The organism is Streptomyces sp. ICBB 8177, from assembly GCF_003144095.1.
In the GTDB taxonomy this organism is placed as follows: domain Bacteria; phylum Actinomycetota; class Actinomycetes; order Streptomycetales; family Streptomycetaceae; genus Streptantibioticus_D.
The window spans coordinates 135,024-190,227 of the sequence record NZ_NSKH01000002.1; the positions used below are offsets into that span (position 1 = coordinate 135,024).

Sequence of the window (55,204 nt, forward strand, 5' to 3'; positions counted from 1 at the left end):
TGGGACGGGCCCCGGGGGGCGTACGGGGGCGCGGGGGGCGGCTAGACCGCCATCCCGTACACGATGGTGAACAGGGTGCCGAGCGAGCCGATGATGAACACGCCGGTCAGCCCGGCGATGATCAGACCCTTACCCTGCTCGGCGCTGAACGTATCGCGCAGCGCCGTGGCGCCGATGCGTTGTTTCGCCGCTCCCCAGATGGCGATGGCCAGGCACAGCAGGATCGCGACGGCCATGACGACCTCGACCATCACCCGTGCTTCGTTCCCAAGGTTGCCGAAGGGACCCCAGTTTGGCGCGATACCGCCGATGATGGTGTTGATGTCGCCCTTCGAGGCTGCCAGGAACATGGATAACTCACCGCCCCGCATGATCAGTTGGGTCCCGCGCAGGGTGCAGGGGACCAGACTCTATATTGGCCGACAATGTCGCCGCCGGATGTCGACCGGACGACTTTCTCGGCGGATTCCCGGTGTGATCCGCGACCTGCCGTCCACACTGGTGCGCGGAACCATGATGCGGACGCGTGTCCGACAGGTGTCCGAAGGGGGCCGGGGACCTTACTGTGTGTATCACGGGTGCTAGCACAGAGCAACGACGCTGGTGATCAGGGGTCAGGAGAGCGAGGGAGGGGCGGCCGATGGGCGGGCTCGGCGGTACCGCGCGCAGGACCTGGCTCGTCGTCACCGTCGGCGTGGGAGCGTGCCTTTCGTTCCTCGTGTTGCTGGTCGTGGGCACCTACTCGGCCGCCGCCTCGCTGGCCGGCAGTGCCGAGGGGGCGGTCGGCCTCGCCCCGGGCGCGGTGCCCGAGGTCTACGTGTCGCTGGTGGAGAAGTGGGGCGGGCTGTGCCCGGCGCTGTCCCCGCCGCTGCTTGCGGCGCAGTTGTACCAGGAGAGCGGCTGGAACCCGAACGCGGTCAGCGGCGCGGACGCGGAGGGCATCGCGCAGTTCATCCCCGGCACCTGGGCGACGCACGGCTTCGACGCGGACGGCGACGGGAAGGCCGACGTGTGGGACCCGGGCGACGCGATCCCCTCCGCCGCCTCCTACGACTGCCAGCTCGCGCAGGACGTGAAGAACGTTCCCGGCAACACCACCGACAACATGCTGGCCGCCTACAACGCGGGCGCCTACGCGGTCATCCAGTTCGACGGCGTGCCGCCGTACGGCGAGACGCAGAACTACGTGCGGCGCATCACCACGCTGGCGCAGAGCTTCACCGCGCCCACCTCCACGCTCGCGCCGTCGCAGCAGGCCGCGGGCGCCATCTACTTCGCGCAGTCCAAGCTGGGCACGCCGTACCTGTGGGGCGGCACCGGCACCGCGGCGGACGGCGGGCGGTTCGACTGCTCGGGGCTGACGCAGGCCGCGTACAAGTCGGTCGGGATCACCCTGCCGCGGGTCGCCAACGACCAGTGGAACGCCGGACCGCACCCGACGCGCAGTCAACTCCTCCCCGGTGATCTGGTGTTCTTCGCCACCGATCTGTCGGATCCGCGCACCATCCACCACGTCGGGATCTACGTGGGCGGCGGCTACATGATCGACGCGCCGCACACCGGCGCTACGATTCGGTTCGACCCGATCGACGAGGCGGACTACATCGGGGCGACCCGGGTGACGCAGGCCGGTGCTCAGGCACTCCCGACCGACACCCCGTCGTCGTGAGACCGTCACTCCACCGTCATGACAGAGAGTCAGGCTCTGGCCCTGGCAGGTGGCGTGCGGTATCCCTTCGATAACTTCCTGGCGATCTTCCGGTAAGGGCGGAACCCTCGGCGCCGGAAACCCCGTTCAATGGATGCCGTGCGACAACGATGCCGCACGAGTACCGCGGGGGTTGGCAGCGGGGGCGATGACGACCGGTGTGAGGGGTGTCCAGGATGGAAGAGCTGGCGTTCGACGGCTCCAGCCCCGATGTCGGAGTGCTCGTCAAGCTCAACGGCCTGGCACGGCTCGCCCCCGGCTGGCTCGATCACCTCGCTCGGCTGCTGGGTGAGTACGGGATGCCCGCGGCATCGGTGGCGCTGGTGCTGTGGTGTTGGTGGCGGGTGGCCAGGCGTCAGGGCGACGACGCGCCCGCGGCGGTCGCCGGGGTGGTGTGGTCCGCGCTCGCCGCGCTGATCGCACTGGGCCTGAGCGTGCCGATCCGTCAGGTGGTGCAGCGGCCGCGGCCCCTCGACGGCCAGCAGAACCTGTATGTGCTGGTCCGCGGCACGTCGAAGTTCTCCTTCGTCAACGACCACTCCACGCTGGCCATGGCGATCGGCGTGGGGCTGTTCATGGTGCACCGCAGGGCCGGGCTGCTCGGCATAGGGCTCGCGGCCGTCGAGGGCTTCCTGCGGGTCTTCCTCGGCGTCAACTACCCCACCGACGTGATCGGCGGCTGGGCGCTGGGCACCGCCGCCGCGTTGCTGCTGGCCCCGCTGGCGACGCTGGGTCTGGTCCCGCTGACCCGGGCGCTCGGCCGGGGCCCGGCGGGCACGCTGGTGCGCTCCGCCCGGCACCCGGTCCGCAAACGGGCGCTGGGCGTGTGGGGCGACACGGTGGACCCGGTGCGCGACGCGGCGGCCTGCGACAAGGACCTGGCCGCGTAACGGCCACCGCACCGGGGCCGGCGGTTCACAGCGCCTGCGGGAAGTCGAAGACGCGGTTCGGGTCGTACTGCCGCTTGAGCGCGGTCAGCCGGGCGGCGGCCGGGCCGTAGTACGCCTGGCGCCAGTTGGTCAGCGACGGGTCGGTGTAGTTCTGGTAGGCGGCGCCCGAGGCGTACGGGCGCATCGCCGTCCACAGCCCGTTCAGCCAACTGGTGCCGCTCAGGGCGTCGGAGGCGATGTACTGCGCCAGGAACCGCGAGGTGCGGTGGACGAACGCGGTCGAGCCGACCGGCACCCGGTTGACCGCGCCGCCCAGCGCGGTGAGCGCCACCGAGCCCGCGCCCCCGCCGCGCCGCGAGCGCAGCGCCGCCACCTGGGCGACCAGCGCGGCGGCACCGGCGGCGCTCAGCGAGCGGTCGTAGAAGTCGGAGCGGGCGGTGTACGTCTCGCGGCCCAGTTGCCCGTTGGCGGTCCTGCCGGGGGTCGGGCCGGGCAGGTGGCACTGGGACGGGGTGCGGTCGGTACAGCCCGCGTAGGCGTTCATCGCGTCGAGGTAGGCGTGGCGGCGCAGCGAGACGCTGGAGGCAGGGCCGATCCGGTCGGCCAGCCGGTCGACCGCGTTGAGCAGGTCGCCGTAGGAGCCCAGGGAGAACGCGGCGAGCGACAGGGTGGGGGAGCCGCCGGGCGCGCAGTCCAGGTGCAGCGACGACCAGATCTCGTCGGGCAGGCCCGGGCCCCACTCCTGCCAGGCCGCGATCGCCTGCGCCGCCTTGGCCCAGGGCCAGGTCAGGTAGCCGGTGACGCAGGCCGGCGCGGGGTGGGTGCGGTAGGAGAGCTGGGTGACCACGCCGAACTGGCCGTTGCCGGCGCCGCGCAGGGCCCAGAACAGGTCGGTGTTGGTGTGCGCGTCCGCGCGCAGGGTCCTGCCGTCGGCTGTGACCAGGGTGGCGGAGGTGAGGTTGTCGCAGGTCAGACCGTAGGCGCGGGCGGCGACGCCGTGGCCGCCGCCGAGGGTGAGCCCGGAGACGCCGACGGTCGGGCAGGACCCGGCGGGTATCGTCACGCCGCGCGCGCCCAGGGTGTTGTAGACATCGATGAGCTTGGCGCCCGCGCCGACCGTGGCGGCGCCGGAGGAGACGCTGATCCCGGCCATCTTGGAGACGTCGACGACCAGGCGGCCGCTGCCGGAGGACCAGCCCGCGTAGGAGTGGCCGCCGTTGCGTATGGAGACCGGGACCTTGGCACGGCGGGCGAAGGCCAGGCACTCGGCGATGTCGGGGGCACCGGTGACGTAGGCGATCCCGGCGGGGCGCTGGCCGTCGTAGCGGGTGTTGTACAGCTTGCGGCCGGTGTCGTAGTCCGCGTCGCCGGGGCGGACCAGGGTGCCGTGCAGCCCGCGGGCGAGCGCGGTCCAGTCGGCCGGCGCGGCGTTGCCGGAGGTCGCGGTGGCGCGTTGCGCGGGCAGGGTGGCGGCGGCGGTGGCGGTCGAGGCGCCCCGGCCTCCGCAGGCGCTCAGCAGCCCTCCGGCCGTCAGGGCGGCGCCGCTGCGCAGTACGGTCCGGCGGTCGGCCATGGGGCGTCTCCAACGGGTGATGGTTCGAATGTGTGCACGGTGGGAGATGCGCGGGGGCGGCCCGGCGGTTCCTTCGCGCGTGCCCAGGCGCGCGGGCGTACGCCCCGAAGCGCGGTGCGAGTCGGGGGTGTTCGGTGGTCTTCGGGCCTGTCTGTCCCGGAGTGGGGGGAGTTGGCCGGTTTGACTCCGGCTCAGGCCAGTTCGCTCGCGAACGGGGGGTCGGCGCCGGGACGGGAGCAGGTGAGGGCGGCGGCCCGGGCGGCGAACGCCAGCGCCTCGCGCCACGCCTCCTCCTCCAGCGCGGCCACCGCCTCCGGGCCGAGCGCGTCGCGCGCGGCGAGCCAGTGCAGCAGGGCGGCGTTGACCGTGTCCCCGGCGCCGATCGTGTCGGCGACCGGCCCGGCGACGGCGTCGGCGCGCACGCGGCCGTGCCGGGTGAACGCGGTCAGCCCGCGCGCGCCCTCGGTGAGCACGACCGCCGCCGGGCCGCGCGTCAGCCACTCCTCACAGGCCTCGGCCGGATCGCCGCCGGCCAGCCAGGCCGCGTCGTCCGCCGACAGCTTCAGCAGGCCGACGTGCGGCAGCCAGGTCGCGAAGCGGCGCCGGTGGGCCGCGGCGTCCGGGATCAGGGCGGCCCGGATGTTGGGGTCGAGCACGGTCAGCGCGCCACACGCCGCCGCCCGGCGCAGCACCTGCTCGTACGCGCTCGCGCCCGGCTCCAGCGCCAACGAGCAGGTGCCGAACGTGATCGCCCGCAGGCCCCGGGGCAGTTCGGCGGGCGCCTCGAAGAGGCGGTCGGCGGTGCCGCGCGCGTAGAAGGTGTACGAGGCGGAGCCCGCCGCGTCGAGCGTGGCGGCGGCCAGCGTCGTCGGCTCCGGGCCGCGCGCGACCGGCGAGGTGTCCACGCCCGCCGCGCGCAGCCCGTCCAACAGCGCCTCGCCGTACGGATCGAGGGAGATTCGGGACAGGAACGCGACGGGCGTGCCGAGACGGCCCAGGGCCAGCGCCGTGTTGTACGGGCCGCCGCCGCGCCTCGGGTCGAGCGGCGCGAGCGCGCCCGGGCCGCGCGGGACCAGGTCGATCAGCGCTTCACCGGCCACCACGATCTTCGCCATGCCCCGCAGTCTCGCCTACCGGAAGGCGGTGCGGGCGGCCCGCCGGGGTGTCAGCGGGCGGCGGGCTGGGGCGAGGAGTGCTCGTCGGCGTCCTGCCGGGCCCGGTCGCGGGCTCTGCGGGCCGGTCCCGACCAGCCGCAGGTGCACCGCGCGTACGCGAAGGCGCCGCGCTCGGCGGTGTGGGTGCGATGGGTGGGTGCCTCGGAACGTGCCTGCGGAGGGAGCACACCTCCACGCTACCCCGTCGATGCCGCGCGGATGCCCGGGGGGCCGGGCGAAATGGCCCGTACGTGCCATGCGCCCGGGGCGGCGCGCTCCCTAGGCTGGAGACCCGGTTTCCGTCGAGTTCCCGGACCGTTCCTGGACGAGGAGGTGGTGCACGTGGCGTCGTCGCCCGGATCGCAGGTGGCGGATCATCAGGACCGCGTGGCCCTCGCCGAGATCGAGCTGTGCGGCGAGCTGATGATCGCGGCGTCGGCGGTCGGTGAAGGACGGCTGAGCTTCGCCCGCATCGACGAGGTGCTGGAGGTCGGCCGGGCGGAACCGCCCGAGCCGTGCCGGCTGCGATAGCCGCGCGCCGTCCCGGTCGCGGGCGAGGGGGTCAGGCGCGCAGCAGGCGGGCGATGGCGGCGGTCGCCTCGGCGACCTTGGCGTCCGCCTCGGGACCGCCCTTGGCCGCGGCGTCCGCGACGCAGTGCCCCAGGTGCTCCTCCAGCAGTTGCAGCGCGAAGGCCTGGAGCGCCTTGGTGCCCGCGGAGACCTGGGTGAGGATGTCGATGCAGTAGACGTCCTCCTCGACCATCCGCTGGAGCCCGCGGACCTGGCCCTCGATCCGGCGCAGCCGCTTGAGGTGCTGGTCCTTGCGGCCGCTGTAGCCGTGCGGTCCGGCCGGGGACCCGGCGGCGGCATGCCGGACCTCCGCGGCCGCCGTGGCGTCCGGTCCGCCCGGCGCCGTCGTCTCCCCGTGCGTCATGACGCCCTCCGTCCCCCGTCGCATGCCCCGTCGCATCCCATGCCCGTTATACCCCCTACGGGTATATGGTACCGAATCGGTCCCGGGTTCGACCCCCCACCTGTATGGAGCACTCTGCCCTATGGGCGACACTGGTGAACGCCGGTTCGCCCTGGCACGGCGATGCGCCTAGCATCGTCGGGACCGCCCCCAGCACCCAGAGGACTCCCAGTGCGCCTTCGTCTGACCCCCCGGGAGACGAGCTTCTACGACATGTTCGCCGCGTCAGCGGACAACATCGTCACCGGCTCGAAACTCCTGATGGAACTGCTCGGGGCCGACACCTCCGCGCGGGCCGAGATCGCCGACCGCATGCGTGCCGCCGAGCACGCGGGTGACGACGCGACGCACGCGATCTTCCACCAGCTCAACTCGTCGTTCATCACGCCGTTCGACCGCGAGGACATCTACACGCTCGCCGGGTCGCTCGACGACATCATGGACTACATGGAGGAGGCCGTCGACCTGGTCGTCCTCTACCAGATCGAGGAGCTGCCCAAGGGTGTCGAGCAGCAGATCGAGGTCCTGGCGCGGGCCGCGGAGCTGACCGCGGAGGCGATGCCCAACCTGCGCACGATGCGCAACCTGACCGAGTACTGGATCGAGGTCAACCGCCTGGAGAACCAGGCCGACCAGATCCACCGCAAGCTGCTGGCGCACCTGTTCAACGGCAAGTACGAGGCCATGGACGTGCTCAAGCTCAAGCAGATCGTGGACGTCCTCGAAGAGGCGGCGGACGCCTTCGAGCACGTGGCCAACACGGTGGAGACCATCGCGGTCAAGGAGTCCTGACCCAGGTGGACACCTTCGCACTCGTCGTCGTTGTCGGCGTCGCGCTCGGCTTCACGTACACCAACGGCTTCCACGACTCCGCGAACGCCATCGCGACCTCGGTCTCCACCCGGGCGCTCACCCCCAAGGTGGCGCTCACCATGGCCGCGGTCATGAACGTCATCGGCGCGTTCATCGGCAGCGGCGTCGCCAAGACCGTCAGCAGCGGCATCATCGACGCGCCCTCGGGGAACCGGGGGCTCGGCGTGCTGTTCGCCGCGCTGGTCGGGGCGGTCGTGTGGAACCTGGTCACCTGGTACTTCGGCCTGCCGTCCTCCTCCAGCCACGCGCTGCTGGGCGGCCTGGTCGGCGCGGCGCTCGCCGGGTCGGCCACCGTGCACTGGAACGGCGTGCTCGACAAGGTCATCCTTCCGATGATCATCTCGCCGGTCGTCGGCCTGATCGTGGGCTACCTGGTGATGGTGGCCATCCTGTGGATCTTCCGCAGGACCACCAATCCGCACCGCACCCGGCGCGGGTTCCGCGCGGCGCAGACCGTCTCGGCGGCGTCGATGGCGCTGGGGCACGGGTTGCAGGACGCGCAGAAGGCGATGGGCGTGGTCGTGCTGGCGCTGATCATCGCGGGCAAGGACACCGGCGGGGGCATCCCGATCTGGGTGAAGATCGTCTGCGCGCTGATGATGTCGCTGGGGACGTACGCGGGCGGCTGGCGCATCATGCGCACGCTCGGGCGGAAGATCATCCAGCTGGATCCGCCGCAGGCGTTCGCGGCGGAGGTCACCTCGTCGTCGATCCTCTACATCACGTCGTACATCTTCAAGGCGCCGATCTCGACGACGCACGTGATCACGTCGGCGATCATGGGCGTGGGCGCGACGAAGCGGCTGAAGGCGGTGCGGTGGGGGGTCGCCAAGAACATCGTGCTCGGGTGGTTCATCACGATGCCGGCGGCGGCGGTGGTCGCCGCGCTGGCGTACTGGTGTGTTCGGGGCGTGTTCGGCTGAGGTCCGTTCGCCCACCCACCCGCCCCGCGGGCCGGTGGGTGGCCCGGCCGCGGGGCTCCGCCCCGCACCCCACCGGAGGCTCCGCTCCCTGGACCCCCACGTCCTGCGCACTCCGCCGAGGCTCCGCCCCTGGGCCCTGACCTCGTGCGCACCCCGCCGGGGGCTCCGCCCCTGCGCCCCGACTCCGCTGCGTTCCACTAAGGCTCCGCCCCCTGGGCCCCCTCTTCCCCGGCACCCTGCCGGGGGTCCGCCCTCTGGGCCCCACGCCGCTGCGTTCCACTGAGTTCCGCCCCCTGGGCCCCGACCTCCTGGTCACTCCACCGGGAACTCGCCCCCGGGCCCCCACGTTGCCGCGTTCCACTGGGGGCTCCGCCCCCTGGGCCCCACTTTCTTACGTACTCCACCGGAGCTCCCGGCTCCCCAGCCCCTGCCGGGCCCCCTCCCTGGACAGCCCGAACTGACGGTGTCCGGCAACGCGATCGGGCCCGCCCCCTGTTGGGGGCGGGCCCTGGCCGTGGCGGTGGCACCGCCATGCAGCATCGCCACGGCGGTCTCGGTCAGCCGAAGCGGCCGGAGATGTAGTCCTCCGTGGCCTGGGCCGACGGGTTGGAGAAGATGCGCTGGGTCTCGTCGATCTCGATCAGGCGGCCGGGCCGGCCGACGCCGGCCAGGTTGAAGAAGGCCGTGCGGTCCGACACCCGGGCCGCCTGCTGCATGTTGTGCGTGACGATGACGATCGTGAACCGTTCCTTCAGCTCACCGATCAGGTCCTCGATGGCGAGGGTCGAGATCGGGTCGAGCGCGCTGCACGGCTCGTCCATGAGCAGGACGTCCGGCTCCACGGCGATCGCCCGCGCGATGCACAGCCGCTGCTGCTGACCGCCGGACAGGCCCGCGCCGGGCTTGTTCAGGCGGTCCTTGACCTCGTTCCAGAGGTTCGCGCCGCGCAGCGAGCGCTCCACGACCGTGTCGAGGTCCTTCTTGCGCTTGGCCGTGCCGTTCAGCCGCAGGCCCGCCGCCACGTTGTCGTAGATCGACATCGTGGGGAACGGGTTGGGGCGCTGGAAGACCATGCCGACGGTGCGCCGCACCGCGACCGGGTCGACGCCCGCGCCGTAGAGGTTCTCCTCGTCCAGCATCACCTTGCCCTCGACCCGGCCGCCGGGGGTGACCTCGTGCATGCGGTTGAGGGTGCGCAGGAAGGTGGACTTGCCGCAGCCGGAGGGGCCGATGAAGGCCGTCACCGAGCGGGGCTCGACGGTCATCGAGATGTCCTCGATGGCCAGGTGGGTGCCGTAGTAGGCGGACAGGCCGCTGACGTCGATGCGCTTGGCCATGGGGTTACCAACTCTTCTTTCGTATGCCGCGTACAGCGCGTTTGCCGCGTATGCGCGTGTGGCGAAGGCCGGGTCAGCGGCCCGTGGTCTTCGGGGCCTTCCAGCGGGCGAGGCCGCGGGCCAGCAGGTTGAGGATCATCACGAACGCGATCAGCACGAGCGCCGCCGCCCAGGCACGGTCGTAGGAGGCGTCGTTGCCGTTGGCGTACTGCTCGTAGACGTAGTACGGCAGTGAGGACTGGGCGCCGCTGAACGGGTTGTTGTTGATCAGCTGGTTGCCGAAGACCAGCAGCAGCACCGGGGCCGTCTCACCGGCGATGCGGGCGACCGCCAGCATCACGCCGGTCAGGATGCCGCCGATCGACGTGGGCAGCACGACCTTGAGGATGGTGCGCCACTTCGGCACGCCCAGCGCGAGCGACGCCTCGCGCAGCTCGTTGGGGACGAGCTTGAGCATCTCCTCGGTGGAGCGGACGACCACCGGCATCATCAGGATCGCCAGGGCCAGCGAGCCCGCGAAGCCGGAGTAGCCGAAGCCCAGGATGATGATCCAGAAGGCCAGGATGAACAGGCCCGCGACGATCGACGGGATGCCGGTCATCACGTCCACGAAGAACGTGACCGCCTTCGCGAGCTTCCCGCGGCCGTACTCGACCAGGTAGATCGCGGTGAACAGGCCGATCGGCACCGCCATCAGGGAGGCCAGGGCGACCTGTTCCAGAGTGCCGATGATCGCGTGGTAGACGCCGCCGCCCGGGCCGGTGATGATCACACCGCCCATGGAGTGGGTCAGGAAGTTGCCGTCGAGCACCTTCACGCCCTTGGCGATCGTGGTCTCGATCAGCGAGTACAGCGGGACCACGGCGAGCACGAAGCAGGCCCACACCAGGCTGGTGGCGACCCGGTCCTTCGCCTGCCGGCGGCCCTCGACCAGCGAGGTGAGGGTGAAGGTGCCGGCCACGTAGAGGATCAGGGCGATCAGACCCCACTGGAGGTGGCTGGTGAGTCCGGCGCCGGCGCCGATGCCGCAGGCGACCGCGACGGCGGCGACCGCGACGGCGGCCGGGGCCCAGCGCGGCAGCCTGCGGTGGGCCAGCGGCGGGCGCAGGTCGGACCTGGGCTGGTCCTGGACGACGGCGCTCATGCTGCGGCTCCCGAGTACTCCTTGCGGCGGGCGATGATCATCCGGGCGGCGCCGTTGACCAGCAGGGTGATCACGAAGAGCACCAGGCCGGAGGCGATCAGCGCGTCCCGGCCGAAGTCGGTGGCCTCACCGAAGTGCGAGGCGATGTTCTGCGCGAACGTTCCGCCCGCCGGATCCAGGATGTGCGCGGTGAGCACCGGCGAGGAGGACAGCACGGTGGCGACCGCCATCGTCTCGCCCAGCGCCCGGCCCAGGCCCAGCATCGAGGCGGAGACGATGCCGGAGCGGGCGAACGGCAGCACCGACATCCTGACCACCTCCCAGCGGGTGGCGCCCAGCGCCAGCGCGGCCTCCTCGTGGGCCCGCGGCACCTGGCGGAAGACCTCACGGCTGACGTTGGTGATGATCGGGATGATCATGATGGCGAGCAGGATGCCCACGGTGAACAGCGAGCGGGCCGCGGTGCCGGGGGCGGACTGCTTGAAGACCACCGTCCAGCCCAGGTACTGGTCGAGCCACGCGGTCAGGCCCTGCATGTGCGGGACGAGGTAGAGGGCGCCCCACAGGCCGTAGACGATGCTGGGCACGGCGGCGAGCAGGTCGACGACGTAGGCGAGCGGGGTGGCGAGCCTGCGCGGCGCGTAGTGCGAGATGAACAGCGCGATGCCGATCGACACCGGCAGCGCGATCGCCATCGCGATGACCGAGCTGACCACGGTGCCGTAGGCCAGCACGGCGATGCCGAAGACCGGCGGGGTGCTGTCCGCGTTCCACTGGTACGTGGTCAGGAAGTTGCCGTGGTCCTGGCTGACCGCCGAGATCGTGCGCACCGTCAGGAAGACGGCGATCGCGGCCATGATCACCAGCAGCAGGATGCCGGAACCACGCGACAGGCCCAGGAAGACGCGGTCACCGGGACGGGTGACGGTCTTCCTGGCGGGAGCGGGGGCGGGAGGGGCGAGGGAGTCCGTTGGAGTCGTGTCCATGGGTCTGCTCCGGTCTGGCGGGGGCGGTGGCCCCCTGGTGGCGGTGCACCGGATGGGTGGTCGGCCGGCCCCACGCGGGGAGGCGGCGGGGCCGGCCGGACGGGTCAGGAGAGCGAGTCGATGGTGGAGCGCACCTTGGCGTTGATCTCCGCCGGGATCGGGGCGTAGCCCTGGCCGCTCAGGCCCTGCTGGCCGCTGCCCGCCATGTAGCTCAGGAAGCCCTTGGTGGCGCCGAGCGTGGCGGACTTGTTGCCCTTGTCGCAGACGATCTCGTAGGTGACCAGGGTGATCGGGTAGGCGCCGTCGGCCTTGGTGGCGTAGTTGAGCTTCAGCGACAGGTCGTCACCGGTGCCCACGACCTTGGCGTCGGCGATCATCTTGGACGCGTTGTCGGAGCTGGCCTGCACCGGCTGGGAGGCGCCGGTGTCGATCGCCACGGTCGGGATCGAGCTGGCGGTCGCGTAGGACAGCTCGAAGTAGCCGATGGAGCCCGCGGTCTGCTTGACCTGCGCGGCGACACCGGAGGAGCCCTGCGCGGACTGGCCGCCCTTGGCCTGCCAGGCCTTGCCGCCGCTGTAGGGCCAGTCGGAGCCGGCGGCGCCGATGAGGTACTTGGTGAAGTTGTCGGTGGTGCCCGACTCGTCCGAGCGGTGGAACGCCTGGATGGCGGTGGAGGGCAGCTTCGCCGACGGGTTGAGCTTGGCGATCGCCGGGTCGTTCCACTTGACGATCTTGCCGTTGAAGATCTTCGCCAGGGTGGGCGCGTCCAGTACCAGGTTGCTGACGCCCGGCAGGTTGTAGCCGACCGCGATCGGGCCGCCGACCATCGGCAGGTCGATCGCCTGGCCGGTGCCGCCGCAGACCTTCTTGGACTGGGCGATCTGGTCGGGCTTGAGCGCCGAGTCGGAGCCCGCGAAGGCGGTGGAGCCCTGGAGGAACTCGGTGACGCCCGCGCCGGAGCCGGTGCCCTTGTAGTTGATCTGCGTGCCCGGGCAGGCCTGCATGTAGTTCTTCACCCAGACGTTGACCGCGTTCTGCTGGGCGGTGGAGCCGGAGGCGAGCAGGTTGCCCTTGCTGCCGCACTTGATGCTGCCGGCCGCGGAGTTGGAGGCACCCGAGGACGGGCTGCTGGAGCCGCTGTTGTTGTCCGAGCCGCAGGCCGTCAGGACCAGGGCGCCGGAGACGACCGCCGCGCCGACGGCCAGGGCACGCAGCCCGCTCTTCCGCTGAAGCTTCACCTTCGAGTGTTCCTTCCTGGAGCCCGCCGACGCCCGGCGAAGCAAGGGTTTGGGTGGTGCTGGTGTGACTCGTCACCGGCGTTCGTCAGTTCACCGGTAAGGCTGAAATTAGGCAGAACAGGTGAAGCCGCCGACGAAGGAGAGTGAACGCGGGGTGAACCTCGCCCATCGGTGTGGCATACGCCCTCGGCATCACGTACCGAAGGTCAGGCACCGTCGCGCAGCGTGTCCAGCAGGGCGTCGACGAGCGGCCGGTCCCGGTCGTGGGTGAGCCGGGCCCGGGCGGCGGCGGGCGGCAGCCACACCAGCCGGTCCACCTCCCGGTTCTCGGCGAACGAGCCGTCCAGGGCCTCGGCGGCCCAGTAGCGCACGTGCTTGGGGCGGCCGTTCACCAGGTAGTACGAGGAGGGCAGCGGGGCGCCCAGCGCGCAGTCCATGCCGGTCTCCTCCTTGACCTCACGAAGCGCCGCCGCCGCTTCGGGTTCACCGGCCTTCAGCTTGCCCTTGGGGTGCGACCAGTCGTCGTAGCGGGGCCGGTGCACCAGGGCGATCTCGATCCCGCGGTCGTACGGGGAGCGCCGCCACAGCACCGCGCCGGCGGCGCGGACGGGGGCGGCGGTGGACAGCTTGGCCATGGTGTCCCTCGCGGTGTCGGGGTCCCGACGCTTGGTACGGCTCCCGCTCATGGTGCCGGTGCGGGAGCGGTAGCGGTCGGTGGGGTGGGTGCGGCGGCACGCTGCCAGAGCCTGCCGAAGGCCTGCCGGGCGGCCTCCACCTCGGCGCGCTGGTCGGCGTGCAGGACGCCGAGCGCGTAGGCCGTGGCGGGCGTGATGCGGGGGGTGCGGGCGGCGGCGGCGACCGCGCGGGCCGCCTCGGCCGCCTCCCGGTGCCGGTCCAGCGCGTGGCTCGCGGTGCGCAGCCGGGCCGGGTCGTCACCGCCGGGCGCCGTCTCGCCCAGAACCTCCTGGGCGTACCGCACGACCCGCAGCAGTTCGCGGGCCCGGTGCCAGGGCGCGTCCTGGGCGTGGGTGCCGTCCGGCGCGTCGGCGAGGGTGGCGTTGAGCGCGTGGTGGTCGTGCGGGTATCCGGCCTGGGGCAGCGGCAGCAGCGCGACCTGTTCGGCGAGCAGCAGCCGGGCCCGTTCCGCCAGCGGCGCCAGCGTTCCGGCGGCAGAGGCGCCGGCGGCGGGGGTCAGCGGCAGGTCGGAGGCGAGTAAGGCGACGCTGTCGGCGACGGCGTGGAAGCGCGCGGAGCCGAACGCGCTCAGGGTGGCCGAGTGCGCCCGGGTCCTGGCCAGCGTCAGCTGCCGCTCCAGCAACGCACCGGCCCGGGCGGCCCCGATGGCCATCGGAGCGCGCGCGGCCCCGGCGGCGGCGTCGGGCCCGGCGGCGGCGTTCGCGTCGGCTCGCGTGGCCGGGTCCGTCGTGCCGTCGCCGGGCACGTCCGCCGCGCTGTCGGTGGCCTGCGGGGCGTTCGCCGCCAGCCGGTGCAACGCGCCGTGGACCCGGGCGAGTTGCAGGGTCAGGCGGCGCTCCAATGACAACGTGCCGCCCAGCCAGGCGAGTTCGGTGCGCAGGGAGCGGGCCCACGCGGCGTCCACCAGGGGCTCGTAGGTGTGCAGGGCGGCGCTGATGCGGCGGGCCGACGCGCTCAGCGCGGTGGACGCCGCCGCCTCGTTCTGCTCGCGCGAGCGCAGCGCCCGCAGGAACTGGGCCGACAGGCTCGCCAGATGGGCGCCCAGCAGCTCGCCCGCGCTCGTCTCGCGCGTGAGGGTGTCAGGGTGTCGCTGGACCACGCCGGCGCCTCCGGGCGTCGATGAGCATTTCCTGGATGTTGCGCAGCGGACGGCCGTCCGCGTCGGTGCTGTGCCGGGTCCAGTCGCCGTCCGGGCCGAGGTGCCAGGAGGAGATGTCGTCGGCGACCCCCGTCTCCAGAAGGGAGTTGAGGACGGTGCGGTGCGCGGGGTCGGTGACCCGTACCAGCGCCTCGATCCGGCGGTCGAGGTTGCGGTGCATCATGTCGGCGCTGCCGAGCCACACTTCGCTCTCGCCGCCGTTGCCGAAGACGAACACCCGGGAGTGCTCCAGGAAGCGGCCCAGGATGCTGCGCACCCGCACGTTCTCCGACAGGCCCGCGACGCCCGGGCGGACGGCGCAGATGCCGCGCACCCAGATGTCCACCGGCACGCCCGCCTGCGAGGCGCGGTAGAGGGCGTCGATGACGGCCTCGTCGACGATGGAGTTGACCTTCAGCCTCACGAACGCGGGCCGCCCGGCCCGGTGGTGGTCGATCTCCCGGCCGATGCGCGAGATCAGCCCGTCGCGCAGCGACAGCGGCGCCACCAGCAGCCTGCGGTAGGACTCGCGGCGCGAGTAGCCCGACAGCCGGTTGAACAGGTCCGACAGGTCGGCGCCCACCTGCGGGTCCGCGGTCAGTAGCCCCAGGTCCTCGTACAGCCGCGCGGTCTTGGGGTGGTAGTTGCCCGTCCCCACGTGCGAGTAGCGGCGCAGCGTCTCGCCCTCCTGGCGGACGACCAGCGACAGTTTGCAGTGCGTCTTGAGCCCCACCAGCCCGTACACGACATGGCAGCCCGCCTCCTCCAGCTTGCGCGCCCACTTGATGTTGGCCTGCTCGTCGAAGCGCGCCTTGATCTCGACCAGCACCAGGACCTGCTTGCCGGACTCGGCGGCGTCGATCAGCGCGTCCACGATCGGCGAGTCGCCGGAGGTGCGGTACAGCGTCTGCTTGATCGCCAGCACGTCCGGGTCGGCGGCGGCCTGCTCCAGGAACGACTGCACCGAGGTGGAGAACGAGTCGTACGGGTGGTGCAGCAGCACGTCGCGTTCACGCAGCGCGGCGAAGATGTCCGGCGGCGTGGACGACTCGACCTCGGCGAGGTCGCGGTGGGTGCCCGCGATGAACTTCGGGTACTTCAGCTCCGGCCGGTCCAGCGCAGCGACCCCGTACAGCCCGGTCAGGTCCAGCGGCCCGGGCAGCGGGTAGACCTCCGCGTCGGAGACCTTCAACTCCCGCACCAGGAGGTCGAGTACGTACGGGTCGATGGACTCCTCGACCTCCAGGCGCACCGGGGGGCCGAAGCGCCGCCGCATCAGCTCCTTCTCCAGGGCCTGGAGCAGGTTCTCCGCGTCGTCCTCCTCGACCTCCAGGTCCTCGTTGCGGGTGACCCGGAAGGTGTGGTGCGCCAGCACCTCCATGCCCGGGAACAGCTCCTCCAGGTGGGCCGCTATCACGTCCTCCAGCGGCACGTAGCGCTGCGGACCGGCCTCCAGGAAGCGCGGCAGCAGCGGCGGCACCTTCACGCGGGCGAAGTGCTGGTGGCCGCTGGCGGGGTTGCGCACGACGACGGCGAGGTTGAGCGACAGGCCGGAGATGTACGGGAAGGGGTGCGCCGGGTCGACGGCCAGCGGGGTCAGGACGGGGAAGATCCGCTGCCGGAAGAGGGTGAAGAGCCTGCCCTGCTCCTGCTCGGTCAGCTCGTGCCAGCGGATCAGGTCGATGCCGCATGCCGCCAGCGCGGGGGCCACGTCGTTCTGGAAGCAGGCGGCGTGCCGGGCCATCAGCTCGCGCGAGCGGTTCCAGATCAGGTCCAGCACCTCGCGTGGCTGGAGCCCCGAGGCGGAGCGGGTGGCCACGCCGGTGGCGATGCGCCGCTTGAGGCCCGCGACCCTGACCATGAAGAACTCGTCGAGGTTGCCCGCGAAGATGGCCAGGAAGTTGGCCCGTTCCAGCAGGGGCGTGGTGGGGTCCTCGGCCAGCTCCAGCACGCGTTCGTTGAACGCCAGCCAGCTGCGCTCGCGGTCCAGGAACCGGCCCTGCGGCAGCTCCGGGAGCCCGCTCCCGCTCTCCGGCGCGCCCTCGTCGGTGCCGGTCAGGGCGTCGGTGTCGGCGTCCAGCCCGGCGTCGATGTCGGAGGGGCCCAGCACGTCGAGCGCGGGTGAGTCCGCGGTGCGTGGCGCGTTCATGCCGGTGCCGCCCTTCGCCGGTTCGGGTCCGTCCCCTCCATTCTCCTGCGTCACGTCGGAAACCGGCAGGTCGGAGGGGCGGGGAAGGGGATGTCGCGCCGGGCGGGGACGGCGCGGGCGATCACCGCGTGGGGTCGGCACAGCGGGCTGCATTGGGCGATGTTCGCAAGCGAGTTTGAATCACCGGTAACGGGCAGGTGGCAGGCAGGAAAGCGGGGCGCGTCCCGCGGGGGACGTGCGTCCGAACGGATGACGGGGGCGGGGCCGGGCCCCGCCCCCGGCGGACGGCGCCGGTCAGCCCTCGGTGCGGTACATCAGGTCGACCTCGTGCACGGTGAAGCCCAGCCGCTCGTAGACGGTGACCGCGGGGACGTTGTCGGCGTCGACGTAGAGCATCGCGGTGGGCAGCTTCCGGTCGTGCGCCAGGTGCCGCAGGCCGATCGTGGTCAGCGCCCTGCCCAGTCCCGAGCCCTGTTCGTCGGGGCTGACGCCGACCACGTAGACCTCCCCGAGGCCCTCGGCGGGGTGGGTCTTGGTCCAGTGGAAGCCGACGACGCGCTCGTCGCGCACGGCGAGGAAGAAGCCCTCCGGGTCGAACCAGTCCTCCGCCTCGCGGTCGTCGAGATCACGCCGCGTGAGGGAGCCCTGTTCGGGGTGGTGGGCGAAGGCGGCGGCGTTCACCGCGAGCCACCGCGCCTCGTCCTCGCCCGGGCGGAAGGTCCGCACCGTCACGCCCGGCGGCAGCACGGGCTCCGGCAGCGGGTCGCCGGGCAGCGGGCGGCGCATCTGGCGCAGCTCGCGGAAGAGCGCGAGGCCCAGCTGGGTGGCGAGGTGGCGGGCGGCGGGGTGGCCGCCGTGCGCCCACACCCGCAGCCGCTGGCCGGACAGTTCGAGCAGCGCGCGGCCCAGGGCCCGGCCGTGACCGCGGTGCCGCTGCCCGGGGTCGACCACGAACTCCGCGGCCGGCGCCTCGACCGGGTCGGCGCCCTCCAACTGCCCGTATCCGGCGAGTTGCTCGTCCGCGTACAGCAGGACGTGGCGGACGCCGTCCCGGGCGCCGCCGCGCAGGTTGAGGCGCCCCTGCTCGGAGACCGCGGCCTGGCCGTCGGCCTGCCGCGCCCGTTCGAGCAGCGCCATCACCTCGTCCACGGCTCCCGGCGGAACGGCGTCCAGCGTCTCGACCCGACGAACGACTGCGGAGGAACGTGCGGCTTCGCTCATGCGGCCGAGTGTATGACCGGCGGCCCCTCTCGCCCGGACACCGCCGACCCCTCCGGCCAAGTGCCCCGGAACGGCGGCGAGTTGTGGCAAGGGGGCCGAGGCGCTGCCGGACAGGTCTCAGGCGAGCTCGCGGGGTTCCGGGGTGCCCGGGAGGCGGACCACCGCCACCGTGCCGCCGCCGTGGGCCGCGTGGAGGGACACCGCGCCGCCCGCCTGCTGGATCGTGCGGGCGACGATGGACAGGCCCAGGCCGGAGCCGGGCAGGCTGCGGGCCGAGGGGGAGCGCCAGAAGCGGTCGAAGACGTGCGGGAGGTCCTCGGGTGGGATGCCGGGGCCGTGGTCGCGGACGCTGAACTCGCCTCGCGCGAGCCGCACGTCGATCTGGCCGCCCGCGGGGCTGAACTTGACCGCGTTGTCCAGCAGGTTGACCAGCGCGCGCTCCATCGACGCCGGCTCCGCCTGGAGGTACCAGGGGGAGAGTTCCGCGTTGATGCGCAGGTCCGGGCCGCGCAACCGGGCGCGCTGCACGGCGTGTTCGGCCACCTCGTGCACCGCGACCTCCTGGAGCGGGCCGCTGCCGGGGGCAGCGTCGGGGCGGGAGAGCTCCTGAAGGTCACCGATGAGCAGGGCCAGTTCGGACATCTGCGCCTTGACCGAGGCCAGCAGCGCGCGCCGGTCCTCCGGCGGCAGCGGCCGCCCGGTCTCCTCGCTGCGGGCCAGCAGCTCGATGTTGGTGCGCAGGCTGGTCAGCGGGGTGCGCAGCTCGTGGCCCGCGTCGGCGATCAGCTGCTGCTGGCGGTCCCGGGAGGCGGCGAGCCGCGCGGTCATCGAGTTGAACGACGCCGACAGCCGGGCGATCTCGTCCTCGCCCTCGACCGGGATGCGGATCGCCAGGTCCTCGGTCTTGGCGATGTGCTCGACCGCGTCGGTCAGCCGGTCCACCGGCCGCAGGCCCGCGCGGGCGATCACCAGGCCCGCGGTGGCCGCGCCCAGCACTCCTATCCCGGCGACGATGCTGAGGATGAGGGCGAGTTCGTCCAGGGGGTCGGTGACCTGGTTGAGCGGCTGGGCGACCGAGATGGTCAGGCCCTGGCTCTCGTTGGTGGTGAACTTCGGGTCGAACTCGGTGTAGACGCGGACCCGGGTCCCGTTGGAGTCGGTCGAGTCGTGGAACGCGTTGGGCCGCCGGCCGGAGGCGACCGCCCGGTCCACCGGCTGGGTCTTCACCAGGTACCCCCACAGCTGGCAGCTCGTGCCGTCCGGGGCCACCACCTGCGCGGTCGAGCCCAGGTAGAGCTGCTGGCCCTGGTCGCCCTTGGGCTGCGCGCCGGGCACGCAGCCGCCGCGCCGCACCGCGAAGGCCTCCGCCTGGTGGTACGACGCCTTCAGCGAGCTGTCGAGCCGGTCGGTCAGCGCGCTGCGGGTGATGAACCACGCGGAGACCGCCACCGCGCCGACCGCCACCGCCACCGCCGCCGCCGTCAGGATGGCCAGCCGCGACCGCAACGGGAGCGTGCGGAAGCGCCACAGGCGCCGCGGGCCGGCCGGCGAGCGGTGCGAGGGGGCCTCGGTCACGGCTTGCCCTCGGCGGACCGCAGCACGTAGCCCACCCCGCGCACGGTGTGCACCAGCCGGGGCAGCCCGCCCGCCTCGGTCTTGCGGCGCAGGTACATCACGTAGACGTCGAGGGAGTTGGAGCTGGGCTCGAAGTCGAAGCCCCACACCGACTTGAGGATCTGTTCACGGGTGAGCACCTGCCGGGGGTGGGTCAGGAACAGCTCCAGCAGCGTGTACTCGGTGCGGGTCAGTTCCACCGGCCTGCCCGCGCGGGTCACCTCGCGGGTGGCCGGGTCCATCCGCAGGTCGGCGAAGGTCAGCGCGGTGTCCTCCGGTTCGCCCGCCCGGGCGGCCGCGGCGGCGGCGTAGGAGCTGCGCCTCAGCAGGGCCCGCAGCCGGGCCAGCAGTTCGTCGAGTTCGAAGGGCTTGACCAGGTAGTCGTCGGCGCCCGCGTCGAGCCCGGTCACCCGGTCGCCCACCGTGTCGCGGGCGGTGAGCATCAGGATGGGCGTGGTGATCCCCGCCGCGCGCAGCCGCCGGGCCGTCGTGAGGCCGTCCATGCGCGGCATGAGCACGTCCAGCACGATGGCGTCCGGCTGATAGGCGGCGACCTGGTCGAGGGCGGCGAGGCCGTCCGCCGCCAGCTCGGTGTCGTAACCCTCGAACGCGAGGCTGCGGCGGATCGCCTCGCGCACCGCCGGCTCGTCGTCCACGACCAGGATCCGGGACGGCTGCTCGCCGCTGCCCTCGGGGCTCATCACGTACTACCTCTGACTTGAAGTCGATGCGGACGGAAGGTGTCGACTGTCAGCCTCGCACGGCCCGCCCCGCCACGCGGCGCGCAGCGGCTTTCCGGTGGCGCGGTGCGCCGTCGCGGGGGCCGGTGCGGCCCGCACGGCGCGAACGGGCCGCGGGGGACGGGGACGGCGGAGAGAGCGGGGGAAGGCCGGTCTGTCCCGCCGGTGCGCCGCCGCGCGCTGGGCCGCTGCCGCCCGAGCACCAGGTGACGAACGCGGCCAGGGTGTGACGCGCGCGGTTGACGCTGACGGTGGTGTGACGGGCCATGGCGGCCTCCTCCCGCTGTCCGGTTCCGCTCTCTCGCTCCCTGCTCCTGCTGCGGGCTCAGCTGCTGTAGCTGATGTGGTTGCTGCTCAGGAACGACTTCACCGTGTCGATCGGGATGGCGAAGCCGAGGCCCACGCTGCCCGCGTCGCTGGACGAGCTGCTGCTGCCGCTGCTCGAACTCGGCGCGTACATCGCGGAGTTGATGCCGATGATCTGACCGGACATGTTGATCAGGGCGCCGCCGGAGTTGCCCGGGTTGAGCGAGGCGTCGGTCTGGATCGCCTTGTACGTGGTGGTGTCGCCGCCGACCTGGCCGTTGTACTGGCCGCCGCCGAACTCGAACGGCCACTGGTCGCTGCCGCCGCTCCCGCCGCCGAAGCCGCCGTACCCGCCGCCGCTTCCGCCGTACCCGCCGCCCTGGCCGCCCTGGCCGCCCGAGGTGCCGCCCTGGTCGTTCGACCCGCCTTCGACGGGGACCGTCACGTCGCGGTCGAGCGCCGAGACGACGCCGCTGGTGACCGTGCCGGCCAGACCCTCGGGAGAGCCGATCGCGACCACCTGGTCGCCGACGGCCACGTCGTTGGACTCGCCGAGCGCGGCGACCTTCAGGCCGCTGACGCCGCTGACCCGGATGACGGCCAGGTCCTTGTCCGGGGAGGTGGTGACGACCTTCGCGGTGGCCGTCTTCCCGTTGGTGAACGCCACCTTGATCGTGTCGGAGTCGGCTATGACGTGGTTGTTGGTGAGGATGTCACCGCTGGAGTTCAGGACCACGCCGGAGCCGATGGACTCGCCGTCGCCGGACGTCGCCGTGATCTCCACGACGCTCGGGGAGACCGCCGAGGCCACCGCGCTGACGCTGCCGAGCGGCTTGGACGCGGTCGCCGTGCCGACCACCGGCGCCGAGGCGGCCGTGGTCTGCGTGGCGTGCCCTATCAGGGCCGCGGCGCCGCCGCCGATCAGGCCGGAGGCCAGCGCGACCGCGGCGACCAGCGCGACGACCTTGCCGCGCCTGCGCGGGGCGCCGTGCTGCGGGCCCTGGGGAGCGTCGCCGTACGGGGCGCCGTCACCGTGGGGGCCGCCGCCGTACGGACCCTGCGGGCCGTCGAACGGGCCGCGCGGACCCTGCGGGCCCCCGGGCCAGACGGTCATGCCGTTCGGCGTGGTGACCGGCTCGCCCTGCTCGCCCGGGCGGTGGGAGGGCGGCGGAGGGAAAGACGCTCCGGCCGCACCGTAGGGGGTCTCGGACCGCTGCCAGCCTTCGCCGTGAGGCTGCTGCGAGCCGCTGCTGGGGTGGGTGCTCTCCGTCATGCCTACGACTGTGCGCGCCGATGATGAGAGCCGTCTGAGCACCGACTGAGAAGCCCGACAGAAGTGGGTATGCCCGAAATAAAGGCCGACGGGGTGCCGGGCGTCCGCCGTTTACGCGGCTCCAACTCCCTTAACGGCAAAGGGGACTTACAGGACATCGGCCGCCGGTGATCCCGCGTCACGCGCAGCCGCAGGAGCGGCGGACCACCAGCCGGGACGGGAACTGCTTGAGCCGCTCGCGCCGCGTCCCGTGCACCCGCAGCCCGTCGTCCAGCACCAGGTCCACCGCCGCGCGGGCCATCGCGGGCCGGTCCGAGGCGACCGTGGTCAGCGGCGGATCGGTCAGGGCCGCCTCCTTCACGTCGTCGAAGCCCGCGACCGCCAGCTCGCCGGGCACGTCGATGCGCAGCTCGCGGGCCGCCCGCAGCACGCCGATCGCCTGGTCGTCGGTGGAGCAGAAGATCGCGGTGGGGCGGTCGGGACCGGCCAGGATGCGCAGGCCCACCTCGTACGCGTCGTAGCGGTTGTACGCGGCCTGGAACAGGCGGCCCTCGGTGGAGCGCCGGGACTCCTGCATCGCGCGCCGCCAGCCCTCGACGTGGTCGGTGACCGGGTCGCCGACGGTCGGGGTCTCCTCGGTGCCGCCGAGGCAGGCCACGTACGCGTGGCCGTGCTCCAGCAGGTGGCGGGTGGCGAGCTGGGCGCCGCCGACGTCGTCGGTCATCACCGCGACGTCGTCGATCGCCTCGGGACGCTCGTGCAGCAGCACCACGCGGGCGTCCCAGGCGTCGATCTCGGCCGCCGCGGACGCGCTCAGGCCCTGGCTGATCAGGATCAGCCCGGCGACCCGCATGCCCAGGAAGGCCCGCAGGTAGTGCATCTCGCGGTCGGTCAGGTAGTCGGAGTTGCCGACCAGGACCATCTTGCCGCGCTCGGCGGCGGCCCGTTCCACGGCGTGCGCCATCTCGCCGAAGAACGGCTGCCGCGCGTCGGGGACGATCAGGCCTATCAGGTCGGTGCGGCGGCTCGCCATCGCCTGGGCCACGCGGTCCGGGCGGTAGCCGAGCTGCTTGATGGCCGCGAGCACCCGCTCGCGGGTGGCCGGTGCGACCGGCCGGGGTCCGTTGTTGATGACGTAGCTGACGACCGCGGTCGAGGTCCCCGCCAGCCTGGCCACGTCGTCACGCGTCACCTTGGGCACGCGGGCAGTCTACGCGGGTGAACCGCCGCCGTTACCTGCCGTATCACGCCTCGTCGCCGCGGCCGCGGACCCCGGCGGCGGCCTGGGCGCGGGGGGTGCCGTCGGCGCCCTCGGCCTTCGCGGGCCCGTCCGCCCCGCCGTCCGCCGCGCCCGCCGCCTCCCGCCCGCTGTCCGCCGTGTCCGATCCGGTGCGCTCGGGGCTGACGAAGCGGTAGCCGACGTTGCGCACGGTGCCGATCAGGGACTCGTGCTCGGGCCCGAGCTTGGCGCGCAGCCGCCGTACGTGGACGTCCACGGTGCGGGTGCCGCCGAAGTAGTCGTACCCCCAGACCTCCTGGAGCAGCTGGGCGCGGGTGAAGACCCGGCCCGGGTGCTGGGCGAGGTACTTCAGCAGCTCGAACTCCTTGAAGGTCAGGTCGAGCACCCGGCCCTTGAGCTTGGCGCTGTAGGTCGCCTCGTCCACCGACAGGTCGCCGTTGCGGATCTCCAGCGGGCTGTCGTCGCCGCCGATCTGCCGGCGGCCGGTGGCCAGCCGCAGCCGCGCCTCGACCTCGGCCGGGCCGGCGGTGTCCAGCAGCACGTCGTCGATGCCCCACTCGGCGGTGACCGCGGCCAGCCCGCCCTCGGTGACCACCAGCACCAGCGGGCAGCCGGGCCCGGTGGAGCGCAGCAGCTGGCACAGGCTGCGCACCTGCGGCAGGTCGCGCCGCCCGTCGACCAGGATGACGTCGGCGCCCGGGGTGTCGACCAGCGCGGCGGCCTCGGCGGGCGCCACGCGCACGTTGTGCAGCAGCAGGCCGAGCGCGGGCAGCACCTCGGCGGACGGCTGGAGCGCGTTGGTGAGCAGCAGCAGGGAACTCACCGGCCGCTCCCCTCGACGAGGGCGGACGGCCGCCGGCCGGAGACGGGCGAACCGTGCGCGGAGTGCGACCGCGGCGCGGGGGCGCCCGGTCCGTACGACCTGTTCGGTTTGCTCACGTGCGAAACCCTCCTCGGTCCCTGCGAGGACGTCGTGCCGTCCGGGGCCGGAAAGCACGAAAGGACCCGGGGGCGGCGCTGCCCGGATCCTCTTCCCTCAGGAGAATAGCCGACATGGACTCCGTGAGTGAGGGCGACATCGCGCGACCGGCTGTTTCGCCGATCACGCCGGAGGTCGGCCCGGGAACCACTGGTACGAGCGTACGCGCAGGTCAGAAAGCCACTCGAAGGAGATCGTCGCGGGCGTCGTTGTTGACGGACGACGGCGTGCGGATCGAAGCCGAGCACCAGCCGTACGCCGGAAGCGCCTCCGCCGGGCGGCCCGACGCCGCCGCCGGCGGCCTCTCCGGCGACGCTGCCCATGGCGCCGCCGACCCCGCCGGCGATCCCGGGGACCTGGCGATCGTCGTGGCGCACGGGTTCACGGGGGCGCTGGAGCGGCCCGCCGTGCGCCGGGCGGCGCGCGAGTTCACCCGGTACGCGGGCGTGGTCACCTTCTCCTTCCGGGGCCACGGGCGCTCCGGCGGGCGGTCCACCGTCGGCGACCGCGAGGTGTACGACCTGGACGCGGCGGTCCGCTGGGCGCGCTCGCTGGGCTACCGCAGGGTGGCGACCGTGGGCTTCTCGATGGGCGGGTCGGTCGTGCTGCGGCAGGCGGGACGGGCGGCCGGGCTGCCCGGTGCGGACGCCGGAACGCGGCCGGACGCGGTGGTCGCGGTCAGCAGCCCCGCGCGCTGGTACTACCGGGGCACGGCGCCGATGCGGCGGCTGCACTGGATGGTCACCCGGCCGGTCGGGCGCGCCGTCTCCCGGTACGGGCTGAAGACCCGCATCCACTCCGAGGACTGGAACCCGGTGCCGCCGTCGCCCGTGGAGGCGGCCCCGTTGATCGCCCCGACCCCGCTGCTGATCGTCCACGGCGACCGGGACGCGTACTTCCCGCTCGACCACCCGCTGTCGATCGCCAGGGCGGCGGGTGACGGGGCCGAACTGTGGATCGAGCGCGGATTCGGCCACGCGGAGAACGCGGCGGACCCCGCGCTGCTGCGGCGCGTCGGCACCTGGGTGACGGAACACGCCGAAGCGGCGAAACGGGCGTAACGCCCCTCGCGTGACCGGCGGATTGGGGTGCCCGGCCGCCGACCCGTCATCATGGACGGCGCAGAAGGCCACGGCGCCGGGTCCGACGGGGACCGAGCGGCCGTGGCCGAGCGTCGAGCGAGAACCCAGCGAAGGAGCCGCCATGGCCGCCACCGACACGGCGGAGCAGCCCGCCCCCGGCGACCCGGTCCCGCACGGAACCATCCGCTACTGGGCGGCGGCGAAGGCGGCGGCGGGCACGGCCGAGGAGCCGTACCGGGCCGCGACGCTGGCCGGCGCGCTGGCCGAGGCCAGGCGGCGGCATGCCGGGGAGCCGGAGTTCGGCCGGGTGCTGGAGCGCTCCTCGTTCCTGGTCGACGGGCTCTCGGTCGGCACCCGCGACCACGAGGGCGTCCAACTGGCGGACGGCGGCACCGTCGAGGTGCTCCCGCCGTTCGCGGGAGGGTGAGCGCGGGACGATGACGACACCTGAGACGACGCCCGAGTGGCCCGACCCGGGCCCCGACCGGCACCAGCCGCAGTACGACGCGCGCTACGACGGGCAGTACGACCCGCGACAGCAGCAGCCGCCGTACGCGGACGACTCGTGGCAGCAGCAGCCGGAGCCCGGCGCCCAGTGGCAGCAGCAGCCGCAGCAGCAGGCAGGCGCCCAGTGGCAGCAGCAGGCAGGCGGCCAGTGGCAGCAGCCGCCGCAGCAGGCAGACCTCCAGTGGCAGCCGCAGGCCGGGTACGACGCGGTCGGATACGACGCCCACCAGGCGTACGGCGCGGCCCCGGCGTCCGGCTACGGACAGGCGCCCGCCCATCACGACCGCGCGGGCGGCCACGGCGTCCACGACCCCTCGTACGGCACCGCTCCCCGGCCGGCCGGCGCGCAACCGCTCCCCGGGCCCGTTCCGGAGGCGGAGCCCGTGTCCGTGCCCGCGCCCGAGCCGCAGGCGGTGGCCCCGCAGGCGCCCTCGCGGCGCACCGGGTCGCCGATCATCCCGCCCGGCATCCAGCCCGCGCTGCTGACGGCCGCCCTCGCGGCGCTGACGGCCGGGGCGGCGGGGCTGGCGCGGCCCGCCCTGGCGGTCGCGGCGGTGCTGCTCCAGGCGGTCACCGCCGCCGGGTGGTTCCGGCTCAACGGCATGTGGCCCGCCCGGCAGGGCATCATGCTGGCCTTCCTGGCCGGGGTCACCGCCGACGTGGCGCTGCTGCTGGCCCCGGCGGACCGGGCCCCGGCGGCGATCCTGGGCACGCTCGGGGTGTGGGTGCTGCTCATCCTCGTGCAGCAGATGCGGCACCGCGGCAGCGCCGACGAACGCCTCGCCGGCCTCACGGCGACGGCGGCCTCGACCCTGCTGACGGTGCTCGCCGCGGGCTGGGTCGCGCTGGACGGCACGAAGGGCGGCGCCCACGCGGTGATCGTGGGCGCGGTCGCGGTGGGCGCAGCGACGCCGGTGCGCGCGGTGCGGTTGCCCGGTCCGGTGAGCGTGGTGGCCGCGCTGCTCGTGGGCGGCGGCGCGGGAGCGTTCGCCGGTCACCTGCTGCACATGCCCGCCTCCGCCGCCCTCACCGCATTGGCCGCCGCCGTGTGCGCGCTGGTCGGACTGCGCGTCGCCAGCTACGACTGGCCGTCGCGGTTCGTGCACTTCACGGCGGGCGTCGCGCTGCCGCTGGCGCTCGCCGCGCCGGTGGTCTACGCGGTCGGGCACGTCCTGGCCTAGCGGTCGCGCGCCCGGCGCCGGGTCCGCGGCGGGAACCACCCGGCGCCGCCACGCGTGATCCAGGGGACAGTCCGGCCCGCCCGGCCGTTCGGACCCGAGTCGAACTCGAACGGATAGGCTCGGGCCGGGTGGACAGGCGTACGGACTCGGACCGGAGTGCGTGGCCGGATGGCTGACGGGGTGGGGAGAACGATGCGCGGGCGTGGGATCCGGATACTCGTGGTGGTCGTCGTGGTGCTCGGCGGCCTGTTCGTGGCGGCGGACCGGATCGCCGTGTCGTACGCGCAGTCCAAGATCGCCGACCGCATCCAGAGCGCCCGCGGCCTCAGCAGCAAGCCGGACGTGTCGATCAAGGGCTTCCCCTTCCTGACCCAGGTGGCCGGGCGCGACTTGAACGAGGTCACCGCGACCGCCAACGACTTCCAGGCCGAGCAGGGCACCTCCGCGAGCGGCGACGGACGGCTGCGCGTCGACAAGCTCACCGTCGACCTGCACGACGTGCGGATCGACAGCTCCTTCTCCAGCGCGGTCGCCGACACCGCGACAGGCACCGCCCTGATCTCGTACGCGGACCTCCAGCAGGGCGCCCCGGACGGCGTGACCGTCTCCTACGGCGGCGACGGCCAGGTCAAGGTGAGCGGCAGCGTCACCCTCCCCGGCCTCGGCCAGACCGTCAGGCGCAGCGTCGTCAGCTCGATCCAGGTGACCGGCGGCAACACCGTCCAGCTGCACGCCAGGTCGATCCCCGGCGCGGGCACGATCCCCGGCCTCGACCAGCTGGTCCGCGACCGCATCGACTTCGCCCGCACCTTGTCAGGACTGCCCGCGGGCATCACGCTCAGCGGGGTGCGGGCCACCCAGGACGGCGTGGTCGTCTCCCTGACCGGGCAGCACGTCAGCCTCACGACCGGCTGAGACGGCCACAGGCGGCCCGGGGCCGTCGGCGTGGCCGCTGGACGGTTCCGCGTCCATCAGGTGAGATGCCCCTGACCGGGTGACGGTCGGTCACGCCGCGGACGCCCGCCCGGAGGCCTTCGGGGGCGGGCCCGGAGGCGGCTTCGTTCCGCCATCCGGTCATACGTGTCTCGTATTCTGAAACGCCGGTGACACTCGGGCCCGTGCTTCCCTACGATCGAGGCCATGAAGCGACAGGCGGATCTCACGAAGCGGCGGGCAGTCGACCTGTGCCGTGTCGCCGCCATGCTCTGTCGTACGGCGTGAAGGGGCGACGCCCCGGACGCAGTGCCCTTAGCCCGCTCTCCCCGCGGTGAGGGCCGGATCGCGTCCGGACCGCTCCCGGGCCCTGCCGCCCGGACCCCTCGCGTCGGCTCCTTCCACCCCGCGCCCCGCGTCACGCCTGCGCGCGACGCGTCCGGCGCACCCCCGATCCACCCGCACCCGCCGCAACTGCCCCGGAGGAGAACAGCATGAGCCGCAGTGACGTCCTCGTGGACGCCGACTGGGTCCAGTCGCACCTGGACGACCCCAAGGTGGTCGTCGTCGAGGTCGACGAGGACACCTCGGCCTACGAGAAGAACCACATCCGCAACGCGATCCGCATCGACTGGAAGAAGGACCTCCAGGACCCGGTGCGCCGCGACTTCGTGGACAAGAGCGGCTTCGAGAAGCTGCTGTCGGAGCGGGGCATCGCCAACGACGACACGGTCGTGCTCTACGGCGGCAACAACAACTGGTTCGCGGCGTACGCCTACTGGTACTTCAAGCTCTACGGCCACCGCGACGTGCGCCTGCTCGACGGCGGCCGCAAGAAGTGGGAGCTGGACTCCCGCGACCTGGTCGCCGAGGTGCCCACCCGGCCGCGCACCGAGTACCGCGCGCAGGAGCAGGACACCTCGATCCGTGCCTTCCGCGACGACGCCGTCAACGCGATCGGCACCCTCAACCTGGTCGACGTGCGCTCGCCCGACGAGTTCAGCGGCAAGCTGCTCGCCCCGGCGCACCTGCCGCAGGAGCAGTCGCAGCGCCCCGGCCACATCCCGACCGCGCGCAACATCCCGTGGTCGAAGTCGGCCAACGACGACGGCACCTTCAAGTCCGACAGCGAGCTGAAGGACCTCTACGAGAGCGCGGGCGTGGACCTGTCCAAGGACACCGTCGCGTACTGCCGTATCGGTGAGCGCTCGGCGCACACCTGGTTCGTGCTGCACGAGCTGCTCGGCCAGCCCAACGTCAAGAACTACGACGGCTCGTGGACCGAGTACGGCTCGCTGGTGGGCGTGCCGATCGAACTCGGCGCCAACTGACCTCGCAACCCCTCGAAGCCTTAAGGAATCAGCGTATGTGTGGAGCCAAGGCCGGCGGCCCGGACCTCGCCGGTGTGGACGTGGCGGGCGAGACGATCATCCAGGGTTCGCTGACCCGCGACGGCGAGCCGGTCTCCGGCTACGTCCGGCTGCTGGACGGCGGCGGTGAGTTCACCGCCGAGGTGCCGACCTCGGCCACGGGTCAGTTCCGGTTCTTCGCCGCCCCCGGCACCTGGACGCTGCGCGCGCTGGTGCCCGGCGGATCGGTGGACCGCACGGTCGTCGCCCAGCGCGGCGCCGCGGCGGACGTCGCGATCGCGGTCTGAGTGCCGCGCGGCCGGAAGACGTGATGGTCTGACGGCCTGACGGACCTCAAGGCCTGAAGGGCCTGAAGGGCCGCATCCCAGGGTTGGACGCCTCGCGGGATGCGGCCCTTCGTGCTGCGCCTCACGCCGCCCGCGGGCGTACCGTGGAGGTATGTACGCGCGGCGTAGGCACTGGTACTTCGCCATGATGGGCATCTGCATCGCGCTGTTCGTCCTGGCGTGGGGCGTGGTGCGGCTGTGGTCGGTCCCGGTCGCCGTGGGGATGTGCGTGGTGGCGATGGTCATCCCGCCGGTCGCCGCGATCGTGGCCAACCGGCGCGGGCCGGACGACGTGTGGTGGGACGAGCCGGACGACAACTGGCTCAAGGACGAGCCCAAGGACGACACCTGGCTGCGCGACGAGCGCGCCGCGATGGAACGGGCCAGGACGGGCCGCCGCCACCCCGACGACAAGGGCCCGGACTCCGGCTCCGGCCCGGGCGGCGGAGGCGGCGCGGGGAAGTAGCGGGCCGGCGGGGCGCGGGGCGCGTCAGTACACGAGCGCCTGCACGTCCTGCCCCATGACCTCCTGCACGAAGACCTGGGCCCCGGCGATCCGCACGCCGTCCAGCACGTCGTCCTGGGTGATCTCGCGCCGGGCCGCGCACTGCGTGCACAAGGTGACGCTGCCCCCGGTCAGCAGGGAGTCGAGGAGGTCGGGCAGCGGAGCCGCGTGCGGCAGCTCGAACTCCGCCGCCCTCCCCGGCAGCGCGAACCACGAGGACTCGCCCGTCAGCCAGAGCGAGACCCGCACCCCGCTGGCCACGGCCACCGCCGCCACCGTGAACGCCTGGGAGCACCTCTCGGGAGCATCCGCCCCCGCCGTCACCTTGATCACCAGCTGCTTGCTCACGCGCCGCACTCTACGCCGTCGCCCGAAGGGGAACGCGGTGTGAAGGCCTTGTGATCGTCCGTGCATAATGCCTTCAACTTCTCGCGCCCGCCCGGGATCGACGGGTGGGGCGCGCATGCCTGTGGGGGGCTTTCTCGTGGAAACGGACTCCGCTCCGGCGGACCCATCTGATGTCATGGCCATGTCCGAATCGTCGCCTTCGTCGACCGCGGACACGGCACCGCCGCCTGAGCCGGCGCCACCGTCTGGGCTGACGCCTGAGCCGGCGCCGACCGAGCCGACGCCGATGCCGACGGCCGGGCCGTCGCCTGAGCCGACGCCGGCGCTCGGGTCGGCGAGTCCGCCGCGCCGGGGCGTCTTCCGGCGCGGCGGCCGCACCGCGCTGCTGATCGCCTGCGCCGCCGCCTTCGGCGTGATCGCGGGATCGGTCACGGGCTACGTGATCCAGTCCGGCCGGCCGGAGACACCGCTGCCCAAGCTGGGGCAGGCGGGCCTCTTCCGCCCCGACCACACCGCGAAGGGCCCGTACGCGACGGCGTCCGACGACGACCTCACCAGGACCGACGGCGACCTGCGCCAACTGCTGCTGCCGGTGCCCGCGGGGGCGAAGGACGTCACGGTCGAGGACGACGGCGCGGTGGACAACTGGAGCACGGTCTCCGACTGGGCCTCGACCTACCAGGACCCCTCCGACGAGTTCGCCCAACTGCTCGGCGAGGACTTCCGCAGGCTGGCCGACCGGGCCTGGCGGGACGACGCGGACGACTGGGTCAGCATCCGGCTCATCCAGTTCAACGCCGACGGCTCGTCCGACCCCGCCCAGGCCTTCTACGACGCCGAGCAGTCCGCGGTGGCCGGGAGCGACGGCACGCTGGGCGAGGAGATCCCCGGCACGCTCGACGGGCACGTCTTCGTCCAGCCCAAGCCCACCGAGCGGGCCGGTTACCTGCCCGAGTACGAGGTGCGGGCGCTCGCCCGGCACGGGGACATCGTGATGTACGTGATCTACGACGCCGACCACCCGATCAGCGAGTCCACGGTGATGGACCTCGCCAAGCGCCAGTTGGAGCGGCTGTGAGCGACCAGACTCTTGCCGAAGCCTCTGCCGAGGCTTCTGCGGAAGCCGTCTTTGAGCCGGCGCCGTCCGGGATCGGGCGGGGGACGCGGACCGCGTTGTGCGTGACGCTGGGGTTCGTGCTGGTCGCGGGGGCCGGGGTGGCCTGGACCGGGCTGGTGGACCGGCCGGGCGCCGCGCCGCACTGGGCTGCGCCCGCGGCGAAGGCTCCCGCGTCCGGGACCGCGCAGACCCGGCTGTACAAGCTGCTGGTCCCATGGGGCTCCGGCTACCGGCCCGGGCCCGACTACGCGCAGTTCGGCGACGACGATCAGCTGACCGGGGCGCAGACCGGAGCGGCGCTGCGGGACGAGTTCAGCAACCTGCCGGCCGCCCAGCGCTCCCGCGCCGACCAGTTCATCGACCAGGCGCACCTGAAGGGCGTCGCCCTGCGGACGTACCAGGACGCCGCGAACGACACGACGGTACGGACCGAGCTGGACGAGACGGCCGGGAACGTGCCCAAGACCATCGTGGCGGCGTTCGCCCAGGAGGTGGCGGCGGCCGGGAGTTCCGCGAAGAGCCAGCGGGTGCCGGGGCACCCCGAGGCGCAATGCGCCGCGTTCTTCCTCGACCAGCACAAGACGATCGAGCGCACACTCTGCATGGCCGCCGAGGGCGACGTGCTGGTGAACTACTACGCCGACGCGATCGAGCCCGTCGACCAGCAGGCCGTGCTCGGCTTCGCCAAGCGCCAGCTCGACCGCGTTCCAGGCTCAGGGGAGTCCGTGTGACCGACAACCACGCCACCACCGCCGACACCGCCACGACCGCTGAGCCGGCCGCCGAGCCCACCGAGCCGACCGCCGAACCGGCGATCACGCCGGCCGCGCTCCCGGCCGCCGCGGCAGCGCCTGCGGAAGCCACGGCCCCGCCCGCCGAGCCCGCGTCCCCAAAGTCCACGGCCCCCGCCGCCGAGTCCGCGCCCCCGGAGTCCGCGCCTCCGGCCGCCGAGGCTGCGGCTGCGGAGGCCGCTCACCCCGAGGCGCCGCGGCCGGCCGCCCCCAGGCCTCCGCGTCGCCGCCTTCGGGCCGTCCTGCGGTGGACCGCCGCCGTGCTGGTCTTCGCCGTCGCCGGGGGCGGGTCCGCGTACGCCCTGACCCGGGCGCAGCGCACCGATCTGCCCGGGCTCGCCACGCCGGGCGACGGCAGGCTGGCCTTCCCCGCCCTGACCGCGGTCGGTCAGGGCCGGGTCAACCCGGGCGGGCACCACCTCACCGACGTCCGTCAGCTCCTGCTGCCCGCGCCCGAGGGTGCCAAGCCCGACCCGTCCTTCCCGGGCCGCGACGCGTATCTGAGCGCGTCCGCCTACGGCAAGCTCTACGGCTCCGCGGCGACGACCGAGACCAACAGGCTGTCCGAGAACGGCTGCCGGCGTGTCGCCGCGACCGCCTGGACGCTTCCGGACGGCACCCGCACCCAGATCTACCTGCTCCAGTTCGGCAGCTCGGGCCTGGCCTCCGAGTACGAGAACGAGGTCATCACCGACGCCACCCTCGCCGACGCCCCGCAGTCCACCGTGGACGGCACCGTCCCGGGCGCCGCCGACGGCGTCCCGCCCGGGACGTTGATCAACCCGTACAACGAGGACGACCCCAGCGGTCCCACCCACCTGCGCTACGCCTACATCGTCTCCGGCGACACCGTGGCGCTGGTGATCTCCGCGCACAAGGGGAGCACCGCGTACGTGCCGTTCCGGCAGACGGTGACGTTGCAGGCCCAGCTGCTCGGGTGACCGGGTGCGCCCACTAGACTCGGGAGCGGTCCGTACAACACAACTGTCACCGCCTGCGTAGGAGCACCGACGTGCTAGAAGCTTTCTTCGAAACCCTTCTCGTCCTGGTCGCCGTGGCCGTGATCGCGTTCGCGGGCCTGACCGTCAAGAAGCTCTACCAGGGCCAGCGCTGACCTCATGATCGAGATCCCCTCCGACCTCCACCCCGACCTCGTACCGCTCGTCTTCCTGCTGGGCGACTGGCAGGGCGCCGGTGTCTTCGACTTCCCCGGCGACGAGAAGTGCAACTTCGGGCAGGAGGTCTCCTTCCGCCACGACGGCCGCCCGTTCCTGGAGTACGTCTCCCGGACCTGGGTGCTGGACGAGAAGGGCGAGAAGGTCCGGCCGCTGGAGACGGAGTCCGGTTACTGGCGGATCGACGCCGACCGCGGGATCGAGGTCGTGATGGCCCGCGACGCCGGTGTCATCGAGACCTGGTACGGAGAGCTGGCCGAGGGCAAGCCGCAGATCGACCTCGCGACGGACGCGGTCGGCCGGCTGGCCTGCGCCCCGGCCTACACCGGCGGCAAGCGGCTGTACGGGTACGTCAAGGGTGACCTGATGTGGGTCGGTGAGAAGGCGACGCCCGAGGTGGAGCTGCGGCCGTACATGTCGGCACAGCTGAAGAAGGTCGTGGACCCGAGCGAGTGGGCCAAGGACCTCAAGGACCTGCCGGACGACGGCATCGCCTTCTTCAAGTGACGGCTGGGTGCCTCATCTGACGGACGGGTGACCGCCGGGACCGCCTGGGGCCCTGCTTCCCGGGCGTCCCCGCGGCGCCCGGGACCGTTCGCGTGCCTCCCGGGTGCCCGGCCGGGTCCTTACACTGGTCGCGTGGTGACCACCGACTGGAAGAAGGACCTGCGCGAGCGCGGGTACCGGCTGACTCCGCAGCGCCAGCTGGTGCTGGAGGCTGTCGACCATCTGGAACACGCCACCCCGGACGACATCCTCGGCGAGGTCCGGCGTACCGCGAGCGGCGTCAACATCTCCACCGTCTACCGCACGCTGGAGCTGCTGGAGGAACTGGGCCTGGTCAGCCACGCCCACCTCGGCCACGGTGCCCCCACCTACCACCTGGCCGACCGCCACCACCACATGCACCTGGTCTGCCGGGACTGCGGCTCGGTCATCGAGGCCGACGTCTCGGTCGCCACCGAGTTCACCGGCCAGTTGCGCAGGCAGTTCGGCTTCGAGACCGACATGAAGCACTTCGCGATCTTCGGACGGTGCGCGAACTGCCCGGCGGAAGGCGAGGACGAGGGGTCGTAGGCTTGGCGCATGACGATCAGTCCGCTGCTCTCGCTGCCCGGTGCCGTCCCCGCCGAAGCGCCTGACGAAGGCGTCGCCGCGCACTACGGCGACCTCTTCCGCGAGCAGCGCGCCCTCGCCGAAGGGACCGGCCTGGTCGACCTGTCGCACCGCGGCGTGGTCACCGTCACCGGTCCCGACCGGCTGAGCTGGCTGCACCTGCTGCTCACCCAGCACGTCAGCGAACTGCCGCCGGGGCAGGCCACCGAGGCGCTGATCCTGACCGCCCACGGCCACATCGAGCACGCCCTCTACCTGGTGGACGACGGCACCACCACCTGGGCGCACGTCGAGCCCGGCACCCAGGGCGAGCTGCTGGCGTACCTGGAGAGCATGAAGTTCTTCTACCGCGTGGAGACCGCCGACGCGACGGACTCCTACGCCGTCGTGCACCTGCCCGCGGGGTCGATAACCGAGGTCCCCGAGGGCTGGGCGGTGCGCGAGACGCCGTACGGCAGGGACGTGTTCGTACCGCGCGGCGAGCTGGAGGCCTTCGCCCGGGACCACGGCCCGGCGATCGGCGTGCTGGCCCTGGAGGCGCTGCGCGTGGAGGCGCACCGTCCGCGGCTCGGCCAGGAGACCGACCACCGCACCATCCCGCACGAGGTCGGCTGGCTGGACAGCGCGGTCCACCTCGCCAAGGGCTGCTACCGGGGCCAGGAGACCGTGGCCCGGGTGCACAACCTCGGGCGTCCGCCGCGCCGCCTGGTCTTCCTGCACCTGGACGGCAGCGAGGTGAAGCTGCCGGGGCACGGCGCTCCCGTGCGGCTGTCGTCGGACGGGCCGGACGGGCGGCAGGTCGGCTTCGTGACCTCCTCCGCCCGCCACCACGAGCTGGGCCCGATCGCGCTGGCCCTGGTCAAGCGGAACGTGCCCACGGACGCGGTGCTGCTGGCCGACACCGTGCCCGGCACCCAGGAGACCGTGGTCGAGCCGTAGGCGTCCCGCGCGGGCCGGTCAGACCTCGACGACTCAGACGTCGGCGACTCAGACCTCGACGACCAGCGTGAACGGGCCGTCGTTGGTCAGCGACACCTTCATCGAGGCGCCGAACCTGCCGGTCTCCACGTGCGCGCCCAGCGCCCGCAGCTGGGCGACCACCTCGTCCACCAGCGGTTCCGCGACCGGGCCGGGCGCGGCCGCGTTCCAGGTGGGGCGGCGGCCCTTGCGGGCGTCCCCGTACAGCGTGAACTGGCTGATGACCAGCAGCGGCGCCCCGATGTCGGAGCACGACCGCTCCTCGGGCAGGATCCGCAGCGACCACAGCTTCCGGGCGAGCTGGGCGGCCTTGGCGGCGGTGTCGTCATGGGTGACGCCGACCAGGACGCACAGCCCCGGTCCGGTGATCTTTCCTACGGTCTCGCCGTCCACGGTCACGGCGGCCTCGGTCACTCGCTGGGCTACGGCACGCATACGACCCATTGTCCAGGGGAGGTACGCGGCGACACACACCACTCCCAGGGGTGAATCCGGTGGACTCGCGCCCCGGCGCGTACGCCCGGGCGACAGACGGGGAAGGCAAGAGCGCCGGGGCCGTTCGGGTGCAGAGGCGCTGCGCCCCGGCGGCGGGCGGTGGCACGATCTGATGCGAGGCGACGCCAAGGGGGGCCCGTGCGGCGTCGCCCCTACGGAGGGGACGCGCACAGATGACCACGACCGGCACCGGACGAGCCTCCGGCGCCACCCCGGCGACACCGGCCGCCCCGGCGGTCCCGGATCCCGCCGCCACGACGCCGACGGCGTCCGCGGCACCGGAACCGTCCGCGGCACCGGCGCCGCCGCCCATATCCGTCGCCCCCGCGGCGCGGGACGCGGGCCAGGCGCCCGACCCCGCTCCCGGGGCGGCACCCGTACCGCCACCCCGTACCGCCGACCCATCCCGTGACCCATCCAGGACCGAGGAAGGCCGCATGTTGCAGGCCGACGCCAACCCCCGCACCCCGCGGCCCCGTGCGCCGCACACCACGGCCGTCGCCGACGGCGGCAGCCCGCAGGCCCCGCCGCCCTTCGACCGGCTCACCCTGTCCCAGCTGCGCGCCCTGCGCCGCGACGGGCAGCGGGAGGAGGCCGACCTGTCCTACCTGCGGCGGCTGCTCCAGGGCCGGATCGACATCCTGCGGGCCGAGCTGGGCCACCGCGGCGAGCCGGACGGCCCGGTGCGGGCGGAACCGGACAGCCCGCTGCTGGACCGGCTGCCGGAGATCCTCACCGACGGGCCCTCCCGGGTGCGGTCCTCCGCCCGCCACGTGACGCTGGGCACCCCGCACAGCGAGGAGTACCGGCGGCTGGCCGAGGAGATGCTCGGCGACGTCGAGCTGTCGGACCTGGCCGCGCGCACCGACCAGGAACTGCACGCGGCGATGGCGCGACTGGTCGGCCACGAGCAGGAGGTCTCCCGGCTGCGCAGGCGGCTGCAGACCACGGTGGACGGGTGCAGCGCGGAAATCACCCGCAGGTACCGTGAAGGGGAAGCTCACATCGACGACCTGCTCTCCGGCGGCTGATCCCGCGGGGAGGGGTCGCGCACCCCTCCCTCACCCCCCGGAGAGCCGACGATGACCTCCCTCACGCCGCCCGCGTCCGCGCCCGCCGCGCTGCCCGTCCTCGCCGAGGTCGTGCGCTCCGGCTTCACCGAGGGGCGGCACCGGGGTTCGCTGGTGCTGCTGGACGCGGACGGCGGCGTCCGGCTGGCGCTGGGCGAGGTCGTCGCCCCGGTCTTCCCGCGCTCCAGCAACAAGCCGATGCAGGCCGACGCGCTGCTGCGGGCCGGCCTCGGCCTCGACGGCGAACTGCTGGCGCTCGCTGCCGCCAGCCACTCAGGAGAAACGTTCCACCTCGACGGCGTGCGGAAGATCCTCAGCGGCGCCGGGCTCACCGAGGACGCCCTACTGACCCCGCCCGACCTGCCGCTCGACCACGAGGAGGCGGAGGCCTGGCTGCGCAGCGGACGCGGGCGGGAGCGGGTGCTGATGAACTGCTCGGGCAAGCACGCGGCGATGCTCGCGGTCTGCGTGCGCAACGGCTGGCCGCTCGACAGCTACCTCGACCCCGGCCACCCCGTGCAGCAGCTGGTGCTGGAGGTCGTGCGCGAGGTCTCGGGCGAGCCGGTGGACACCGTCGGCGTGGACGGCTGCGGCGCCCCGCTGATGGCGCTGAGCCTGACCGGACTGGCCCGCGCCTTCCGCGGTTACGTACTCGCAGACCCGGGCACCACACGGCGCGCCGTGGCCGACGCGATGCGGGCGCACCCGGAGTACGTCGCCGGCACCCGGCGCCCCGACACCTGGCTGATGCGGGCGATACCGGGGGCGCTGTCGAAGATGGGCGCCGAGGCGGTGCAGGCGGTGGCGCTGCCGGATGGCCGGGCGCTGGCCTTCAAGATCGACGACGGCGGCGGCCGCGCGCTGGGCCCGGTCCTGGCGCGGGCGCTGCGGATGATGGGCGTCGAGGGCGAGGTGGTCGACCGCATCGGCGACGCGCCGCTGCTGGGCGGCGGCGTGCGGGTGGGCGAGGTGCGCGCCGCGTTCTGACGCGGGGCGCGGCGTTCTGACGCGAGGGCCGCACGACGCCTGCGGAGCGCTCGCGGGGGGCTACGCGGGCGCTTCGCGGGGGACGTACGGGGGCGCTTCACGGGGGCGGGCGGAAACTCGGGTGCGCTCCCGGCGCGCCCGCCCCTAGCCTGCGGTCATGAGCCATGACCGGGGACGAGACGGCGGCGTGGAGCTGCGCGCGGTGGAGAAGGACGGGTACGCCGCGTGGACGCGCGCGTGCCAAACGGGGTTTCTGCGCTCCGACGTCACCGACGAGGACATCGCGCTGGCCCCCTCGATGCGGGAGATGATCCCCGGCCGGGTCCTGGGCGCGTACGACGGCGACCGGTGCGTCGGGACCTTCCGGACCTTCCCGCGGGAGCTGACCGTCCCCGGCGGCGGCCTGCTCACCGCCTGCGCGGTCAGCTCGGTCACCGTGACCGCCACGCACCGCAGGCGCGGGCTGCTCGGCGCGATGATGTCCCGTGGACTGCCCGGGGCGCGGGAGCGCGGCGAGGCGGTGGCGATCCTGATCGCGGCGGAGTACCCGATCTACGGACGCTTCGGCTTCGGCCCCGCGACCTGGACCACCGAGTGGACGGTGGACGTCCCCCGCACCCAGCTCGGCCGCTACGAGCCGCCCGGCGGCGGCCGGGTGGACCTGGCCGACGCCGCCGAGGTCCGCGCGGCCGGCCCCGCGCTGCACGACCGCTTCCGCCGCGCGGTCCCCGGTGCGATCAGCAGACGCGAGGACTGGTGGCAGGTGGCGACCGGCGGGATCCGGCCGCCGCACCGCCAGTGGAAGGAACCGTTCTACGCGCTCTACCGGGACGCCTCGGGACGGGTCGACGGCCTGCTCGTCTACGCGGTCGAGGACGTGTGGGAGGGCAAGCTGCCGCAGTGTCCGCTGACCGTCCGGCACGCGCTGGCCGCCACCCCCGAGGCGGAGCGCGCGCTGTGGCACTTCGCGCTGTCGGTCGACTGGACGGCCAAGCTCGTCACCGGGCTGCGGCCCCCGGACGACGTGCTGCCGCTGTTGCTGGGCGACCCGCGCGCGGCCCGGGTGACCACGCACGGCGACTACATGTGGTTGCGGGTGCTGGACGTCCCCGCCGCGCTGCGCGCCCGTTCCTACGCCACCACCGGCTCGCTGGTGCTCCAGATCCACGACAAGGCGGGCCTGGCGAACGGGCGTTACGAACTGACCGCGTCCACCGAGCCCGGCGCGAGCGAGGTGCGCACCACCACGCGGGACGCCGATCTGGCCATGGACGTACGGGAGTTGGGCGCGCTGTACCTCGGCGACGAGTCGGCGGTACGGCTGGCGGCGCTGGGCCGGATCGAGGAGCTGACGCCCGGCGCGGCCGCCCGCGCCGACCTGCTGGCGCGCACCTCGCGCAGGCCGTGGTGCCCGGACATGTTCTGAGCGGTGTCCGGGCGGCGGGCTGCCGTCGACAGGCTTGCGGCGGAGGCGTGTTGTCGCGGTCAGGGTCTGGCCCGGGCCCCGCGTCCGTGGTGGGGTGGCAGGACGACCACCCGCAAGGACAACCCCGGAGGGCAGCATCGTGATCGTCGTGACCGGCGCGACCGGCAACGTCGGACGCAGTCTGGTGGACCAACTCCTCGCGCGTGACGCCCCGGTGCGCGCGCTCACCCGGTCGCCCGAGCACGCCGGGCTTCCCGAGGCGGCCGAGGTGGTACGGGCCGAGTTCGGCGCGGGCGAACCGTCGCCCTCGCTCTTCGAAGGCGCCGACGCGGTCTTCCTCAACCTCGCGGCAACCGGCCCCGAGGCCGCTGTCCGGCTGGTGGACGCGGCGGCCAAGGCGGGCGTGCGGCGCGTCGTGCTGCTGTCGTCGGCCGGCGTGACCGACACCCCCGCCGACGAGGACAACGCGATCTCCCGCATGCACGCCGTCGTGGAACGCGCCATCCGCGCCTCCGGGCTGGAGTGGACGTTCGTGCGCGGCGGCATGTTCGCCACCAACACCCTGGAGTGGGCCGAGGCGATCCGCACCACCGGCGTCGTGCGCGGTCCGGGCGCCGCCGCCCGCTCCGCGCCGGTGCACGAGGCCGACCTCGCGGCGGTCGCGACGGAAGCCCTGCTGGACCGCGTCGGCACCCACGACGGCCAGGTCTACCTGGTCACGGGACCGGAGGCGCTGACCGCCCAGCAGATGCTGGACGTCATCGGCGCGGCGACCGGCCGCACCCCGCGCTACGAGGAACTGACCCGCGAGGAGGCGCTGGCGGCGATGACCGCGCGGGGCCTGCCGCTGCCGATCGCCGAGGCACTGGTGGACTGGTCGGCGAAGTCCCCGGACCGGGCCTCCGCGGTCTCCCGGGACGCCGAACGCGTCACAGGACGCCCCGCGCGCACCTACGCGGAATGGGTCGCGGATCACGCGGCGGCCTTCGCGTAGTACGTCTTAGCGTTGCTTAGTCGTGTCCCGCAGATCAATTAACTGGACCTGAAGCGTCTGCCTGCGCGAGGCTCGCGGCATGGACAGCGCGAGTGCGGGACCGGCGGCGCCGGATACGGACGCGAGCACGCCGGTTCCGCGGGTGACGGGCGGTATCCACGTCCCGCTCGTCACCCCGTACGCGGCCGACGGCGGCGTGGCCCTCGACGCGCTGGAGGCGCTGGCGCACGAGGTGCTGGACGCCGGCGCCGCGGGTCTGGTCGCCCTCGGCACCACGGGCGAGCCGTCCGCGCTCGACGCGGACGAGCGCCGGGCGGTCACCGAGACGGTGGCCCGGATCTGCCACGAGCGCTCGGCCGCGCTCACGATCGGGGTGAGCGGCGGCGACGGCACCCGTGCCACCGCCGCCGCGCTGGAGTCGCTCGGCCACCGGTGGCCGCACGCCGCCGCGCTGGTGCCCGTGCCGTCCTTCACCCGGCCCACGCAGGACGGCGTGGTCGCGCACTTCCGCGCGCTCACCGCCACCGCGGGCGTCCCGCTCGTCGTCTACAACGTCCCGTACCGCACCGGCCGTCACCTCGGCGCCGACGCGCTGCGCGAAATCGCCGCCCTGCCCCGGGTCGCGGGCGTCAAGCAGGCGGTCGGCGCCCTGGACGCCGACACCGTGGCGCTGCTGGCCGACCCGCCGCCCGGCTTCGCGGTCCTCGCCGGGGACGACGTGTTCGCCCCGGCGCTGCTGGCGCTCGGCGCGCACGGCGGCATCCTGGCCTCCGCCCACCTGCTGACCGGGCGGTACGTGCGGCTGGCCGAGGCGTGGCGGGACGGCGACGTGCGGCGAGCCCGGGCACTCGGCGCGGGGCTGTCCAGGGTCGCCGGGCGGCTGTTCGCCGAGCCGAACCCGTCCGTGATCAAGGGCGTCCTGCATGCTGAGGGACGTATCCCCACGGCGGCGGTACGGCTGCCGCTGCTGCCCGCGAGCGGCGCGGCGGTGGAGGCGGCACGGCGCGAGACCGAGATCGCGCGAGCACAGTGGGAAGCGGAAGGATGAAGCGGATGAAGGTCGGAATCGTAGGGGCCACCGGGCAGGTCGGCGGCGTGATGCGGCGGGTGCTCCAGCAGCGCGCGGCCGAGGGGCTGGGGCTCGCGGTGGACGAGCTGAGGCTGTTCGCCTCGGCGCGCTCGGCGGGCCGCACGCTGCCCTGGCGCGACGGCGAGGTCGTGGTGGAGGACGCCGAGACGGCGGACTACCGGGGGCTGGACATCGTGCTGTTCTCCGCGGGCAAGTCCGCCTCCCTGGCGCTCGCGCCGCGCGTCGCCGAGGCCGGCGCGGTCGTGGTCGACAACTCCTCCGCCTGGCGCCTCGACCCCGACGTGCCGCTGGTGGTCTCCGAGGTCAACCCGCACGCGGTCGCCGACCGGCCCAAGGGCATCATCGCCAACCCCAACTGCACCACCATGGCGGCCATGCCGGTGCTGCGCCCGCTGCACGAGGAGGCCGGGCTGACCGCGCTGGTCGTCGCCACCTACCAGGCGGTCTCCGGCAGCGGCCTCGCGGGCGTCGCCGAACTCGCCGACCAGGCCGAGGCGGCCGGCGGTCAGGCCCGCCAACTCACCTTCGACGGCGACGCGGTGGACTTCCCCGCGCCCAAGGTCTACGCCCGGCCCATCGCGTTCAACGTGCTGCCGCTGGCGGGCTCGCTGGTGGACGACGGCTCCGGCGAGACCGACGAGGAGCAGAAGCTGCGCAACGAGACCCGCAAGATCCTGGAGATCCCCGGCCTTGCCGTCTCCGGCACCTGCGTGCGCGTCCCGGTCTTCACCGGCCACTCGCTCCAGATCAACGCCCGCTTCGCCCGGCCGCTCACGCCGTCGCGCGCGTGCGAACTGCTGGGCGGCGCGCCCGGCGTGGCGCTGTCGGAGATCCCCACCCCGCAGCAGGCGGCCGGGCAGGACCCGACGTACGTGGGGCGGGTGCGCGCCGACGAGACGGTGGAGCACGGCCTGTCGCTGTTCTGCTCCAGCGACAACCTGCGCAAGGGCGCGGCGCTGAACGCGGTGCAGATCGCGGAACTGGTGGCGGCGGAGCTTGCCTGACGCTGCGTCATCCGACGTTGCCTAGAAGGGGGTTGAGGCCGCTCAGCGGTAGTGGTGGGGCGTTCCGCCCGGGAGGAAGCCGCTCAGGGTGGCGGTGAAGTCCTGCGGGCGGCACGCGTGCACCCGGTGGCCGCACGGGATCGTGACCAGGCGGCTGTCGGCGACCCTGCGGGCCATCTCGGCGATCTGGTCCTGGGGCAGTGGGCTGTGCGAGCCGCCCGCCACGAAGAGCGTCGGCGCGGTGATCGCCTCCAGCCCGGTCAGCCAGTCCGCCGGCGGCCGGGCCAGCTGGGCGTACGTGGCGGTCACCGCGTCCCAGTCGAAGTCCGGCTCGCCGCCCGGGTGCTGAGGGGCCGCGGCGTCGAGCGGGAACGGCGGCGGGGTGTCCTCCAGCACGAGGCGGTCCACCCGGTCGGGGTGCTTGGCCGCGTAGAGGTACGCGACGACGCCGCCCATCGAGTGCCCCACCAGCGTCGGCCGTTCCAGACGCAGGGCGTCGAGCAGCGCGCCCAGGTCGTCCCGCATCAGCTCGAACGCGTACTGCCCCGGGCGGTCGCTGCGCCCGTGGCCGCGCAGGTCGGGCGTGAACACCCGGTGGCGGCGGCCCAGTTCCTCCGCCACCGCCGTCCAGTCGGAACCGTCCTCGCCGAGCGCGTGCAGCAGCACCACCGGCGGTCCGCCCGGGTCACCCGACACCCGGCAGGCCAACCGGATTCCTCCGGCATCGATCATGCGCAGGTCCATGGCCGCGAAGCTACAGCGGTTGCGCGGCCGCGACCACACCGCGACGGGCAAAGCGCAGGCATTGGTCAGGGCAAGGCGGGCGTGGGACGCGTGTGGCGCGAGTCGAACGCGGGGCCGCTGAGGGCGCGGGGCATCTGTGGGACGCACGCGGGCGGGCGTGGCGTGGGGCGGGGAAGCAGCTCGGTTAGCCTGGCGGGACGATGAATCGCTTCACGACCGGCTGGGGCGCGTACGACCTGACGCGCTTCCCCGAGGACCCCCGCGACACCCTGCGGGCCTGGGACGCCGCCGACGAGTACCTGCTGCGGCACCTGCGGGACGAGGGTGTCCGGCTCGACGGCCCCGGCGGGGCCGTCGTCGCGCTGGGCGACCGCTGGGGTGCGCTGGTCACCGCGCTCGCCGCCGCCCGGCCGGTCCAGATCACCGACTCGTACCTCACCCAGTGCGCCACCCGCGCCAACCTGCGCCGCGCGGGCGTCCCCGACGGCGCCGTGACGCTGCTGTCCAGCCGGGACGAGCCGCCCGCGCGCGTCGGCGTGCTGCTGGTGCGGGTGCCCATGAGCCTGGCGCTGCTGGAGGACCAGCTGACCCGCCTGGCGCCTTCCGTGCACGAGGACACCGTGATCGTCGGCGCGGGCATGGTGAGCGAGATCCACACCTCGACGCTGAAGCTCTTCGAGCGCGTGCTGGGCCCGACAAGGACCTCGCTGGCGGTGCGGAAGGCACGGCTGATCCTCTGCGAGCCGCGCCCCGCGACCGGGGCCGCCACGCCCGCCACTCCCTGGCCGCGCTCCTACGTGCTGCCCGGCGACGCGGGCGCCGCCTCGGGCCTGACCGTCGTCAACCACGCCGGGATCTTCTGCGCCGACCGCCTCGACATCGGCACCCGCTTCTTCCTGAACCACCTGCCCAAGCGCTCGGGCGCGACCAGGATCGTGGACCTCGGCTGCGGCAACGGCGTCGTGGGCACGGCCGCCGCGCTCGCAGACCCCGGTGCCACGGTCACGTTCACCGACGAGTCCTACCAGGCGGTGGCTTCCGCCCGGGCCACGTTCGCCGCCAACGCGGGAGAGGCGGAGGCGGGGGAGCGGGCGCGCTTCCTGGTCGCCGACAGCCTGTCCGGTCTTGAGCCGGACAGCGTGGACCTGGTGCTGAACAACCCGCCGTTCCACTCGCACCGGGCCACCACGGACACCACCGCGCGCCGCATGTTCGCCGACGCGCGCCGCGCCCTGCGTCCCGGCGGTGAGCTGTGGGTCGTCGGCAACCGCCACCTCGGCTACCACATCCGCCTGCGCAGGCTCTTCGGGAACTGCGAACTCGTCGCGGGCGACCCGAAGTTCGTGATCCTTCGAGCGGTCAAGCGCTGAGAGGCGGCCGGGAGCCGGGTTTCCGGGGCAGGGCGGAGGTAGGGTCACTCGCGTCGATCAGGAACCCCGCGGGCGCGACGGCCGGGAACCCCGCGGGCGCCATGCTCACCGTCCCTCTCGAAAGGACCCACATGACCACTTCCGTCGCCGCGGTCGAGCCGGTCAGGACCGCGTTGCTGGTGATGGACTTCCAGCGCTTCATCGTCGAACGGCTGCCGGAGCAGGAGTCCGGTGCGCTGGTCAGGCGGGTGGCCGACGCCATCGCCACGGTCCGCGCGGCGGGCGGCACGGTCGGCTACGTCCGGGTCGGCTTCACGCCCGAGGAGATGGCGGCGGTGCCTGCGCGGAACAAGGTGTTCACCGGGTACGCGGCCGGCGGCGGGCTGCCCGCGGACGGTCCCGACAGCGCGGTGGTCGGCGAACTCGCCCCGCGGGAGGGCGACATCGTGGTCCGCAAGACCCGTGTCGGCGCCTTCTCCACCACCGACCTGCACGAGCGGCTGTCCCGCCGGGACGTCGACACCCTCGTGCTGGCCGGCGTCTCCACCAGTGGCGTGGTGCTGTCCACGGTCCGCGACGCCAGCGACCGCGACTACCGGCTGCTGGTGCTCTCCGACGGCTGCGCCGACCCGTCGGCGCGCGCCCACGAGGTGCTGATGGAGGACGTCTTCCCGCGCCAGGCGGACGTCGTCGGCGTGGCGGAACTGCCGTACCTCCTGGGCGCGGCGAAGTGACCCGCGCCACTCCCGGCCGACCGGCCCCCGCCCCAGCCCCCGCCACCGCCGACGCCGCGGGCACCTGGCGGCTCGGCGACCTGACCGTGAACCGCATCGGCTACGGCGCCATGCGCACCACCGGCAGCGGACCGTTCGACCGGGGCGCGCCCAGCGACCGGGGGCGGGCGATCGCCGTGCTGCGGCGCGCGGTCGAGCTGGGCGTCAACCACGTCGACACCGCCGCCTTCTACTTCTCCGCCCTGCGCTCGGCCAACGAACTGATCAACAGCGCGCTCGCCCCGTACCCCGACGACCTGGTCATCACCACCAAGGTCGGCCCGGGCCGCGACCCGTCCGGCGTCTGGCACTGGGCGAGCCCCGGCCAACTGCGCGGCCAGGTCGAGGAGAACCTGCGCCAGCTGGGCCGCGACCACCTCGACGTGGTCAACCTGCGCATCCGCAGGAGCGAGGACGTCGAGACGTTCGCCGAGGCCTTCGGGGCGCTGGCCGCGCTGCGCGACGCGGGACTCGTCCGCCACCTGGGGATATCCAACGTCACCGTCGACCACCTCACCGCCGCCCGCGCCATCGCCCCGGTCGTCTGCGTCCAGAACCCCTACGGCCTCGACACCCGCGACGCCGACCCCCTGCTGCGCGCCTGCGGCGAACTGGGCATCGCCTTCGTGCCGTTCTACGCGATCGCGGGCGAGGGCGCGGAGGCGGGCGTGACGCGGCGGGAGGACGGGACCGTGCTCGCGGTCGCCCGGGCCCACGAGGCCACGCCCGCCCAGGTCCGGCTCGCCTGGACCCTGCACCGGGGACCGCACGTCCTGGCCATCCCCGGCACCGGCAACGTCGACCACCTCACCGAGAACGTCGCGGCGGGCGCGCTGCGGCTTACGCGGGACGAACTCGCCGCGCTGGACGGGGTGGTGGCGCGGGGGTAGGCGGATCGCGCCGCGGGTCCTCGGGAGGCGGTCAGGGCTTGCGGGCGAGCACGTACGCCTGCGGCACGCGTTCGGTCCCGACCGCTTCCCGTACGACGACGGCCTCGACGGCGAAGCCCGCCTCCCCCAGCTGCGTCCGCACGCGCTCCGGATCCATGCGGTGGAAGTCCAGCGCCACCGGCCGGCCGAACGGCTCGGTCACCCGCAGTGCCTCCTGGCCCACCTGGAAGGCGAGTTGGAGGCGACCGCCCGGAGCGAGAGCGCGGTGGAATCCGGCGAAGACCTCCGGGTGGCGGGCCGGGGGCACGTGGATGACGGAGTACCAGGCGACGAGCCCGCCCAGCGAGCCGTCGGCCACGTCGAGCGCGGTCATCGACCCCTCGGTGAACCGCACGCCGGGGTGGGCCTCACGGGCCAGGGCGAGCATGGCGGGGGACAGGTCCACGCCGAAGACGTCGAGCCCGAGCGAGCGCAGCGTCCCCGTCAGCCGCCCGGGCCCGCAGCCGACGTCCGCGACGAGCCCGCCCCCGTTCGCGCGCACGCCTTCGGCGAACACCCCGAGCGCCGCCCGGTCCCAGGGCCGTTGCGGCAACTCGTCCCGGAAGCGGGCGACGTAGTCCTCGGCGACGGCGTCGTAGAACTCCCGCGCCCGGGCGAGGAACCGGGGAGGTTCCGGCAGCGTGGCGGGGTCGGCCCCCGCGGTGGTCTCGGTCATGCGCCGGACCCTAGCGCCCCCCTCCGACACTCCCGCCGGACTACGCCGAGCCCGCCTCCGCCTCCGCCTCGGTCACGTCGGCGACGACACAACTCACGTTGTCCGGCCCGCCGGCGTGGTTCGCGAGCGCGACGAGTTCGAGCACCGCCTGCCGCGGCTCACCGCACGCGCGCAGCACCCGTCCGATCTCCCGCGACGCGACCACCCGCGACAGCCCGTCCGAACACAGCAGATAGCGGTCGCCGGGCAGCGCGTCGTGCAGGCGCAGTTGCGGGGTCGCGTCGCCGCCCTCGTACAGCGCCCGCAGCAGCAGGGACGCCTGCGGGTGCGAGGCGGCCTCCTCCTCGGTCAGCCGCCCTTCGTCGAGCATGGACTGCACGAGCGTGTGGTCGGTCGTGACGCGGAACAGCTCGCCGTCGCGCAGCAGGTACGCGCGGCTGTCGCCGATGTGGACCAGCGCCAGCCGCGAACCGTCCAGCAGCATCGCGGTGAGCGTGGTGCCCGCCTCGGCGTCGCCCCCGGTGGCGTCACGCACGGCCCGCCCGGCCTCCTCGACCGCGTCGTGCAACGCGTCGAGCAGGCCGCCCGCGGGGAGCCCGTCGCCGGACTCCAGGCGGCGCAGCGCCCGGACCGCGGCGGCGCTCGCCGGACCGCCGTGGCGGCCGAAGCCGTCGGCGACCGCCAGCAGGCGCGAACCGGCGTAGGCGGTGTCCTGGTTGCTCTCGCGGACCCGCCCGGCGTCGGACAGGGCGGCGTAACGGATGGCGTACGGGGACGCGGTGGACGGTGCGGACATGGATGCCTCCTCGTGGGACAGGTGGGAGACGAGGAAGGCGGCGAGATCGCGCCGCGCGGCGGTGGCCGCCTCGACCTCGGCCCAGTACGCGCGCACCTCGGCCGCGGCGTCGGCCGCGCCGAGCCCGCACACGTACCGGATCCGGGCCAGCGGCATCCCGAGCCGCCGCAGCCAGGCCACCAGCCGGGCCCGGGCCAGTTGCGCCGGGTCGTAGAGCCGGTACCCGCTGACCGGGTCCACGCGCGCGGGGACCAGCAGCCCCAGCTCGTCGTAGAGCCGCAGCGCCTTGGCCGACAGCCGCGAGGCCCGCGCGAACGCCCCGATGGTCAGCAGTTCCATCTCCTGTGCCTCCTCGTCGCCGGACGGCCCCTTCACGACCCTCCGGCGCCCTCGATGCTGGGGCCTGCCCCAAGGGCAAGGTCAACACGACCACCGAACGGCGGCCCGCACCGGCCGGCGCCCCTGGGCGGGGGCAGCAGTGCGCGGTCCGGAACGCGAGATACCGGCTGAAGGCTTCGTGGCTGCCAGGGGTGAAGTGCCACTCCAGGAGCGCCGACCGCACCTGCGATTCGGTGAGCCGTCCCCGGCGCGCGGTCTTGCCGCCAACCGTGAGTCGTCACTCCCTCGGCCCGTTCACCGCGCGTCGGCCCGTTCACCGCGCGCACAGGCGGTCCAGGGAGGCTCGGCTCTCCTCGTCCGCGGCGCGGTAGACCAGCAGGCGCAGTTGCGGGTCCTGGAGCGGCAGCAGGACTTCGAAGTCGACGGTGATCGCACCGGCGACCGGATGCCGCAGCAGCTTGCGGCCGCGTCCGTTGACGCCGACCTCCCGCTGCGCCCACAAGCGGGCGAAGTCCTCGTCCTGCGCGGCGAATTCGGCGATGAGGGCGGCCAGTTCCCGGTCCTGCGGGTGCGCGGCCCAGGCCGCGCGCAGGTGGGCGATCCCGTCCCGCAGCACCTGCTCCCGGTCGGCGTAGAAGCCGCGCATCGCCGGGTGCAGCAGGCACAGCCACATCGCGTTGCGCCGTGACGGCGGCACGGTCTCGAAACCCGGTAGCAGCCGGGCCATTTCGGGGTTCCAGGCGAGGATGTCGTAGCGGTGGTCCAGCAGCATGGCCGGCAGCGGCGAGAGGTCACCGACCAGGCGGGCCAGCGGCGGCGTCGCACCGGCGTCCGGCCCGCCGGTGGTGCCGGGGCGGCGGCGTCCGGCCAGGTCGAACAGGTAGTCGCGTTCGCTCGGGTCCAGGCACAGGGCCCGGGCCAGCGCCGCCAGCACCTGCGCCGAGGGCCGCAGCCCGCGGCCCTGCTCCAACCGGACCACGTAGTCGGTGCTGACCCCGGCCAGCTCGGCGACCTCCTCCCGGCGCAGCCCCGGCGTCCGCCGGGACCGCCGGTGCGACGGCAGGCCCAGCCGGTCGGGGGCGAGGCCCTCGCGCCTGCTGCGCAGGAAGGCGGCCAACTCCTGGGTGGTGTCCATGGTCCGGGTCGTCATGACCGGTCCAACCGCCAGGGTGGGAGGGGTCTTCCCAGGAAGTGCCGTCCCTTACCCCCGGGCCGCCGCCGCCACAGACTCGGTCCAGGAAACGGACCGCGAGCACAGGAGGACCTGATGGCAGTGACCCTCGACGCCTACCGGCTGCTGGGCCGCTCGGGACTGCGGGTCTCCCCGCTGGCCCTGGGTACGGCGACCTTCGGCACCGAGTGGGGCTGGGGCGCCGAACGGGCCGAGGCCCGCAAGCTGTTCGACCACTACGTCGGACTCGGCGGCAACCTCCTGGACACCGCCGACACCTACACCGACGGCAGTTCCGAGCGCCTGTTGGGCGAGTTCGCCCGTGAGGAGCGCGAACGCCTGGTGCTGGCGACCAAGTACTCGACACTGCGCCGCCCCGGCGACCCCAACTCCGGGGGCGGTCACCGCAAGGCCCTGTTCGGCTCGGTGGAGGGGAGCCTGCGGCGGCTGGCCACCGACTACATCGACCTGCTGTACCTGCACGTCTGGGACGTGCGCACGCCGGTCGAGGAGGTCCTGCGCGGCCTGGACGACCTGGTCCGGCAGGGCAAGGTGCTGTACGTGGCGATCTCCAACACCCCGGCCTGGCAGGTGTCCCGGATGCAGGCGATCGCCGACCTGCGCGGCTGGTCGCCGCTGGTCGCGCTGCAGCTCGAGTACAGCCTGATCGAACGCACCGCGGAGCGCGACCTGATCCCGATGGCCCGGGAACTGGGCCTGGGCGTGGTCCCGTACTCGCCGCTGGGCGGCGGGGTGCTCAGCGGCAAGTACGGCCGGGAGGACGTGACCGCGAAGGGCGACGGCGCCGGCGACGGCACCCGCAAGGGCCTCAACCTCGCCCTGGGCACGCTGACCGAACGCAACCTGGCCGTGGCCGGGGTCGTCCGGGACGTCGCCGCCGACCTGGGCCGCACCCCGGCCCAGGTCGCGCTGGCCTGGACCCTGCGCAATCCGGGCGTGGCGACCACGCTGATCGGGGCCCGCACCCCCGCCCAGCTGGAGGAGAACCTCGGCGCCCTCGAAGTCGAGTTCACGGCCGCCCAGCTGGCCCGCCTTGACGCGGCGAGCGCGATCGAGCTGGGCCAGCCGCACGACCTGCTGGCGAGCGACCACATCCGCCGGGTGACCACGGGCGACCTGCGGATCGAGACCCGCCGCTGACGGCCGGCCGTCAGCGGCGGGAGCCGGTGGCCGCAGCCGCGGTCGAATCGCTGTCCGGGCCACCGTTCTCACGCTCCCCGGCCGCAAGCGAGCCGGTCGGCGCCGGCCGAACCGCAGCCGACTCCCGGGGCCGGGTTCCAGCCGGCGTGTCACGGCTCGCCGCGCCGGCACGCCGACCTAAGAACACTCTTGCAAGCGCCGCGCTTGCAAAAGTTAGCGAACGGTGGCACGGTCGAGGTATGGCCTCTCTGAACGTCGGGAGTCTCGGCGAGTACCTGCGCGAGCAGCGGCGCAACGCGCAGCTGTCGCTGCGGCAGCTCGCCGACGCCGCCGGAGTCTCGAACCCGTACCTCAGCCAGATCGAGCGCGGGCTGCGCAAGCCGAGCGCCGAGATCCTCCAGCAGTTGGCGAAGGCGCTGCGCATCTCCGCCGAGACGCTCTACGTGCAGGCCGGAATCCTCGACGAGCGGGACCGTGAGGGGGTCGAGGTGCGGACCGCGATCCTCACCGACCCGTCGATCAACGAGAAGCAGAAGCAGGTGCTGCTCCAGATCTACGAGTCCTTCCGCCGCGAGAACGGCGTGGCCGACGCCCCGCCGGACAGTCCGCCGCCGGCCCCTCGCCAGAGATCCGGTGGCGGCGGTGTGACCGGAATCACTGAATGATCCGGTAGACCTGGTTTCAGCCGGTTCTCCGCCGGAAGACGTTCGGCGCGATTCCGTACCAAGACGACAGCCATCCAGACCGCAGACGAAGAGGACCCTCATGGCGATCACCGAAAACGTCCGCAAGGCCCTGGCCGACGCCACCCCGCTGTACGCGGCGGCCGGCACCGTCGACCTGGCGGCCGCGAAGCTGCGCGAAGTGCCCCCGCTGCTGGAGAAGCTGCGCGAGGAGGCGCCGGAGCGTCTCGGCAAGGTGCGCGCCGCCGACCCCAAGGTCGTGCAGGAGCGCGTCGCCCAGCAGGCCAAGGACGTGCAGGCCCGGCTGACCGAGGTCATCGGCGGCGTCGAGCTGGACCTGCGCAAGCTGCGCGACAACGCCCAGGACTTCGCCCTCCAGCAGGTCGGCCGCGCCGCCGAGTACGCGGTCAAGGCGGGCGAGACCTACAACGGCCTGGTCGACCGGGGCCGCGGCGCGGTGAAGACCTGGCGCGGCGAGGCCGCGGACCACGTCGAGGACCTGGCCGTGGTCATCGAGGCCCCGGCCCCCTCGAAGTCCTCCGCCGAGCCCGCGCAGCCGGTGCGCAAGCCGGCCACCGCCAAGCGCACCACCCCGAAGAAGACCACTCCGGCCAAGCCCGCGGAGTGACGTCGCCCGCACGGGCGACGACCACCGAGCCGCATTGACGGGCCGGGCACGCACGAGGTGCCCGGCCCGTTGTACGGGTACGGTGGCGGCGGACAGTGGGCCACGGTGGACGACAAGGTGGTGGACGGGATGTTGATCGAAGGCTTCGCGAGCGTGTTCGCTCTGCTCTCCTGGGCGCTGTTCGCCCTCGCGCTCTTCGCGTTCGTCAACGCGGCGATCCAGCGCGAGGACGCCTACCGCGCCGCCGACAAGAAGACCAAGGGCTTCTGGCTGATCATCCTGGGCATCGCGGCTGTGGTGATGAAGCTGTTCTCGGTCCTTTCCATACTTCCCGTCGTGGGCCTGGTGGCGGTCATCGTCTACATCGTGGACGTACGGCCGGCGCTCAAGCAGGTCTCCGCGGGCAGCCGCCGCGGCAACCGCTTCCTGGGCGGGGGCAGGCGCGGCGGCAGCAGCAGCGACGGCCCGTACGGCCCCTTCAACCGCCGCTGACGCCTGGGCTCCACCGCTTCAGGCCATCGCTTCAAGGCCGTTGCCTGTACGCCATCGCCTCAAGAGCGCGCCGCTTCAAGGGCGCGCCGCCTCAAGGCCATCGCCTCAAGCCCGTTCGACGGCTCCGCCGCGTTCGAGCAGGACCGTCGCGACGTCGTCCGTCAGCTCGCCGCCGTTCAGCTCGCCCGCCTCGGTGACCGCCGCGTCCAGCAGTGCCTCGCCGCGCAGGCCCGCCGCGACGTGCCGCTCCACCAGCTCGACCATGCCGTCCGTGCCGAGCCGGGCGGTGCCCTCGCCGATCCGGCCCTCGATCAGGCCGTCGGTGTACAGCAGCAGGCTCCACGGCTCGCCGGGGGCGCCCAACTCGACGTCCAGGCAACCCCACTCGGCCTCCGGCAGCAGTCCCAGCGCCGGGCCGCCGTGCTCCTCGTACGGCAGCAGCTGCGCCGGGCGGCCCGGGCGGATCAGCAGCGGCGAGGGATGCCCGGCGAGGGCGAGCGAGGCGCGCCGCCCGTCCGGGGCGATGTCCAGCGTGCACAGCGTCGCGAAGATCTCGTCGTCGGGCCGCTCGCACTCCAGGACCCGTTGCAACGTGCTCAGCAGCCGGTCGCCGCTCAGGCCCGCGAACGTCAACGCGCGCCAGGCGATGCGCAGTTCGACGCCGAGCGCGGCCTCGTCGGGGCCGTGGCCGCACACGTCACCGATCATGGCGTGCACGGTGCCGTCCGGGGTGCGCACGACGTCGTAGAAGTCGCCGCCGAGCAGCGCCCGGCTGCGGCCGGGCCGGTAGCGGGCGGCGAACCGCAGGTCGTCGGTGCCCGCCAGCAGCGGCGTGGGCAGCAGACCGCGCTCCAGGCGGGCGTTCTCGTGCGCGAGCAGGCGGGTCTCGGTGAGCTGGAGGTGGGCCAGGTCGGCGCGCTTGCGCTCGACCGCGTACCGCATGGCCCGGTTGAGCAGCGAGGCGGTCAGCTCGTCGCGGAAGAGGTAGTCCTGCGCGCCGACGCGGACCGCCTCGGCCGCGAGTTCGGCGTCCTGTTCGCCACCGGCCAGCGCCAGCACGGCCGTCGTCGGGGCCAGGCGCAGCAGCGCGCGCAGCGGGGCGAGGCCGCACGCGGGGCGGGCCCCGTCCCCGGCGGCCTCCGCGTTGCCCAGGTCGAGGTCGAGCAGGACGCAGGAGACGTCGTCGGTGAGCAGGCGCTCCGCCTCGGTGAGGTTGCGGGCGCGGCGGATGCGGACGCGGTGGCCCGCGGCGTCGACGAGTTCGGGTGCGGCGAAGGAGCCCGTCGGGTCGTCGCCGACGACGAGCAGGGTGAACGGCGCCGGTGCGGCCGCCTCCGGACGGGAACCGGCGGCGCGCTGGCGCGGAAGCGCCACCGGGCGCTGGTCGGGCGCGGCGGTGGCGTGCTGGTCTGACTGCCGGTCGGTGGACCGCCCGGTAGCGGACATCACGTGTCGATCCTTCCCTCCCCCGAGGGTGTGGCGGCCGTGGAACGTCCTGCGGCCGCCGGGCATGCCTGGCGACGATAGCGGCCCGCACGGGCCGCCCGGGAGACCACGGAGCGCAACGGCGGGGGGCATATCCGCCGGTCGGAGCGGGGTTTCCGGGCGAGCTGGGGCGAGCCGGGCATGACATACATCACGGGTCGGGGCGGGGCGCGGCCGGAACCGCGCGCCCGGAAACGTGCGTCTGCGGCCACCTCGCCACGTGCCGGCGACCTCGCCGCCTCGCCGCCTCGCCACGCTCCCGGCGACCCCGCCGCCTCAGCACGGCCCTCGCCACGCCTCCGGTTTCAGCCGCGCCCCGGCCACCCCTCCGGGGCCGGCGCCTCCCATCCCTCGGGGGCCAGCGCCTCCCACCGCACCGTGACCTCGCCCTGCCGCCAGCGGGACGGGCCGTCCGCCAGGGGCCAGCCGCCGTCCCGCAGCGCCCGGACCGCCCGGATCCAGCGCTGCCGCGCGCCCAGCGCCGCGAACGGTGCCGCGGCCGCCCAGGCGCGGTCGAAGTCGGTGAGGAAGGCGTGCACCCGTTCCCCGGGCACGTTGCGGTGGATGAGCGCCTTGGGCAGCCGTTCCGCCAGGTCGGAGGGGCGCTCCAGGGAGCCGAGCCGGGTGGCGAACGTCACCGTGCGCGGGCCCGCCGGCCCCAGCGCCACCCACACGTGCCGCCGCCCGATCTCGTCGCAGGTGCCCTCGACCAGCAGCCCGTCCGGCGCCAGCCGCCCGCACAGCCGGGCCCAGACCGCGGCGACCTCGCCCTCGTCGTACTGCCGCAGTACGTTCGCCGCGCGGATCAGCGTCGGCCGCACGCCGTCCGGCAGCGGCACCTCGAAGCCGCCGTGCGCGAAGGCCAACCCGGGCCGCTCGTAGGGCGCCGCCGCCGCGACCCGGGCCGGATCGATCTCGATGCCGACCACCCGCGCGTCCGCCCGCACCGCCCGCAGCCGGTCCAGCAGTTCGACGGCGGTCCACGGCGCGGCCCCGTAGCCGAGGTCGACGGCGACCGGCGCGGGGTCGGCGCGGCGCAGGCGGGCGGCCCCGGTCGCGGCGATCCAGCGGTCCATCCGGCGCAGGCGGTTGGGGTTCGTGGTCCCGCGGGTAGGCGCCCCTACGGGTTTGGCAGGCATGCGGCGAGCTTAAGGGGCGGTCCAGGCGGGTCCGGCCGCTCCCCGGGCGACCGCACGGCGGCCCGGTCCGGTCCAGCCGCGTCCGCGGGGCCCCTGGACGTTCCCGGACCTCCCCGCCCGCCGCCGGGAACAACCTCCGTGACAGCGTGGTTACGGGTTATGGCTCAG

At 73.6% G+C, this 55,204-nt stretch carries 56 protein-coding genes and 1 pseudogene; 31 read left to right on the plus strand and 26 right to left on the minus strand.

From position 1 onward, the window contains the following. Nucleotides 1–41: 41 nt before the first annotated feature. Nucleotides 42–350, minus strand: a complete 309-nt coding sequence (locus tag CK485_RS00920; RefSeq protein ID WP_041825083.1) for a hypothetical protein — start codon at nucleotides 348–350, stop codon at nucleotides 42–44. A gap of 290 nt (nucleotides 351–640) precedes the next feature. Here CK485_RS00920 and CK485_RS00925 point away from each other — a divergent pair, with 290 nt between their 5' ends. Both CK485_RS00925 and CK485_RS00930 read left to right on the plus strand, forming a co-directional pair. Continuing rightward, on the plus strand, nucleotides 641–1,669 hold the full coding sequence (locus CK485_RS00925) for a bifunctional lytic transglycosylase/C40 family peptidase (protein ID WP_109445801.1): 1,029 nt from the start codon (nucleotides 641–643) through the stop codon (nucleotides 1,667–1,669). Nucleotides 1,670–1,884: 215 nt separating this feature from the next. Further along, nucleotides 1,885–2,598 (plus strand): phosphatase PAP2 family protein, encoded by a 714-nt coding sequence (locus CK485_RS00930; RefSeq protein ID WP_109445803.1) that lies wholly within the window; start codon nucleotides 1,885–1,887, stop codon nucleotides 2,596–2,598. Nucleotides 2,599–2,623: 25 nt separating this feature from the next. Here the strand turns inward: CK485_RS00930 and CK485_RS00935 are convergent, their stop codons facing one another. The 3 genes from CK485_RS00935 to CK485_RS28930 all read right to left on the minus strand — a co-directional run bounded on the left by CK485_RS00935 (nucleotide 2,624) and on the right by CK485_RS28930 (nucleotide 5,513). Then, a complete protein-coding gene (locus CK485_RS00935) occupies nucleotides 2,624–4,171 on the minus strand; it encodes an FAD-dependent oxidoreductase (protein WP_109445805.1) in 1,548 nt (515 codons plus the stop codon). Nucleotides 4,172–4,362: 191 nt separating this feature from the next. Next, entirely contained in the window at nucleotides 4,363–5,286 is a 924-nt protein-coding gene (locus tag CK485_RS00940) for a carbohydrate kinase (protein WP_109445807.1), read from the minus strand. 50 nt (nucleotides 5,287–5,336) lie between these two features. Further along, complete coding sequence (locus tag CK485_RS28930) at nucleotides 5,337–5,513, minus strand: hypothetical protein (RefSeq protein WP_199239191.1); 177 nt, start codon at nucleotides 5,511–5,513, stop codon at nucleotides 5,337–5,339. A 178-nt stretch (nucleotides 5,514–5,691) separates the two neighbouring features. Here CK485_RS28930 and CK485_RS00945 point away from each other — a divergent pair, with 178 nt between their 5' ends. Then, the gene (locus CK485_RS00945) at nucleotides 5,692–5,856 is read left to right on the plus strand and encodes a hypothetical protein (protein WP_241968046.1); all 165 of its coding nucleotides are present in this window, start codon (nucleotides 5,692–5,694) and stop codon (nucleotides 5,854–5,856) included. A gap of 31 nt (nucleotides 5,857–5,887) precedes the next feature. Here the strand turns inward: CK485_RS00945 and CK485_RS00950 are convergent, their stop codons facing one another. Beyond that, nucleotides 5,888–6,259, minus strand: coding sequence for a metal-sensitive transcriptional regulator (locus tag CK485_RS00950; RefSeq protein ID WP_109445809.1), 372 nt, complete (start codon nucleotides 6,257–6,259; stop codon nucleotides 5,888–5,890). A 210-nt stretch (nucleotides 6,260–6,469) separates the two neighbouring features. Between CK485_RS00950 and CK485_RS00955 the strand changes: the two genes are divergently transcribed. Together CK485_RS00955 and CK485_RS00960 are read left to right on the plus strand one after the other, a co-directional pair. Then, a complete protein-coding gene (locus tag CK485_RS00955; protein WP_109445811.1) occupies nucleotides 6,470–7,090 on the plus strand; it encodes a DUF47 family protein in 621 nt (206 codons plus the stop codon). A gap of 5 nt (nucleotides 7,091–7,095) precedes the next feature. Then, nucleotides 7,096–8,094, plus strand: coding sequence for an inorganic phosphate transporter (locus tag CK485_RS00960; RefSeq protein ID WP_109445813.1), 999 nt, complete (start codon nucleotides 7,096–7,098; stop codon nucleotides 8,092–8,094). A 557-nt stretch (nucleotides 8,095–8,651) separates the two neighbouring features. On the opposite strand, the gene pstB is transcribed toward CK485_RS00960, so the two are convergent. The 13 genes from pstB to CK485_RS01025 form a co-directional block, all read right to left on the minus strand. Continuing rightward, nucleotides 8,652–9,431, minus strand: coding sequence for a phosphate ABC transporter ATP-binding protein PstB (pstB, locus tag CK485_RS00965; protein WP_109445815.1), 780 nt, complete (start codon nucleotides 9,429–9,431; stop codon nucleotides 8,652–8,654). A 73-nt stretch (nucleotides 9,432–9,504) separates the two neighbouring features. Next, nucleotides 9,505–10,575, minus strand: coding sequence for a phosphate ABC transporter permease PstA (gene pstA / locus CK485_RS00970; RefSeq protein WP_109445817.1), 1,071 nt, complete (start codon nucleotides 10,573–10,575; stop codon nucleotides 9,505–9,507). Then, complete coding sequence (pstC, locus tag CK485_RS00975) at nucleotides 10,572–11,561, minus strand: phosphate ABC transporter permease subunit PstC (protein WP_109445819.1); 990 nt, start codon at nucleotides 11,559–11,561, stop codon at nucleotides 10,572–10,574. Before pstC ends, pstA begins: the two co-directional genes overlap by 4 nt. A 104-nt stretch (nucleotides 11,562–11,665) precedes the next feature. Then, nucleotides 11,666–12,799: a phosphate ABC transporter substrate-binding protein PstS gene (pstS, locus tag CK485_RS00980; protein WP_109445821.1), complete on the minus strand. Its 1,134-nt coding sequence runs from the start codon at nucleotides 12,797–12,799 to the stop codon at nucleotides 11,666–11,668. A 206-nt stretch (nucleotides 12,800–13,005) separates the two neighbouring features. Continuing rightward, nucleotides 13,006–13,434, minus strand: a complete 429-nt coding sequence (locus CK485_RS00985; RefSeq protein ID WP_241968088.1) for an NUDIX hydrolase — start codon at nucleotides 13,432–13,434, stop codon at nucleotides 13,006–13,008. 47 nt (nucleotides 13,435–13,481) lie between these two features. Continuing rightward, a complete protein-coding gene (locus CK485_RS00990) occupies nucleotides 13,482–14,594 on the minus strand; it encodes a CHAD domain-containing protein (protein WP_109445823.1) in 1,113 nt (370 codons plus the stop codon). Further along, nucleotides 14,575–16,782 (minus strand): RNA degradosome polyphosphate kinase, encoded by a 2,208-nt coding sequence (locus CK485_RS00995; protein WP_109445825.1) that lies wholly within the window; start codon nucleotides 16,780–16,782, stop codon nucleotides 14,575–14,577. The genes CK485_RS00990 and CK485_RS00995 overlap by 20 nt, the downstream gene beginning before the upstream one ends. 294 nt (nucleotides 16,783–17,076) lie before the next feature. Next, a complete protein-coding gene (gene mshD, locus CK485_RS01000; protein WP_109445827.1) occupies nucleotides 17,077–18,003 on the minus strand; it encodes a mycothiol synthase in 927 nt (308 codons plus the stop codon). A 117-nt stretch (nucleotides 18,004–18,120) separates the two neighbouring features. Continuing rightward, on the minus strand, nucleotides 18,121–19,578 hold the full coding sequence (locus tag CK485_RS01005) for a HAMP domain-containing sensor histidine kinase (RefSeq protein ID WP_199239194.1): 1,458 nt from the start codon (nucleotides 19,576–19,578) through the stop codon (nucleotides 18,121–18,123). Continuing rightward, the gene (locus CK485_RS01010) at nucleotides 19,575–20,318 is read right to left on the minus strand and encodes a response regulator transcription factor (protein WP_109445829.1); all 744 of its coding nucleotides are present in this window, start codon (nucleotides 20,316–20,318) and stop codon (nucleotides 19,575–19,577) included. Before CK485_RS01010 ends, CK485_RS01005 begins: the two co-directional genes overlap by 4 nt. Before the next feature lie 364 nt (nucleotides 20,319–20,682). Continuing rightward, the gene (locus tag CK485_RS01015) at nucleotides 20,683–21,936 is read right to left on the minus strand and encodes a trypsin-like peptidase domain-containing protein (RefSeq protein WP_109445831.1); all 1,254 of its coding nucleotides are present in this window, start codon (nucleotides 21,934–21,936) and stop codon (nucleotides 20,683–20,685) included. 178 nt (nucleotides 21,937–22,114) lie between these two features. Beyond that, nucleotides 22,115–23,137, minus strand: coding sequence for a LacI family DNA-binding transcriptional regulator (locus CK485_RS01020; RefSeq protein ID WP_109445833.1), 1,023 nt, complete (start codon nucleotides 23,135–23,137; stop codon nucleotides 22,115–22,117). Nucleotides 23,138–23,180: 43 nt separating this feature from the next. Next, complete coding sequence (locus CK485_RS01025; protein WP_109445835.1) at nucleotides 23,181–23,999, minus strand: response regulator transcription factor; 819 nt, start codon at nucleotides 23,997–23,999, stop codon at nucleotides 23,181–23,183. A gap of 368 nt (nucleotides 24,000–24,367) precedes the next feature. Here CK485_RS01025 and CK485_RS01030 point away from each other — a divergent pair, with 368 nt between their 5' ends. The 7 genes and pseudogenes from CK485_RS01030 to CK485_RS29280 all read left to right on the plus strand — a co-directional run. Then, nucleotides 24,368–25,216: an alpha/beta fold hydrolase gene (locus CK485_RS01030; RefSeq protein ID WP_241968047.1), complete on the plus strand. Its 849-nt coding sequence runs from the start codon at nucleotides 24,368–24,370 to the stop codon at nucleotides 25,214–25,216. A gap of 142 nt (nucleotides 25,217–25,358) precedes the next feature. Then, nucleotides 25,359–25,664 (plus strand): MoaD/ThiS family protein, encoded by a 306-nt coding sequence (locus CK485_RS01035; protein WP_109445839.1) that lies wholly within the window; start codon nucleotides 25,359–25,361, stop codon nucleotides 25,662–25,664. A gap of 10 nt (nucleotides 25,665–25,674) precedes the next feature. After that, a complete protein-coding gene (locus CK485_RS01040) occupies nucleotides 25,675–26,925 on the plus strand; it encodes a hypothetical protein (protein WP_109445841.1) in 1,251 nt (416 codons plus the stop codon). Nucleotides 26,926–27,117: 192 nt separating this feature from the next. Then, nucleotides 27,118–27,840 carry a DUF2993 domain-containing protein gene (locus CK485_RS01045; RefSeq protein WP_109445843.1) on the plus strand — a complete coding sequence of 241 codons (723 nt, stop codon included), beginning with the start codon at nucleotides 27,118–27,120 and terminating at the stop codon, nucleotides 27,838–27,840. 512 nt (nucleotides 27,841–28,352) lie between these two features. Next, nucleotides 28,353–29,189, plus strand: a complete 837-nt coding sequence (locus tag CK485_RS01050; RefSeq protein WP_109445845.1) for a sulfurtransferase — start codon at nucleotides 28,353–28,355, stop codon at nucleotides 29,187–29,189. Between the two features lie 35 nt (nucleotides 29,190–29,224). Next, a complete protein-coding gene (locus CK485_RS01055) occupies nucleotides 29,225–29,515 on the plus strand; it encodes a DUF1416 domain-containing protein (RefSeq protein ID WP_109445847.1) in 291 nt (96 codons plus the stop codon). 151 nt (nucleotides 29,516–29,666) lie between these two features. Beyond that, a pseudogene (locus CK485_RS29280) lies at nucleotides 29,667–29,864 on the plus strand (DUF3099 domain-containing protein); the annotation flags it as partial. Nucleotides 29,865–30,044: 180 nt separating this feature from the next. Here the strand turns inward: CK485_RS29280 and CK485_RS01065 are convergent. Then, nucleotides 30,045–30,407, minus strand: coding sequence for a DsrE family protein (locus tag CK485_RS01065; RefSeq protein WP_199239195.1), 363 nt, complete (start codon nucleotides 30,405–30,407; stop codon nucleotides 30,045–30,047). Between the two features lie 286 nt (nucleotides 30,408–30,693). Between CK485_RS01065 and CK485_RS01070 the strand changes: the two genes are divergently transcribed. The 6 genes from CK485_RS01070 (at nucleotide 30,694) to CK485_RS01100 (ending at nucleotide 35,545) form a co-directional block, all read left to right on the plus strand. Further along, nucleotides 30,694–31,485 carry a hypothetical protein gene (locus CK485_RS01070; protein WP_109445851.1) on the plus strand — a complete coding sequence of 264 codons (792 nt, stop codon included), beginning with the start codon at nucleotides 30,694–30,696 and terminating at the stop codon, nucleotides 31,483–31,485. Nucleotides 31,486–31,586: 101 nt separating this feature from the next. Beyond that, complete coding sequence (locus CK485_RS01075) at nucleotides 31,587–32,255, plus strand: hypothetical protein (RefSeq protein ID WP_109445853.1); 669 nt, start codon at nucleotides 31,587–31,589, stop codon at nucleotides 32,253–32,255. Next, on the plus strand, nucleotides 32,252–33,256 hold the full coding sequence (locus CK485_RS01080; protein ID WP_109445855.1) for a hypothetical protein: 1,005 nt from the start codon (nucleotides 32,252–32,254) through the stop codon (nucleotides 33,254–33,256). Before CK485_RS01075 ends, CK485_RS01080 begins: the two co-directional genes overlap by 4 nt. A gap of 177 nt (nucleotides 33,257–33,433) precedes the next feature. Continuing rightward, nucleotides 33,434–33,997, plus strand: a complete 564-nt coding sequence (locus CK485_RS01090) for an FABP family protein (protein ID WP_109445858.1) — start codon at nucleotides 33,434–33,436, stop codon at nucleotides 33,995–33,997. A 132-nt stretch (nucleotides 33,998–34,129) separates the two neighbouring features. After that, a complete protein-coding gene (locus CK485_RS01095; protein WP_109445860.1) occupies nucleotides 34,130–34,567 on the plus strand; it encodes a Fur family transcriptional regulator in 438 nt (145 codons plus the stop codon). A 9-nt stretch (nucleotides 34,568–34,576) separates the two neighbouring features. After that, nucleotides 34,577–35,545, plus strand: coding sequence for a glycine cleavage T C-terminal barrel domain-containing protein (locus CK485_RS01100; RefSeq protein WP_109445861.1), 969 nt, complete (start codon nucleotides 34,577–34,579; stop codon nucleotides 35,543–35,545). Nucleotides 35,546–35,593: 48 nt separating this feature from the next. Here the strand turns inward: CK485_RS01100 and dtd are convergent, their stop codons facing one another. After that, nucleotides 35,594–36,019, minus strand: coding sequence for a D-aminoacyl-tRNA deacylase (gene dtd, locus CK485_RS01105; RefSeq protein ID WP_109445863.1), 426 nt, complete (start codon nucleotides 36,017–36,019; stop codon nucleotides 35,594–35,596). A gap of 497 nt (nucleotides 36,020–36,516) precedes the next feature. Here dtd and CK485_RS01110 point away from each other — a divergent pair, with 497 nt between their 5' ends. The 6 genes from CK485_RS01110 (at nucleotide 36,517) to CK485_RS01135 (ending at nucleotide 42,650) form a co-directional block, all read left to right on the plus strand. After that, nucleotides 36,517–37,110 carry an ABC transporter substrate-binding protein gene (locus tag CK485_RS01110; RefSeq protein ID WP_109445865.1) on the plus strand — a complete coding sequence of 198 codons (594 nt, stop codon included), beginning with the start codon at nucleotides 36,517–36,519 and terminating at the stop codon, nucleotides 37,108–37,110. Between the two features lie 51 nt (nucleotides 37,111–37,161). After that, nucleotides 37,162–38,136, plus strand: a complete 975-nt coding sequence (locus tag CK485_RS01115; protein ID WP_109445867.1) for an asparaginase — start codon at nucleotides 37,162–37,164, stop codon at nucleotides 38,134–38,136. Nucleotides 38,137–38,293: 157 nt separating this feature from the next. Next, entirely contained in the window at nucleotides 38,294–39,562 is a 1,269-nt protein-coding gene (locus CK485_RS01120) for a GNAT family N-acetyltransferase (protein WP_109445869.1), read from the plus strand. 148 nt (nucleotides 39,563–39,710) lie between these two features. Beyond that, nucleotides 39,711–40,556 carry an NAD(P)H-binding protein gene (locus tag CK485_RS01125; protein ID WP_241968048.1) on the plus strand — a complete coding sequence of 282 codons (846 nt, stop codon included), beginning with the start codon at nucleotides 39,711–39,713 and terminating at the stop codon, nucleotides 40,554–40,556. A gap of 79 nt (nucleotides 40,557–40,635) precedes the next feature. After that, the gene (locus CK485_RS01130) at nucleotides 40,636–41,604 is read left to right on the plus strand and encodes a dihydrodipicolinate synthase family protein (RefSeq protein ID WP_109445873.1); all 969 of its coding nucleotides are present in this window, start codon (nucleotides 40,636–40,638) and stop codon (nucleotides 41,602–41,604) included. Between the two features lie 5 nt (nucleotides 41,605–41,609). Beyond that, complete coding sequence (locus tag CK485_RS01135; protein WP_109445875.1) at nucleotides 41,610–42,650, plus strand: aspartate-semialdehyde dehydrogenase; 1,041 nt, start codon at nucleotides 41,610–41,612, stop codon at nucleotides 42,648–42,650. A gap of 42 nt (nucleotides 42,651–42,692) precedes the next feature. Here the strand turns inward: CK485_RS01135 and CK485_RS01140 are convergent, their stop codons facing one another. Next, on the minus strand, nucleotides 42,693–43,394 hold the full coding sequence (locus tag CK485_RS01140; protein WP_109445877.1) for an alpha/beta fold hydrolase: 702 nt from the start codon (nucleotides 43,392–43,394) through the stop codon (nucleotides 42,693–42,695). A gap of 200 nt (nucleotides 43,395–43,594) precedes the next feature. On the opposite strand from CK485_RS01140, the gene CK485_RS01145 reads away from it, so the two are divergent. From CK485_RS01145 to CK485_RS01155, 3 genes are all read left to right on the plus strand, one after another. Next, nucleotides 43,595–44,764, plus strand: a complete 1,170-nt coding sequence (locus CK485_RS01145; RefSeq protein WP_109445879.1) for a methyltransferase — start codon at nucleotides 43,595–43,597, stop codon at nucleotides 44,762–44,764. Between the two features lie 131 nt (nucleotides 44,765–44,895). Further along, on the plus strand, nucleotides 44,896–45,498 hold the full coding sequence (locus tag CK485_RS01150) for a cysteine hydrolase (protein WP_109445881.1): 603 nt from the start codon (nucleotides 44,896–44,898) through the stop codon (nucleotides 45,496–45,498). Further along, on the plus strand, nucleotides 45,495–46,427 hold the full coding sequence (locus tag CK485_RS01155; RefSeq protein ID WP_109445883.1) for an oxidoreductase: 933 nt from the start codon (nucleotides 45,495–45,497) through the stop codon (nucleotides 46,425–46,427). Before CK485_RS01150 ends, CK485_RS01155 begins: the two co-directional genes overlap by 4 nt. Nucleotides 46,428–46,458: 31 nt before the next feature. Here CK485_RS01155 and CK485_RS01160 read toward each other — a convergent pair whose 3' ends face one another. The 3 genes from CK485_RS01160 to CK485_RS01175 all read right to left on the minus strand — a co-directional run bounded on the left by CK485_RS01160 (nucleotide 46,459) and on the right by CK485_RS01175 (nucleotide 49,427). Further along, nucleotides 46,459–47,142, minus strand: a complete 684-nt coding sequence (locus CK485_RS01160; RefSeq protein WP_109445885.1) for a class I SAM-dependent methyltransferase — start codon at nucleotides 47,140–47,142, stop codon at nucleotides 46,459–46,461. A gap of 40 nt (nucleotides 47,143–47,182) precedes the next feature. Continuing rightward, nucleotides 47,183–48,277, minus strand: coding sequence for a MerR family transcriptional regulator (locus CK485_RS01165; protein WP_109446515.1), 1,095 nt, complete (start codon nucleotides 48,275–48,277; stop codon nucleotides 47,183–47,185). Between the two features lie 313 nt (nucleotides 48,278–48,590). Beyond that, nucleotides 48,591–49,427, minus strand: a complete 837-nt coding sequence (locus CK485_RS01175; RefSeq protein WP_109445887.1) for a helix-turn-helix transcriptional regulator — start codon at nucleotides 49,425–49,427, stop codon at nucleotides 48,591–48,593. Nucleotides 49,428–49,544: 117 nt separating this feature from the next. On the opposite strand from CK485_RS01175, the gene CK485_RS01180 reads away from it, so the two are divergent. The 4 genes from CK485_RS01180 (at nucleotide 49,545) to CK485_RS01195 (ending at nucleotide 52,412) form a co-directional block, all read left to right on the plus strand. After that, complete coding sequence (locus tag CK485_RS01180; RefSeq protein ID WP_109445889.1) at nucleotides 49,545–50,609, plus strand: aldo/keto reductase; 1,065 nt, start codon at nucleotides 49,545–49,547, stop codon at nucleotides 50,607–50,609. A 239-nt stretch (nucleotides 50,610–50,848) separates the two neighbouring features. Further along, nucleotides 50,849–51,274 (plus strand): helix-turn-helix transcriptional regulator, encoded by a 426-nt coding sequence (locus CK485_RS01185; RefSeq protein WP_109445890.1) that lies wholly within the window; start codon nucleotides 50,849–50,851, stop codon nucleotides 51,272–51,274. Between the two features lie 100 nt (nucleotides 51,275–51,374). Further along, entirely contained in the window at nucleotides 51,375–51,920 is a 546-nt protein-coding gene (locus tag CK485_RS01190) for a hypothetical protein (protein WP_109445892.1), read from the plus strand. A 129-nt stretch (nucleotides 51,921–52,049) separates the two neighbouring features. Next, complete coding sequence (locus tag CK485_RS01195; protein WP_109446517.1) at nucleotides 52,050–52,412, plus strand: DUF2516 family protein; 363 nt, start codon at nucleotides 52,050–52,052, stop codon at nucleotides 52,410–52,412. Between the two features lie 105 nt (nucleotides 52,413–52,517). Here the strand turns inward: CK485_RS01195 and CK485_RS01200 are convergent, their stop codons facing one another. Next, a complete protein-coding gene (locus CK485_RS01200) occupies nucleotides 52,518–53,858 on the minus strand; it encodes a PP2C family protein-serine/threonine phosphatase (RefSeq protein WP_109445894.1) in 1,341 nt (446 codons plus the stop codon). Between the two features lie 344 nt (nucleotides 53,859–54,202). After that, the gene (locus tag CK485_RS01205) at nucleotides 54,203–55,036 is read right to left on the minus strand and encodes an SAM-dependent methyltransferase (RefSeq protein ID WP_109445896.1); all 834 of its coding nucleotides are present in this window, start codon (nucleotides 55,034–55,036) and stop codon (nucleotides 54,203–54,205) included. Nucleotides 55,037–55,204 lie beyond the last annotated feature (168 nt).

Coding starts and splice junctions, on each gene's coding strand:
- CK485_RS01150 (WP_109445881.1), top strand. CDS start 44,896: ATGACCACTTCCGTCGCCGCGGTCGAGCCGGTCAGGACCGCGTTGCTG.
- CK485_RS01190 (WP_109445892.1), top strand. CDS start 51,375: ATGGCGATCACCGAAAACGTCCGCAAGGCCCTGGCCGACGCCACCCCG.
- CK485_RS01145 (WP_109445879.1), top strand. CDS start 43,595: ATGAATCGCTTCACGACCGGCTGGGGCGCGTACGACCTGACGCGCTTC.
- dtd (WP_109445863.1), bottom strand. CDS start 36,019: ATGCGTGCCGTAGCCCAGCGAGTGACCGAGGCCGCCGTGACCGTGGAC.
- CK485_RS01040 (WP_109445841.1), top strand. CDS start 25,675: ATGACGACACCTGAGACGACGCCCGAGTGGCCCGACCCGGGCCCCGAC.
- CK485_RS01205 (WP_109445896.1), bottom strand. CDS start 55,036: ATGCCTGCCAAACCCGTAGGGGCGCCTACCCGCGGGACCACGAACCCC.
- CK485_RS00950 (WP_109445809.1), bottom strand. CDS start 6,259: ATGACGCACGGGGAGACGACGGCGCCGGGCGGACCGGACGCCACGGCG.
- pstA (WP_109445817.1), bottom strand. CDS start 10,575: ATGAGCGCCGTCGTCCAGGACCAGCCCAGGTCCGACCTGCGCCCGCCG.
- CK485_RS01200 (WP_109445894.1), bottom strand. CDS start 53,858: ATGTCCGCTACCGGGCGGTCCACCGACCGGCAGTCAGACCAGCACGCC.
- CK485_RS00985 (WP_241968088.1), bottom strand. CDS start 13,434: ATGGCCAAGCTGTCCACCGCCGCCCCCGTCCGCGCCGCCGGCGCGGTG.
- CK485_RS01015 (WP_109445831.1), bottom strand. CDS start 21,936: ATGACGGAGAGCACCCACCCCAGCAGCGGCTCGCAGCAGCCTCACGGC.
- pstB (WP_109445815.1), bottom strand. CDS start 9,431: ATGGCCAAGCGCATCGACGTCAGCGGCCTGTCCGCCTACTACGGCACC.
- mshD (WP_109445827.1), bottom strand. CDS start 18,003: ATGAGCGAAGCCGCACGTTCCTCCGCAGTCGTTCGTCGGGTCGAGACG.
- CK485_RS01045 (WP_109445843.1), top strand. CDS start 27,118: ATGCGCGGGCGTGGGATCCGGATACTCGTGGTGGTCGTCGTGGTGCTC.
- CK485_RS01160 (WP_109445885.1), bottom strand. CDS start 47,142: ATGACCGAGACCACCGCGGGGGCCGACCCCGCCACGCTGCCGGAACCT.
- CK485_RS01175 (WP_109445887.1), bottom strand. CDS start 49,427: ATGACGACCCGGACCATGGACACCACCCAGGAGTTGGCCGCCTTCCTG.
- CK485_RS00930 (WP_109445803.1), top strand. CDS start 1,885: ATGGAAGAGCTGGCGTTCGACGGCTCCAGCCCCGATGTCGGAGTGCTC.
- CK485_RS01110 (WP_109445865.1), top strand. CDS start 36,517: ATGTTGCAGGCCGACGCCAACCCCCGCACCCCGCGGCCCCGTGCGCCG.
- CK485_RS01090 (WP_109445858.1), top strand. CDS start 33,434: ATGATCGAGATCCCCTCCGACCTCCACCCCGACCTCGTACCGCTCGTC.
- CK485_RS01035 (WP_109445839.1), top strand. CDS start 25,359: ATGGCCGCCACCGACACGGCGGAGCAGCCCGCCCCCGGCGACCCGGTC.
- CK485_RS01055 (WP_109445847.1), top strand. CDS start 29,225: ATGTGTGGAGCCAAGGCCGGCGGCCCGGACCTCGCCGGTGTGGACGTG.
- pstC (WP_109445819.1), bottom strand. CDS start 11,561: ATGGACACGACTCCAACGGACTCCCTCGCCCCTCCCGCCCCCGCTCCC.
- CK485_RS01050 (WP_109445845.1), top strand. CDS start 28,353: ATGAGCCGCAGTGACGTCCTCGTGGACGCCGACTGGGTCCAGTCGCAC.
- CK485_RS01130 (WP_109445873.1), top strand. CDS start 40,636: ATGGACAGCGCGAGTGCGGGACCGGCGGCGCCGGATACGGACGCGAGC.
- CK485_RS01100 (WP_109445861.1), top strand. CDS start 34,577: ATGACGATCAGTCCGCTGCTCTCGCTGCCCGGTGCCGTCCCCGCCGAA.
- CK485_RS01180 (WP_109445889.1), top strand. CDS start 49,545: ATGGCAGTGACCCTCGACGCCTACCGGCTGCTGGGCCGCTCGGGACTG.
- CK485_RS00935 (WP_109445805.1), bottom strand. CDS start 4,171: ATGGCCGACCGCCGGACCGTACTGCGCAGCGGCGCCGCCCTGACGGCC.
- CK485_RS00925 (WP_109445801.1), top strand. CDS start 641: ATGGGCGGGCTCGGCGGTACCGCGCGCAGGACCTGGCTCGTCGTCACC.
- CK485_RS00940 (WP_109445807.1), bottom strand. CDS start 5,286: ATGGCGAAGATCGTGGTGGCCGGTGAAGCGCTGATCGACCTGGTCCCG.
- CK485_RS01195 (WP_109446517.1), top strand. CDS start 52,050: ATGTTGATCGAAGGCTTCGCGAGCGTGTTCGCTCTGCTCTCCTGGGCG.
- CK485_RS01120 (WP_109445869.1), top strand. CDS start 38,294: ATGAGCCATGACCGGGGACGAGACGGCGGCGTGGAGCTGCGCGCGGTG.
- CK485_RS01185 (WP_109445890.1), top strand. CDS start 50,849: ATGGCCTCTCTGAACGTCGGGAGTCTCGGCGAGTACCTGCGCGAGCAG.
- CK485_RS01010 (WP_109445829.1), bottom strand. CDS start 20,318: ATGAGCCCCGAGGGCAGCGGCGAGCAGCCGTCCCGGATCCTGGTCGTG.
- CK485_RS01135 (WP_109445875.1), top strand. CDS start 41,610: ATGAAGGTCGGAATCGTAGGGGCCACCGGGCAGGTCGGCGGCGTGATG.
- CK485_RS01115 (WP_109445867.1), top strand. CDS start 37,162: ATGACCTCCCTCACGCCGCCCGCGTCCGCGCCCGCCGCGCTGCCCGTC.
- CK485_RS01165 (WP_109446515.1), bottom strand. CDS start 48,277: ATGGAACTGCTGACCATCGGGGCGTTCGCGCGGGCCTCGCGGCTGTCG.
- CK485_RS01140 (WP_109445877.1), bottom strand. CDS start 43,394: ATGGACCTGCGCATGATCGATGCCGGAGGAATCCGGTTGGCCTGCCGG.
- CK485_RS01070 (WP_109445851.1), top strand. CDS start 30,694: ATGCCGACGGCCGGGCCGTCGCCTGAGCCGACGCCGGCGCTCGGGTCG.
- CK485_RS00995 (WP_109445825.1), bottom strand. CDS start 16,782: ATGAACGCGCCACGCACCGCGGACTCACCCGCGCTCGACGTGCTGGGC.
- CK485_RS00920 (WP_041825083.1), bottom strand. CDS start 350: ATGTTCCTGGCAGCCTCGAAGGGCGACATCAACACCATCATCGGCGGT.